The organism is Acinetobacter sp. ABJ_C1_1 (assembly GCF_044684115.1).
Classification (GTDB): domain Bacteria; phylum Pseudomonadota; class Gammaproteobacteria; order Pseudomonadales; family Moraxellaceae; genus Acinetobacter; species Acinetobacter nosocomialis_A.
Genome location: NZ_JBITPU010000008.1, coordinates 1 through 57,671 on the forward strand (window position 1 = coordinate 1; position 57,671 = coordinate 57,671).

Consider the following 57,671-nt stretch of genomic DNA (forward strand, 5'->3'; position numbering starts at 1 on the left):
CTTTACAAAAGTAATATAAAATAAGAGCTTGCAGTAGCGTAAAATTCTTCTTGTCAAAAAGGATATATCATTCCTTTTTGTGCATTTTATAGCCTACATTTTCCCCAAGATGTAGGTTTTTTTTATGCCAAAAATTTTATTATTTTACTGTTTATTAAATTTTTAAATTATAAATAAAAAAAGCCATAAAGGCTTTTTATACGGTTTCTGGTTTTTTCAACTGTTGTTGAATATAGAGATTCATATAGTATTGCTCTATATAATCATCAGCATAATTATTCGCTAATGTTTTTGTAGCTACTTGTTCATGCTTAGCGTAGCAGTTCGTTTCCAAGTCCTTCTCGAGTACCCACCATTGGCGGTTAATACGACGTACCTGAAATTTATCACTTTTATATTTTCTTTTAGCCATTTTTTCCTAAAATTACAATGTAGATAATAAAAGAGAGTTTCTACTGGAGTTGAAAGAACATGTCAACAAGCATAGTGTTTAATTGGCTACTTTGTGAAATCTAGGTTCTGAGTCCCTAATCAGTAAATATAAAAAAGCCCTCATAAGAGAGCTTGAAATTTAAAAAATTTTGCAAGTTTAAAAGAAATTAACGAGATAGATTTTTTAAAAGCATTTTTAAACTTTCCATCATTTTTTCTAACTGTAGAGGGGTAATACCTTCAAATGATTGCTCAAGTACGACACTGGTTAGATCGTTAATTTTATTAATCATTTCAGTACCACGTTCAGTAAGATATACACGTGTAATACGACCATCAGTTTGGCAAGAATATGTTTCAACTAAACCTTCATCTTTTAAGCGATAAACAATTTTAGTTGTAGTCGACATTTTTGAAATAATCATGTCAGATAGTTCAGACACGCTAGCGTGAGGTTTACTACTTAGCGCTAGCATAATACGTCGACGTGAGTTATCTAAGCCATATTTTTTAAGGGCATTATCAATATTTTGAACATATTGAGCATGGACCTGAGTAATCCAATAATATGGAAAATCTTCAAGAGTGAAAGATTCCGTTGTAGGTAAAAAACGCGCATACTTCTTTGTCATTGACTTTTCCCCATACCTTGGTGGATCGCATTTTATGAAACTAATTTTAATAGTTGAAAAATATAGTTTCACTAAGCAAGTTATATCAGGACTTTAAGTCATGAGCAAAATTTATATTGTTTGATTTAACAAGGACAAACTATAAATTTTGCTAATCTGATAAAACTTATTTCTTACCGTTTATTTGAACTTGGCTGCTCGCTTGTTCGTAAAATGAACGATACCTGTTTGCATGAGAATCCTAGAAAAAAAAAGTTGTTTTGAACGTGACATTTCTATAAAAATTTTTTGTCTATAAAGTCATAACTATAAAAAATCAATCCATTTAATAAAGAAATGTTAAATTTAATCAATAGCTTGATTTGGTTTGAAATGCTAAAAATTTACCATATATTTAACACGATTGATGAATAATCTATAAATTTTATTGAATATTTGTTTTTATGTTATTGATTTTTAAATATTAAAATATTTTTTTTAAATAGGGTGATTCTTTCAAATTAGAACTTAAATATGTAAATAGAGTGCTAGAAGCTCAGAACTTAAAAGAAGAATCTAATCAAAAAGCCAACTCTTGCAGTGATATTAGCTCAAGATATTCCTGAACAAGTGATGGCACGTGCGACTCAAATTAATAAATAATTTGAGAAACAAAAAGGGAGAATATTAATTCTCCCTTTTATAAGCTATGCGTTCGGTAATAACTTTTCTTCTTGGTTCTTCTTAATGATGGCATAACTTACACCCGTTACGATGCTTCCAGCTGCAATTGCTGCTAGATATAACCAAGCGTGATTGATTGCATTTGGAATCAGAAGTACAAATACGCCACCGTGTGGGGTAACAAGTTCACAGTGAAATAGAGCAACTAATGCGCCAGTTACTGCACCACCTAAAATACAAGTTGGAATAACACGCATTGGATCTTTTGCTGCAAATGGAATTGCACCTTCTGAAATAAAACATAGTCCAAGCACGAAAGCAGCTTTACCGGCATCTTTCTCACCTGTACTAAATTTATTTCTAGCAAGGAAGGTCGCAATTGCCATACCTATTGCAGGAACCATTCCGCCGGCCATAGTGGCTGCCATTGGCATGTAAGTATTGGTTGTAAGTAAACCGACTGTAAAAGCATAAGCAGCTTTGTTGATTGGGCCACCTAAATCAATACACATCATACTTGCCAGAATAATTCCCATTAATACGGCATTTGTAGTGCCCATGTTGTTAAGGAAATCTTTCATTAACTCAAAAATATGTGCTACTGGTTGGCCAACCACATAGAACATAATGAGACCGACAAATAATGTTCCTAATAATGGAATAATTAAAATAGGTTTAAGAGATTCTAAGCTAGTTGGTAGTTTAAGTTTTTTGGCAATAAATAATGCGATATAACCTGCAAGGAAGCCCGAAACAATGCCACCTAAAAAGCCCGCTTGTAGCTGTGCTGCTAATAACCCACCAATTAAACCAGGTGCAAGGCCAGGACGATCTGCAATTGAATATGCAATATAACCCGACAGCATCGGTACCATGAGGGTAAATGCTGCCGCACCAATCTGTTTTAATATGGCTGGTAGGCTGCCTGCTTGTTCGGCTGCATTTAGACCAAAACATAAAGAAAGTGCAATTAACAGGCCGCCTGCAACAACCATAGGCAGCATATAAGAAACACCAGTTAATAAGTGTTTATACACACCAACTTTTTCAGTTTTATCTTTATTTTCCGTTGTAGCTTGTTGTTTACCTTGTTCTAAAACTTGTGCATTCGCAATTGCTTCAGCAAAGGCTTTGTCGGTTTGTTTTAATGCAAAACCAGTACTGCATCGATAAACACGTTTACCTACAAAACGGTCTGTGTTGACTTCAATGTCAGTGGCAAGAATAACAATATCGGCATCCGCAATCGCTTGTGCTGATAAAATATTCTTCGCACCCACAGAACCTTGAGTTTCTACATCGATTTGATATCCAAGTCTCTCTGCACCTTGCTGTAACGCTTCAGCTGCCATAAATGTATGGGCAACTCCAGTTGGACAAGCAGTAATTGCAACAAAGTGAGTTGCTCCACTTGAAGTCTGCTTAGGTTTTTGATCCCATTCATTTGCTGGTTTCGAATGTTCAAGCGCCGTTAAAAGTGCTTTATCAGCATCTTCTTTAATATCTTGAATAGACACTAAAGACAAAGCACTTTGACCAAAAATATTTAGATTTTTAGGTTGTTGCCCAACAATAATCACATGATTAAAGTCATCACTTGATTCAAATTCATCGAGTGAAATAACGCTGTGTTTATAGCCATGTTGTGTTGCGACTAAAGCAAGTTTACGAGCTAAAATCAAAGCATTGACTTGCTGTTGCGGACTATTAGTGACAAATAATAAATGTTTAGCAGTTTGCATCAGATTCACTCAATGAATTGATAGTAGTTTGTGCTTTTAATTGGTCTAGAACCTCTGGACTAGGAATTCGAAAACCAATTTGTGTTACAGCATGGCTTGCAATTGCTGTCGCAGTTTTTAAAGTTTCTTCAGGAGATAGTTGGCTTACAAGTCCGTGGATCATACCCGCTAAGAGGGAATCACCAGCACCGACTGTACTTTTTACAATAACTTTTGGTGCTTGAGCATGTAGGGGGTGGGTGGCATGCAGCCAGTTTACGCCGTCTTCACCCATTGAAATCACCACATGCTCAATATCGGCTAAGCTGTCAAAAAGTTTTCTTTGTTCAGCATAGCTTGTTGCAGGACGTTGATAACTTTCTACGAGCTCATCGGTATTAGGCTTGATCATCCAAGGTTGACATGCAATTGCGGCAACCAAAGCTTTACCGCTGGTATCTAATGCAACTTTTTTATTTTGTTTTTTGATCAGTTGAATAAGTTGTTGTAACTCATCAATACTAAAACCTTGGGGTAGGCTGCCAGCTATTGCAACCACTTCAACTTGTGGTAACAAAGCTTCAATCTTATTAAATAGGCTTTGTTTGTCTGTTTCAGAAACAAAGAATCCTTTGCCGTTTAAATCGGTCATCCGCCCAGAATGCTCAGCAATTTTTATATTTTGGCGTGTTTCCCCATCAATATAAATGAATTCGGGTTGAAATTGAGCTTGGGTAAAATGTGTATCGAAAATTTGTCGATTATGCTCACCTAAAAAACCGGTTACGATGACATCGTGACCTAAGTCTTTTAATACTTGAGCAACATTAAGGCCTTTACCAGCCGCATGAATTTCTACCGACTCTTGTCGGTTCACTTCACCTACCTGTAACTCATTTAGTTGGATGGTTACATCAATTGCAGGGTTTAAAGTAACTGTTAAAATTTTAGCCATTACTATTCCCAATTTTATAAGTCTTGTTCAGAGAGCTGGCGTACAGCAGGGGCGCTATCACACAGTAAAGCTTGTTGCGCAAGTTTTTGAGCATGACTATAGCTCAGCGTACGAATTTGAGCTTTTACTAGTGGAATGCTATTTGGCGACATACTCAGTTCGTCCACGCCCAATCCCATGAGAATAGGTACAGCTTTCGGGTCTGCTGCAAGCTCACCACAGATTCCTACCCATTTGCCGTGTTTGTGGGCAGCTTTAACAGTTTGATCAATCAAATTGAGAATACTTGGGTGCAATCCATCTGCTTCAGCTGAGAGTATTGGGTGACCTCGGTCAATCGCTAAAGTGTATTGAGTTAGGTCATTTGTTCCGATACTGAAAAAGTCGACTTCTTGTGCAAGAATTGGCGCAAGTAAAGCTGCAGAAGGAACTTCAATCATAATGCCAACTTGTAAATTGTCACATGGATGTTGAGCTCTTACTTCATCAAGAATCGCTTTTGCAGCACGCCATTCTTCAACGCGTCCAATCATAGGGAACATAATTCGTAATGGACGATTATCCGATGCTTTTAATAAAGCAGTTAATTGCTGTCTTAAAAGCTCAGGACGTCTTAAGGTTAAACGAATTCCCCGTAACCCTAAGAATGGATTTTCTTCCTCAGCAATTGGTAGGTAAGGTAAGGGTTTGTCACCACCTACGTCTAATGTTCGTACAACAAGTGGGCGGCCAGCAAGTGCATCTAATACCACTCGGTAGTCAGCTTCTTGGACAGTTTCATTAGGTGCACTGCTATGAGACATGAAAACCAGCTCTGTACGAAGTAGTCCAATGGCTTCTGCACCACATTCTACTGCTTGTGCTGTTGCTTGAACTTTACCTAAATTGGCAGCAATTTCGACTTGGTGTTGATCTAAAGTAATAGCAGGTTCTTGGCTATGACGTTCGGCTTCTTCACGAATTTGACGCTGTTGCTCACGCTCTTGCTTCGCTTGTTCGATTTGAACGGTATCTGGATTTAAAACAAAAGTTCCCGTGTCACCATTAATGAGTAGGGTGCTTTTTTGATCAATTTGCAAGACTTGTTCACCAGCACCAACAATAGCTGGAATGCCTAAAGCACGTGCCACAATTGCACTATGAGCACTTGCACCGCCTATAGCAGTTAAAATACCTGCAACGCGATCTTTGTTAAGACGAGCCACATCGCTTGGCCCAACATCATGCATAATTAAAATATACGGCTCTTTAGGCTCTTCAATAACCACTTCACCACATAGTTGTGTTAAAACACGGTCACCAATATCGCGTAAGTCTGTTGCACGTTCAGCGAGCAAACGGTCTGGTAAGGCTTCCTGTGCTTTGGCAGCAGCTTCAATATGCTCATGCCAAGCAGCTGGTGCTGATAAATTTTGGTTAATTTTTTGATAGACACCATTAATCAAATCAGGATCATCAAGCATTTCTAAATGAGCTTGAAAGATTTGTTTAATTTCGGAAGCATCAGCTTTGGCAATAACTTGGTGAATATTGTTTTTGATGGCATGTAATGCAATATCTAAATTTTCTTTCTCAGCTTTTACACTTAAACCCATACGTTCATATTGATAAACCTTTGGTTTAATCACATGTACTGGGCCAAAAGCTAAACCACTTGATGCCGCAATGCCCGTATTGTTAGCTAATGTCGTAGCATTTGATACGGCAGCTTGCACAGGTTGCTGTTCAGGTGGTTCGCTGGTTACTGCTATTGCCTCAACTTCTTCACCTAAGCCTTGCTGTACTGCCAAGACTACTTGATCTAAGGCATCTACTGCATCGGTTTCTGGTTCTGCGATAAAACGTAGAGTTTGACCACGTTTACAACCTAAGGCTAAAAGACGAGTTAAACTTTTAGCAGAAACAAAACTACCATCATCTACAGCAACTTGAATATCACCTTGGAACGTTTTTGTGAGATTGACTAAATGTGTAGCTGGTCGAGCATGTAAACCGTGGGCATTTGCTAATACAACTGAACGTTGAGGCCAGTCTGGAATAACATCAGCCCCAATAATTTTTGCAATTTCGTTTGGAGCTTGAGTTTTATCTAACTCGGCCACTTGCTCCGGGTTAAATAAAATATCAATTAAACGATTAAATCTTTCATTATCGAGCTGATCATTAGCAGCAATACAAACGAGAGTATTTAGCTTTTTACCATTTAGCTCTAAAACTTTTGATGGTTTAGTAATGCTAATAGCAGGTTGCTGAACAAAGTGATTGCTGGAAATGGACCAAATTTGATCTTGCAGTTGAATGGCTTGTTCTGGATCAAGTGAACTTAGAAAACCACATTTTACAAAATTATGTTTTTTTAGCGTTTGAGAAGCTGTCCAAAATAAGTCTTCGATATCTTGCGCATCAATTTCGGTTTGAATGAGATTTTCATGAAGCGCTAAAGATAATGGCTGAGCTTGTAGTAATTCTATAATTTGTTCAGGTTTAGAAGCATTTTTTACTTGTTCACTTACATCATGCATTAATGCCCGAGTAAGAATTTGCAAAACTTGTAAATGTTCGTCCGATTTCGCTGCAATCACGACAGCTAAATAGATTTTATTTTCTCCATCCCAGATCACGCCTTCAGGAAAATGAGCTAAGCGAATACCTGTTTTTAGAATATATTCACGTGATTGAGGAGTACCGTGGGGAATAGCAATACCTTGGCCTAAGTAAGTCGCGCTTTGTTGTTCACGATTGACGAGTCCTGTTATATATTCAGGTGTAACTAACCCATCTTTTTCTAATATATCTACTAGACACTTTAATGCATGTGTTTTATCAACAGCACGTTGATTCATATGAATATGTTGAGGCTCTAGTGCTAGCATAATTATCCTTGAACAATTTCTTTGGCTTTAGCTAAAACAGAAAAAAAGAAGCTGTTTGCATTAAACAAGTAAATATACCTGTTTTGACAACAGCTTCAGATGAATTACCTTAGCAGAACTTTAAATGTATATCGACGCATTTAAGTAAAAAGCTGCTCGTTTTTAATACAAAAAAACCTCTAAGCCGGATTACTGACTTAGAGGCGAAAATAAAAGCGGTGATTAATGATTTATTTCTTGTTCTAAAATAGGCCAAAGTTTTTGATGTGATTTTTTAAATAACAACATATGGCCAATTGATTTATATCCTAAATCTTTTGGATTAAGTTCAATCATTTTTTTATTTGCATTTGGATATAAACTTAATAATTCTTGTACGTTGCGTTTAGTTGCAATTTCATCATCATCAGCCCAAATAGCCGTAATTGAACACTGAATATCTGAATGAAAATCATGAAAAATAGTCTTGCCTATGGCATTTTTCACATATCCGGGACGACTACAAAACTCTCGCCATTGTTGAGCAACTTTTTTAGGTAGATTTTCTCCCATACCAATGAATTGAGTTGCACCATAACCTTTAACAACACTAGAAACAGGGAAGATAAGATTAAACATAACTGGTGCTAGAAACTTGGTTTTTCCCTTAAGGCCTTTAATATGTCCAGTTGAGCCTGCAACCGTTATTACTTTTGCAACTTTATTATAGTTAGGTACGACTCCTAGTAATTGTCCACCCGCGCTGTGTCCAATAAGAATAACTTGATTTACTTTCGTTTTTGTTAATAAAGCATCAATTGCAGCAGGGATATCAAGTGTTCCCCAGTCGGTAATACTTGCGGTACTTTGTTTTAAAGCTCCATGTAGAGACTCGCCAATACCACGGAAATCGAAACTCAATACATCGTGGCCTTGTTGACCTAGCCAAGTTGCAAAAGAATGATAAAAATTTTTAGTAATACCTGTTGCTGGACAAATAAGGACAGGGTATTCAGTTTTCTTTTCTTGAGCAGGATAAAATTGAGCTGCAAGCTGATAACCATCTTTACAGGTTATCCAAAAAGATTCATAAGTCTTATCCATAGATTTAAAGTGAATTGTATAATCATTTACCTTAATGTACATGAGTTCTGAAAAGGTACTTGATTAAAATGTGACTATAAAGTCAAGATTTATGTTATACAGCTCTGCAAATTTTAATAAAACGAATAAAGGAAATGATGGAAATATCGAAAGCTGTACAGTTGGCTATTGTCTTTAGTGGTGTTTTTTTATGGATAGGAATGTTAACAGGAGTATGGAAGTATTGGCAAATTCGCCGTTCTGAATTAAGCCGTGCACATTATTACGTAGACATTGCACATAGAAGCAGTTTGCTTTATGCAGCAGCTACACTCATTTTGGCTGTATTAAGTTATTTTACGGTTTTAAATGAAGATATTGCTTTATGGTGTGTATTGCCAAATATACTATTTTTTAGTTTCTCAATTTTAGTTTATATCATTCACGGGTTTTTGCAGGATACAACCAATCAGTTTAAAAAACCCCATAGGTTAGGGCACTTTAGTTTACCGACATGGTTAATGACTTTCATGATGATCGCTTTAATTGTTACTGAGCTACTAGCAACTGCTATTTTGGTTATGGGAACGATCTTGTTGTTTTTAAGCAAATAAAAAATGGATGATCACTCATCCATTTTTGAATTCTATTATTTCTGTTGACTAAGTCGTCTTTTAGCTAATTTTCGCATTTTGTGGTCGACAAAGGCCCATACACAAAATACGAAAGAAACAACCATGGCATACATAAAGTATTCGGGTTTGAGATTCCCTTTAATCATACCTTGAAACAGTAGAGTCAGCATAAGAGCAAGCGTCGTTACTCCATAAACAACTGAATCTTTACTGTTCAGAGTGTTAATGAAGACTTGTTTGTTGAAATGTAATGATAACATCTCCATCCCTCCTTGTGGTTGCGCTAAAACCGAATGTTTTAGTCAAGAATAAGTTTAATGTTGTACTTGTATTTTTAGCTTAATTCAATAGTCAATTGAAAAAATTTTGAACAGTTTTATGAAAACCTCTATATTTATAAATAGTTAAGGTATAAGAAAGGTAAATATTAAATATTTTTGTATAAAATACTTAATATTTTAGAAAAGAGAAACTTTTAGGTGAAAAGTGTAATAATTTCTCTTTTCTCTCAATTTAATTTAGTTGCTTTGTTTCTTTAAGAAGACATCAATTGCGTGTTGTGCAATTTCAGCATCTTCAAAAGATTGGACACCAGAAACACCAATTGCGCCTAAAATTTGGCCTTCATAAATAATCGCTTTTCCGCCTTCTAGCATACCTTTAGCACTTGGTAGACTTAAGAAACCAAGACGGCCATTTTGAAGAAGTTCTTCGTAAAATTTTGAAGGACGGCCGCTCATTGATGAGCATTTAGCTTTTTCTAGACATATATGTGTACTGAGAGGAGAAGCGCCATCTAGGCGTTTCATAAGTAATAAAGAGCTTGTTTCATCAACAATGGCTATACTGACTTTGAAGTTGTGTTCGATTGCATATTTTTGAGCTTCTTCCATTAAAAACTCTGCATCTGCTAATGTTAGGTAATATTTAGTTTTCATTTATGCTCTTCTTTCCTGAGTAAGCTAAAAATTATTTTAGTGTAATATTACAGTAAAAATTAATTATATCTAGAGTTGAATTGTCATTAAATACTGGTGTTGGAAATAAAATGCCGGTTGGGTAAACGCAGCATTTTATTCGATATATAAAATCATGTTTGGGTAAAACTCGATTTCAAAAAAACACCAGATTAAATGTTTTTATGTTTAACTTTGTCGATAAGGGTGGTCACCGCAAGAACAACTAAAGATGGGATCAACCATGCCAAGTTTTGTTCATTTAATGGTAAATGTTGAAGGAAAGTAGGAAGGTTATCCCCAAAACCAGCAACTTTAAGCCCATCGATAATTCCGAAAATTAAAGCAATACTTGTTACTGAACCAACAATAAACGATGGCTTATGCCAAAATTTCCAGAAGAAACTGAGCATAATAACCACAATAGCAGGTGGGTAAATTGCACTTAAAACCGGTACTGATACAGCAATTAGTTTGGTCAATCCAAGATTAGAAATAATGAAAGAGAAACCAACTAAGATGAAAACTAAAAGCTTATACGGTAACTTAGTGAGTTGGGCAAAATATTCACCACATGCACAAGTTAAACCAATTGCAGTAACCATACAGGCTAAGAAAATGAGGCCAGTTAAGAATAATGAACCCATGTTTCCAAAAGCATGTTGAACATATGCATGTAGGATTACAGCACCATTCGCTGCATTTGGCGCGACTTCATGGCTACCTAAACCTAATTTAAATAAGCTTAAGTAAACTAAAGTAAGACCAACACCTGAGATAAGGCTAGCAATAATTGCATACTTGGTTACTAGTTTTTTATCAGTAACACCACGCGAATAAATTGCTTGAATAATGACGATACCAAATACTAAGGCACCTAAAGTGTCCATAGTGAGATAACCATTTACGAAACCTTCTGAAACAGGAGAGTTAACATAATGATTAATAGGCGCAGGAACATAGCCCGCAGGAATCATAACCGCTGCAATACCTAAAATTGCTAAAGCGATAATTTTTAGAGGTGCTAGAACATGTCCAACTGTATCTAAAAGCTTGTTTGGATATAAAGAAACAATAGTTACAAATGCAAAGTAAATCGCACTGTAAATTAGAAGACTACTGCTTGATGTTCCAAAGTAAGACGAAAAGCCAATTTCATAAGAAACTGTTGCAGTACGTGGCGTAGCAAATAAAGGGCCAACTGATAAATAACAGACCACTGTTAAAATCAGACTTGCGATACGACCTAAAGGTGAACTAATAATTTCAATGGAACCCTGCATACGAGAGAGTGCCATAATCGTAATTACGGGTAAGCCAACGGCAGTAATCAAAAAGCCTATGGCAGCTAGCCATACGTGATCACCGGCTTGTTGTGCCACAATGGGAGGAAAGATAATATTGCCAGCTCCAATAAAGAGAGCAAAGGTCATAAAACCTAAGGCAATAATATCTCCGGTACGAAGTTGTTGCATAAATTAAATTTAACGAAAAAGAAAGAATTTTAGAGCAAAAGAGAGCATGATCAAGCGCTATTTTATGTGAAAAAGCTTTTTTTCAGGACTTAAAAATCATTCAGAGATATGAAAAATATCAACTGGTTAAGTTATCTAATTGAAAAATCATTGAAAGAAGTAAAGAAAACAGTTTTTAAGTCTGACTTTTTAAGGAAATTATGTAAAAATAAAAATATAAAATACGATTATGAATGTTGAATATTTGGGCATTTAAAGCTTTCCGCCTATCCTATATCCATTCTAAAATACTCTAAATTAACTAACATTTTTGTAGGCATGGTAAAAACAGTCCCTACGAGGATAAAATTGAATGAGAGCTTCTACTGTTACAATTAAAACTGAACAAGATCTGGAAAAATTAAGAATTTCTGGGCGTTTGGCTGCACAAGTTTTAGAAATGATAGGGAAGTACGTTAAGCCAGGTGTAACAACTGAATATTTAGATAATATTTGCAATGATTACATCGTAAATACTTTAAAAGTTATTCCTGCCAATGTTGGTTATCATGGGTTTACAAAAACAATTTGTACCTCAGTGAATGAAGTTGTTTGTCATGGTATACCTTCGCCAAATAAAGTTTTAAAAGATGGCGATATTATTAATATTGACGTAGCAATTATCAAAGATGGCTACTTCGGTGATACGAGTCGTATGTATTATGTGGGCAACGTAAATCCACATGCGAAAAAATTAGTTGAAACAACCTATGAGGCGATGGTTGCTGGTATTCACACAGTTAAACCAGGAGCTACTTTAGGTGATATTGGTTATGCCATCCAATCAGTTGCTCATCGCGAAGGATATAGTATTGTCCGTGAATACTGCGGGCATGGCATTGGTAAAGTTTACCATGAGCAGCCTAATATTCTGCATTATGGGCAACGTGGCCAAGGTTTAGTTCTGAAGAAAGGTATGGTCTTTACGATTGAACCTATGGTTAATGCAGGGAAACCTCAAGTTAAAGAATTAAACGATGGTTGGACGGTTATTACTCAAGACCTTTCTTTATCTGCTCAATGGGAACACATGGTTGCTGTTACAGATACAGGTTTTGAATTACTGACACCATGGCCAGAAGGTGTGGGAAGCTATCTGGAAATTTAATAGTTATAAAAAAGTTCGATAATTTATCGAACTTTTTTATGGAGCTTAATTTATTAATGTTCTGAAAGTTGTTCCACAAGATAATCAATAAATACACGCACTGCTGGGAGTAATCCTCTACGAGAAGGATAAACAGCATGGAATATACCGTGAGCTGCTTTCCAATCTGGCAAGATTTGCACAAGTTGCCCCGATTTCACAAAGTCTTCAGCCGCTGTGTCAGGTAACAACGCAATACCACAATTTTGACTCGCAAGTTGGGCGAGCATGTAGATATTTGTTCCCATTACAGTTGGGCTAACTTTCACTTTTTTTAGCTGGTTATCTGGGCCGTGTAATATAAATTGTTGATCTAAATGCTCTTCAGACAAACTTAAAATTCGGTGATCACTTAATTCTTCAGGTGTCTTAATATTACCAAACTCATTTAAATAAGCTTGGCTCGCAAAGAGACTCTGTTCTATCAGTGAAAACTGTCTAAGGACTAGGCTAGGGTCATCATCTAATTTTGATCTGACGCGTAGAGCGACATCAATACCTTCATTAATAACATCAACGCGGCGGTTACTTACAATCAGTTGTAAACGAATCTCAGGGTATTTTTTTAAGAATGCCGGTAAAATTTTAGGTAGCTGGTTTTGTGCAATGTCTACCGGAACACTTACTTTGACTACACCTCTCGGTTGAATACTTAAGTGATCAACTAAATCATGGGCTGCTTGAGCAGCATTCATCATGACTTGCGCGTGTCTATAGATATCCATCCCGATATCGGTAACAGCAAAATGACGAGAACTACGCTGAATTAAGCGAACCCCTAAATTTTCCTCTAAATTATAAACACGACGACTTAATTTTGATTTTGGAATGTCGGTAACACGTTCGGCAGCACTAAATCCACCATGCTCAACAACAAGGGCAAAACAATAAAAATCATCAAGATCTGTGAGCATTAAAATATCCTATTTATGCAACACTAAAGATTTTACATTATTAGTTTTGCAACGATAAAATTTGATTTTAATTTTTTGTAAAAAGCTTATAAATATGACTTAAAAAGGGGGATTTAGATAATTTGAAATTTAAATGTAATTACATTGGAATGTTTTTGTAATTTATTTTTTGTAATTAAAAATCAAATATGGCGTTCATACACTATTTTTCATAAAATGTATTTTTCTCGATTTTTTTTTAAAGTATGTCTTACCAGTTAGTTGAATTACAGAATGCAGAGGCCAATATTCTTTGCCCAATTTGTAAGCTTGCGGTTATTGATTGGACACAAGAACAGTACGTTCAACCTTGTGAACATACATTGTTCATTGCGATGGATTTGGGCTTTGAATTTGTAGCTGACCGTTTTGAAGAATGCATGACTCAAAATGTAGATGAGTTACATGAAGATCCGAACATGAATATTTTTGATGCGATAACGACTACACCATATAAAAATCTAACTATTTTAAAAGCAGATCTTGGTGTAGATGGTTTATTTCGCTATGTAGGGATAAGTGATTGTTAAATTCATGAGTATAAAAAAGCCAATCTTTCGATTGGCTTTTTTATTATTATGCTTCTGGAGCTGCGCTGTATTGTTCGATTAATGGTTTTAATTCGCCATTTTGGAACATTTCGAGCATGATATCACTACCACCAATAAGCTCACCATTTACCCATAATTGTGGGAAAGTAGGCCAGTTTGCAATTTTTGGTAAAGTTGCACGAATATCAGGGTTTTCTAAGATGTTCACATATGCAAATGGACGACCAATTTGACTGAGCGCCTCTACTGCACGTGCAGAGAAACCACATTGTGGAAACTGTGGAGTGCCTTTCATGTAAAGTAAAACGGGATGCTTCGCAATTTGATCGCGAATTAACGCTTCAGTATCACGTGCTTGTTCAGTCATATGTAGATCCTCAACTAATCTTGCAGCATTATAGGGGGTGTTCACATTGCTTTGCAAACCACCTTGTTGCTTAAAGTTGCATAGAATATTCAATATTTTATTGTATAAACCGAAGTGATAGTAAAAAGCAGACGAAATTTTAGATAAATGAGTCATGAGACTTTTCATCAGCGCAAGTTTTTGTTTATATAAACCCTTCTTAAAACCTCATACAGACAGAGTTCGTGATGACTGATATTACCCTAGCTCCAGTACAACCTGATCAACCAACACACTTAATGGCTACTTATGGTCGCCAATCGATCAGTTTTGTCCGAGGCCGAGGGGCATATCTTTATACACAAGATGGTACAGAATATTTAGATGCACTTACTGGTATTGCTGTATGTGGTTTAGGACACGCTCATTCAGCTATTGCAGAGGCAATTGCAGAACAAGCAGCTACACTCGTACATACAAGTAATTTGTTTGAAATTCCTTGGCAAACTGCGGCAGCTCAAAAGCTTGCTGAAGTTTCGGGTATGGAAGAGATTTTCTTTTCAAACAGTGGTGCTGAGTCAAATGAAGGTGCAATTAAAATTGCGCGTAAATTTGGTACTCAACAAGGTATAAGCCTGCCAAAGATTATTGTTGCTGAGCAATCATTTCATGGTCGTACTTTAGCTACGCTTTCTGCAACAGGGAATAAAAAAGTACAAGATGGTTTCGCTCCTTTGGTAGAAGGCTTTATTCGAGTGCCATTTGGTGATATTGAAGCGATTCAAGAAGCGGCCTTACAACATCCAGATATCGTTGCTATTTTGATTGAGCCGATTCAGGGCGAAGGCGGCATTAATACCGCGCCACAAGGGTTTAGCTATTTAGAAGAAGTTCGCCACCTTTGTAATCAGCATAACTGGTTGATGATGCTGGATGAAATCCAAACTGGTAATGGTCGTACAGGTAAGTACTTCGCATATCAACATACAAATATTATTCCAGATGTTTTAACCACTGCAAAAGGTTTAGGTAATGGTTTTCCAGTGGGTGCTGTAATGACTCAAGGTAAAGCTGTAGGTTTGTTAGGACCTGGAAGCCATGGTTCGACTTATGGCGGTACGGTATTGGGTTCTCGTGTGGTTTATACGGTAATTGATACGATTCAGAAGGAAAATGCAGTAGAGAATGCAGCAGTAGTGGGTAACTATATTGTTGACCAATTACGTGCCCAATTGTCTGGTAAGAACGTACAAGTACGTGGTTTTGGTATGATGATTGGTATTCAACTACCTAAAGATTGTGCTGAGCTTGTTGCGATTGCTCGTGATGAATACAAGCTTATTATTAACGTTACCGCAGGTTCTGTGGTTCGTTTATTACCTCCAATTAATATGACACAAGCTCAAGCCGATATTTTGCTAGAGCGTTTAGTCGCTTTAATTACGAATTATCTTTAAGTTTTAAAGACAATAAAAATGGGCGTTAATCGCCCATTTTTATTTTTTATATTTAGCCTGAAATATATTGTTTTAATTGTTCAATCAAAACTTTTTGGTCTTCCATAGCGGCTTTAACTAAGTCACCAATTGAAATAAAACCAACCAATTTTCCATTATCCAATACAGGTAGGTGACGTAAATGACGATCGGTCATGAGCTGTAAACATTCTTCAACTGTATTATTTAAACCTACCGTAATTACTTTTGCCGTCATAATTTCGGCAACGGTAGTGCTATAAGACGAACGCTCCATAAGTGTTACTTTTCGTGTGTAATCACGTTCAGATAATATTCCGACAACTTTTTCACCTTCTGCTACGACTAAAGCACCAATACCTTTTTCAGCCATAATCGTAATTGCTTCGAGGACAGTTGCTTCGGGTGAAATTGTAAAAATCGCTTGTTCAGATTTGTTCTTAATTACTTGTGCAACGATAGTCATTTCTTCTGTCCTGTTGTTTTATCATTTTGATTTAAATTAGCTCGATTTTTAAAAAATGCAAAGACTAACGAGTCATTCAAATATAGATTTAATGCTCAAGCGCTCAAAAAGCACTCTAAATTTGGTAGCTTAAAACTTTAAGCTACCTGCCATTTCGGATGATTAAAAAAGAAATGATGCATTTGTTGAGTAGATAACTTCAACTTACGATGAGATGAGTTAAATAAAGCAGGGGTCACTTTTAACCGTGTTAAAGTAGGTAATAAAGATTCATGGAAGTCTTTTGGGGTAATTTTTCTTGGCTTGTAATTAGGCCAATGAGTTTTGGCATATCGATGTGCTTGAACTCCATTTAACCAAAACGGGAAAATAAAATCTTCCTGATCTGATTTAATAGCCCAGCCTTCATCAAATAGTCCCCAAAGAACCCCACAGTACATCATGGTTCTTAAAATATAAATCTTGATCATCAAGTCTTTAGAAACCGGTTGTAGATTAGTTAAACTGTTCATTTTAAATTTAAAGGTTCTCAACTTGTCTTGCCTATTATAAGAAAACCACATGACATTTCAGTTTAAACAGGTGTCAAATCGTAAACAAATATTGATGGCTCGAAATATCTATATAGATCAATGCCCAAAAAAAGGTAATGCTGGAGCCGAGATTCAAGTGATGAAGTAAGGCTGTAGATAAATAGATAACTTTAGTCTCTTACAGGAGAAAAAACGCCACCTGAGCAAGACAAAGCGATTAAAGCTTTGGCGAAGCGCAAGAAAAATAGCAATTTAGTTTGTCTATATTGAATTTTTATAGGCATAAAAAAACGCCACCTGAGCCATGACTGAAGTGTCGAAGTAAGGTTGTAGATAAATAGATAATTTTGGTTTTGTATCGGTATAAAAAACGCCACCTGAGCGAGACAAAGCGATTAAAGCTTTGGTGAAGCGCAAGAAAAATAACAGAAGAATTGATCTATATCGAGTTTCTTTCAGACATAAAAAAACGCCACCTAGGTGACGTTTATTTATGCTTGCATCGTGGCCAACTTCTGCCAATATTGTGCTTTCATGGAGTCACGTTCTACACGGAAACCTTGATAATATAGTTCTGCTAAGAACAGAGCAGCTTTACCGTGACCAGCACGAGCAACTTCTTCTAACTGTGCAACCGCATCTTGGAAATTCATTTGAGAGTGAATTGTGTTAACCGCAGTTGCGTATACATGTTCTAAATCATGATGAGAGATACGTTGAATCATATAAAACTCCTTATTTTAATTATGATTACTTTTTCTAAAGGCCACTGCCTTTGAACTAATGTAACTTAGAATTGTTAAACTAATATTACAAATTAATGGATTTGTCAACTATTGGTCGGCATCAGTTAGTTCACTATTAGGATACATGATTAAACATTATTCACAAATAATTTTGAGTAAAATCAATATGAGAATAAAAGACAAGGAGAATAACTATGACAAATACTATCGATGGCTTTGTTTTTGATACTCCTCCTAGAGAGGAGCAAATCATAGAGCTTGCCCATTACCATCGTAAATTATTAGATGAAGCAATTTTCCATCAAGAAATACATTTAGGGGATTATTGTCTAGCACAACGTAAACGTGTTTTTGACTATGCTCGTCAATTAGCCCCTGACCAAAAAGCTCGATTCTATAATGTATATGATGGTGAGCTTAGAAAAATTGCAGATGAAGATGAATTGCATCCGGCTGATGCAGAAGAAGGTTTAAGCATTTTTGCTATGTTACTGGTTTTAGTAATTATTGCGGCAATCTTATACTTCTCTGTAATTCGCTCTTTAATAAGCTAAAGTTTGTCATCCAGTAAGGATAAAGAATAGAGCCTTACTGGATTTTGACCTTGTGCTGAAGTGCATTGAACCCTACACTACATAAATTAGAGGTAGGTCATGCTCACATTCAAAAAAAATTTTCTTAAATTAAAGTCTGAGTTCAAGGCAGATCAATGTTTTAATCTGGTTGTGATTATTATCATTGGCTGTATTTTTATGCTGTCTTATTTAGCATTACTTCGTCCTGTCAACTCAGAACAGTATCAACGTATTGTGCAACTTTCACGGCAGGCGACATATCCTAGAACTCAAGATATGGCTGAGTTGATTATGGCTCAATCAAAAATTCATAGAGCAGAGTATTTAAAGTTAATGCATGCTTATCAGTTTGAACATGATCACATCAAGGAATATCCTGCGTTAGCACAAGAAGATACTCAATAAGTACTGTCTTTATTTCAACAAGGTTTTGCTCGCTATTGGAGCAGGCAAAAACTTGAATTTATGCTAAACTTTCTGTTTTTTAACACGCTGCTTTTCAAGGAATCGGCATGCAACAACAATCGAATATGCAAAATAAATTCTTGATAGATGCTGAGATCGGGGATGACGATGTCACATTACCTAATTTACCTGCTATCGATGTTCCTATCGTTGAGTCACCTGTTAAGCAAGAAGTAAAAGCTGAAGAAGTTGTTGAAGCTGCACCTTCAACTGAACCAGAGCAACCAAAGTCTGGCTTTTTTGGCCGAATGAAAGAAGGTTTGACTAAAACTCGTCGTAATTTCACCGATGGTATGGTCAATATCTTAATTGGTGGTAAAGAAATTGATGATGAGTTGCTTGAAGAAGTCGAAGAGCAATTATTAGTTGCAGATATTGGTGTTGATGCAACAAAAACGATTATTACCAACTTAACTGAACGTACTGCACGTGGTGATTTGATTTACTCACATTCGCTTTATAAAGCTTTACAAGAAGAGTTGGTCGCTTTACTTGCTCCACGTGTGAAGCCTTTACATATTGACCCAAATAAATCGCCTTATGTGATTTTAATGGTGGGTGTGAATGGCGTTGGAAAAACAACGACTATTGGTAAATTGGCTAAGCGTTTGCAAGGCGAAGGCAAGAAAGTAATGCTAGCAGCGGGTGATACATTCCGTGCAGCTGCTACTGAGCAATTACAAATTTGGGGTGAGCGTAACGATATTTCCGTTGTTGCTCAAGGCCATGGTGCAGACAGTGCTTCGGTTATTTTTGATGCTTTTGAAAGTGCGCGAGCTAAAGGTATTGATGTATTGATTGCAGACACCGCAGGCCGCTTACATAACAAAAGTAACTTGATGGAAGAGCTTAAGAAAGTTAAGCGTGTTATGCAAAAAATTGATGCAACGGCACCGCATGAAATTATGTTAGTAGTAGATGCTGGTACAGGGCAAAATGCAATTAACCAAGTACAAGAATTTGACCAGGCAGTTGGTTTAACTGGTATTACTATTACTAAGTTGGACGGCACTGCAAAAGGTGGTGTGCTGTTTAATATTGCTAGCCGTACTCATGTACCAATTCGTTTTATTGGCGTGGGTGAAAAAATTGATGATTTAAGACCGTTCTCGGCGAAATCATTTGTAGCAGCATTATTTGAAACAGAAAAATAATTTGCAGCTTATCTATAAAAAACCTCACAAAATAGTGAGGTTTTTTTATATTTATATCTTTTTTTATTGTTGCGAAAATAAAACGAACTGTCATATTTTTAATGCTGATTATAAGAAATGAGTTTCATAGACTATATTCATTCCCAAACAACGGCCAATGGTCAATCAAATAGGTAGGAAATAACAAAATGTCTACTTTCTTAGATAAAATTAAAAACCGTCGTACTATTTATGCAATTGGTAAAAATGTTGCATTAGATCGCACAAAAATCGAAGAAACAATTCGTGAAGCGGTTAAACATAGTCCATCAGCATTCAACTCTCAATCTTCACGTGTAGTAACCCTTTATGGTGAATCACATGCTAAATTTTGGAATTTAGTTCGTGAAGCGCTACGTAAAATTGTTCCTGCAGATGCGTTCACTGGTACAAATGCAAAGATTGATAGCTTTGTTGCAGGTGTCGGTACAGTACTATTTTATGAAGATCAAGCTGTTGTTAAAAGCTTGCAAGAGCAATTTGAATTATATGCAGACAACTTCCCAGTTTGGTCTGAACATTCAAGTGCAATTGCTCAGTTTGCGACTTGGACAGCACTTTCAGAACTTGGTTTAGGTGCGTCTTTACAACACTATAACCCAGTTGTTGATGCCGATGCTGCTGAAGCATTTGATGTACCTGCAACTTGGAAATTACGTGCTCAGTTAGTATTTGGTTCTGTTGAAGCACCAGCTGGTGAAAAAGCATTCATTAGCGATGAAGACCGTTTCAAAACATTTAACTAATTTTAGTTAATGAAAAGGGTACCGCTTAGGTACTCTTTTTTTATGTGTTTAAAATTAATGATCAAAATAGATATTTATTATAATTCAACAATATATTTTAAAATTTTTAAGTGTAGATTCGCCAAAAGAACAAGTGTCATAAAATCGTCATAATCATATTGCATATTGCTCATGTTTTTAGAAACTATTAAATATTATAGAGACGTGAACAGATGACTTTAAGATTAAGTGTTGCTGCGATTGGTTTATTACTCAGCGGTTCAGTATTTTCAGCAGTTACAATTACAGCACCAGAGGAAATTGTAATCCTTGCGGTGAATGGTCAAGAAGTCAATTCAGGATTATTTCGTTCTTCTAAGAATAACTACAAAGTTGATGCCGGTACAACGAACCTAAGTGTGCGTTATCAAGAATACTTTGAACATCTAAATGGTGAACACGATATTGTTAAGTCTGGAGTTGTTACAATTCAAACACCAACATTAAAAGATGGTCAAACTTATAAGCTTGCAATGGTAGGCGCTCCAAAAGAATTTGAACAAGCCAAAAAATATGCTGAGCAACCAACAGTCGCTGTATATAATTCAAATAATGAACTAGTTGTTCAACAAACTGGTGCAAATAATGAAGCAAAACCTTGGTTTGCAACAGGCTTGTTAGGTAAGGTTACTGACTTCACGACTAAATCATCTAAGCAACAACCTGACGCTGTGTATGCTGCTGCAAAACCGACTACAGCTCAAGTTGCTGCACCTATTGCGGTAACAGTACCTTCGGCAGGTGTGACACAAACGAATGATCAGCGTTTGGTCGAAATTTGGCAAAAATCTTCTAAAGCTGAGCGTCAAAAATTTATGGCTTGGTTAGCTGAGCAGTCGAATTAATTATTATCTATTAAACTAATTGAAATGAAAAAGGACCTCAAATGAGGTCCTTTTTGTTTAGGTTAGAAACCAGATGTAATAGCCTAAAAGCATGAGAGGCCAAGCTACCCATGGACTAAATAACCATTTCCATAACCAGAAGTGGGGTACAAAACCAACACCATAAATGAAGCCTCCGGAAATCCCCACCATGACCAGCATAAGCTGGCTATGATTGTAGTGTCCGTTTGCATCTAACATCAGTGAAGGATGAACCAGTAAAATTGCAGCAAGCGGCAATGCCAACAGAAATGAAATGGCCATTGCAAATGCTTGAGCTTTTCTTTGATTTGATGCTGTCATTGCGTTTGCCATGCTTTATTCCTCATCCAAATTTTGATGGTGTTCGATATAAAGAGCGCTCAATACACCTGCAAAACATGCCATCAAAATCCCAAGAATCCATGCGAAATACCACATTTGCTTCTCCTTATTAGTACAAGCTGTGCGAGTTTGACTCGATATGTTTGTTGGTAATCACGCCCCACATTTTGTAATACGACCAAGTTGTATAGAGCAAAATGATTGGAACAAAAATACATGCAGCAACTGTCATCACGCCTAAAGTACGATGACTTGATACAGCATCCCACATTGTTAAGCTCGAGTTTGGGCTAATACTCGATGGCAATAAAAATGGGAAGAGAGCAAACCCAGCAGTTAAGATTGCACCTACAATCATTAAGCTTGTACCGGCAAAGCTTAAACTTGCTTTTGCTTTTGATGCTGTAAAGAAGGCAAGAATTGCCCCTAAAATTGCGACAACTGGAGCAACCTTCGTGATTGGATAGCTGGTGTAGTTGTTCATCCAACCTGGGTTGTTATTTGTGACGACTTGTTTAGCTAAAGGATTGAGAGCAGCATTTAGATCAATTGCAGCAGCATAGCTATAACCAGGAACTTGACCGAAGTATAACCATGCCCCAATTACAAGGAAGCAAACCAAGAATACTGTTGCCATAATTTGGGTGGCTTTGGCAGAACGCTGTTTCAAAGCGCCGTCCGTGCGAAGCATAAGCCAAGCACCGCCGTGCGCACACAGCATAGATAAACTGACGATACCGCAAACTAAGGCAAACGGGTTAAGAAGAGCAAAAAAGCTACCTGAATATTCAGAGCGTAATGTGCTATCTAAACTAAAAGGAATACCTAAAAATAAATTACCGAATGCGACACCAAACACAAGCGCTGGGACAGCACCACCAATACAAAGGCCCCAGTCCCAAGAATTACGCCATTGTGTATTTTCAAGTTTAGAACGATAGTCAAAACCTACAGGGCGTAAGAATAGGGCAAATAGCACAAGTAATAAGGCCCAGTACATTCCTGAGAATGCAACTGCGTAAACCATTGGCCATGCTGCAAATAATGCGCCACCTGCGGTAATAAACCAGACCTGATTACCATCCCAATGAGGCGCAATAGTATTGATAGCAGCGCGACGTTCGTTATCAGTTTTACCAACAAAAGGCATAAGTGCCATTGAGCCCATATCGAAGCCATCGGTTAAAGCAAACCCGATGAGCAAGACTCCAACTAACACCCACCATATGATTTTTAGGAGTTCGTATTCAATCATGATAAAACCTCCCCATTAACAGATGCTTTCGGCTCTTGTTTTTCAAAATGATATTTACCAGTGTGAAGAGAACTTGGTCCTAAGCGAGCAAATTTAATCATTAAGTACATTTCAATAATTAAAAGGACTGTATAGAACGCTGCTAACGCGAGGATTGAGCCCCATACATCACCTGTACTTAAACTCGAAGTTGATAAGTGTGTCGGTAAAATCTCACCGATAGACCAAGGTTGACGACCTCCTTCAGCGACATACCAGCCTGTTTGAGCCGCAATCCACGGAAGAGGTAATGCAAACAATGCGTATTTGAGTAACCAAGGTTTATTTTCAGCATTTCTTTTTGCAACAGCCCAAGTCGCTAAAATGAAAAGAAGCAACATTAAGAAACCAGATGCAACCATTGCACGGAAAGAGAAGAACAATGCAGTCACATTTGGAACAGTGTCTTTGACAGCGGCTTGAATATTTTGTTCGCTTGCATCTACGACATTTGGTGCATATTTTTTAAGAAGTAGGCCATAACCTAAATCTTTTTGGTTTTTCTCAAATGAAGCTAATAACTCTGGTGAGCGATCACCAGCACGTAGTTTTTCAAGTTCAGCATAAGCAAGCATACCGTTACGGATACGGACTTCATGCTGTTGCATTAGATCTTTTAAACCAGTGACTTCTTTAGTTGTTGAGCGAGTTGCAATTAAACCTAATGCATAAGGAATTTTAACTGCATAGTCTGTTCGCATTTCTTCATGATTTGGTACACCAAATAAAGTAAATGGCGCAGGTGCAGGGTGAGTATCCCACTCGGCTTCAATTGCAGCGAGTTTAGTTTTTTGCACATCACCTAGCTCATAACCAGATTCATCACCGAGCAAAATCACTGAAAGTGTAGAAGCAAGTCCGAAAATCGCGGCAATTGCAAATGAACGGCGAGCAAAAGGAAGATCACGTTTTTTAAGCAAGTAATAGCTTGAAATCGCGAGTACGAAAATCGCACCTGTTACATATCCAGCAGAAACAGTATGTACAAATTTTACTTGTGCAACAGGGTTGAAAATAAGAGCGCCGAAATCAACAAGCTCCATACGCATGGTTTCAAAGTTAAATGCTGCGCCGACAGGGTTTTGCATCCAACCATTCGCAACCAAAATCCAGAGAGCTGACATATTAGAGCCAAGAGCAACTAACCAAGTGACACCTAAATGTTGTACTTTGCTCAGACGGTCCCATCCAAAAAAGAATAAACCGATAAATGTAGACTCAAGGAAGAATGCCATTAAGCCTTCAATTGCCAGTGGTGCACCGAAAATATCACCTACATAGTGTGAGTAATATGCCCAGTTTGTCCCGAATTGGAACTCCATGGTTAAGCCTGTAGTTACACCTAAGGCAAAGTTAATACCAAATAATTTTCCCCAAAACTTAGTCATATCTTTGTAAATTTCTTTACCAGATACCACATAAGTTGTTTCCATAATGGCCAGAATAAACGCAAGGCCTAGGGTCAAAGGTACGAAAAGAAAGTGATACATTGCGGTCATCGCAAATTGGAACCGCGAAAGATCAACCACGCTTTCAGAAATCATCAACGTGTCTCCTTAATGTGGGAAGTGTTATCGCCTGCAATATGCTCAGCGACTTGATTGTCGAAATTTTTGGGGATAGTGGGAGCATCAAACCAAATATGTTTGATTGTTAAGAGAAGCACGACTTTAATTATTAGAATAATCGTAATTTCTCTAACTAATTTGGCATTAATATCTAGATTTTTAAGGCTCATAAAATAAACCTCGATACATATTAATTTCATTATTAATCAAAATATATTAAAAATAAACAATAAATATATTTTAAATAAAAACTTAATAGTTTTATTTATAAAAAACAACATCTTATATTTTTAAATAATTCTAAATAAAATATCTTACTAAAATGGTTTGAATTAATTATTAAATCCAACTAAAACACTTGTAAATAAATATATTAAGTTGATTAAAATAGTATGGTTAAATTTAATTCTGATTAAAATGGTTGGATATAATAAAGGTGATTTTATTTCAAACTAAAATAGTTGGATTAATTTTAATTAAAGAAAATAATAGGATAGAGAGAAGTAATAAAGCCTGTAAAAAGCGATGAAAGGCTACAGAAATTAAAAATAATTAATCAGGAGCGAAAAGATCGTTTGAGAGAGAAATTTTCTTGGCAACGTAATGGCTTTTATGAACTTTAATAAGAATCACTTGAGAATATAGTTCTAACTCACCAAATTCTGGTTCAACTTGTACATAGTGTAGTTGGCCGAACTCATCACGGACACGCGCTTGAGCTGAAAAACCGGGTCTAGCACTGCCACTGGAAATCGTCGCTAGTCGTCCTAACAGATTGTAATTGGTATGGGTAAGCTTTGGTTTAATCACTTGGTCAAGACAGTGGATCATAAATACTGTAAAAAAGATTGCGATGACCAGCGCAGGAATAATTAAATAAAAAGGAGTAATAAAGTAATGCTGTATTGCAAAGAAAGAGAGTTGTAAGAAATAACCTGCAAAGCTGAAATTAATAAGTAAAAAAACGAAAATTAGAGCTTTAGAAAACTTAACATTCAGTAATGGCGAGTTAGTAAGCCAATCTGGTGCAATTTTTTTTAGTAGTTGGCTTGGGCGTAACCCAATATACATACCAATGGTTTCTACCACGCTGAGCAATATCAAAGCCACAACACTTAAATGAAATGGCATAAGATAATAATTAAAAAAGAAATCAGCCATGGTAGAAACTCTAATGTTGATGATCTCAGTCTACGATATAAATACCGCCATCTGAATGTACTTTAATCTCAACTTTATTTAAAAAATCACCTAAACAAGGACCTGAAATACATTGGCCTGTTTCCACGTTGAATAAAGCACCGTGAGTAGAGCATTGAATATATTCTTTGTCTTGGTCTAGAAATTGATTTTCTAAATATTCAAGTTCGGTTTGTAAATGTGGGCATAAATTCTGATAGGCATAGAATGAGCCATCACGCTGTGTAATGAAAATAGTAGTTCCTTGTAAAGTGTCAAAAGCTCTAGCTTCACGCTCAGGAACTTCTTCCGTCATACAGATCCTTTCCATTTCAAGCACATTCCTTCTGAAAATTTTCGAGAAGTTTAGCATAGTCATTAATGGCTAAACGAGGACCAAATTGAGACACAACTTCACTCGAAATTAAGATGGCTAACTGTGCAGCAGCAGTCAAGTCTTCATGATGGTTTAATGCATAAAGGAATGCACCCGCAAAAGCATCACCAGCACCATTTGTATCTACAGCTTCGACATGACGGCCTGGTACATGGAAATGTTGGGTTGGATTTGCAACTAGAGCACCTTTTGCACTTTGCGTAATCACAACAGTATGGTTTTTAAAACGCAATTGAGTGAGAGCATCTTCAACTGTAGCGGTATTGGTATACATTAAAGCTTCTTGTTCATTACAGAACAATAAATCTACACCATCATCCATAAGTTCTTCTAAGCCTTCACGGGCATATTGAACCATTGCTGGATCTGATAAAGATAAGGCGATTTTAACACCGTTAGCTTTTGCAATTTCTCGTGCTTGTTTTACTGCTTTACGAGCTGTTTCACTTGTAGAAAGGTAACCTTCGATATAAAGCCATTTTGCTGTTTTAAGTGGCTCAAAATCGATTTGATCTTGAGAGAGTTCAGCCGTAATACCTAAATAGGTATGCATGGTACGCTCAGAGTCTGGGCTAATAAGTACCATACAGGTACCTGTTACACCTTCACTGATTGACTTTGGCGTGGTTTGGATGCCTGCATCATTTAGACCTTGTAGGTAAATTTTACCTAATTGATCATGACCAACACGACAGCCATAAAAAGCGCTACCACCTAATGCACTAAAGGCTACAGTTGTGTTTGCAGCAGAGCCGCCACTTGCTTGGCCTTTATAATCTTGAGTTTGCTTTAAATTTTCATATAAAGCAGATTGTGTTTCACCGTCAGACAACTGCATTGTGCCTTTTTGTAAGCCTTGCTGACTAAGAAAATCATCAGACACTTTAAATTCTTGGTCGATTAATGCATTACCAATTGCAAAAAGATCTACAGTTGCCATATGTGTTGTCACAGAATAAAAAATCAGATCGATAAGTTTACACCATTGCTCACATTTGCTGTAGTTTGTTGAATAAAATTCAGGTAATTCAGCGGCTAGCAGAGTTTTATTGTTTGCCTAAGCAATTGAAATATTCTTTTTAATAAGTATTATCAATTAATAATGATTCTTGATAATATTTACAAACGTATAGTATTTCATTGAAACTTCGCCTGAAATTATTCATAGCGAACTTACATGAAACGTTCTATTTTATTTATTTCGTCAGTTGGGGTTATAACAGGCCAAGTATATGCTGCAGAGACAGACTCTCAGGCGGTAACCAACCTTCCAACAATTTCAGTCAAAGCTGAGAAGGAAATCAGTTTAAAACAAGAAGTGGGACAAGCATCAAGTGCAACTAAAGGACTTATGCAATTAAAAGATGTTCCTCAAATTGTAAATGTCGTACCTAAACAAATTCTAAGAGAGCAGACTGTGACTTCTATGCAAGGTGCCTTGCAAAACGTTGCTGGTTTGAGCTTTAGTGTTGGTGATGGACAGCGTGATCAAGTCATGATCCGCGGTTTCTCAGCAATCACAGATAACTATGTAGATGGTATTCGCGATGATGCATTGTATTTTCGTGATATGTCGAATGTTGAACGAGTTGAGGTACTAAAAGGACCTGCTTCTGTATTATATGGACGTGGTTCAGCGGGTGGTTTGGTCAATAAAATTAATAAAAAACCAATGGATCAATCTTTGCGTGAAGTGAGCCTGATTGGTAGTACTACAGGTCAACGCCGTGCAGAAGTCGATGTGAATGAAAAAGTAGCAGAGAATGTTAAGGTTCGTTTAACTGGTGCAGTTGAAGACTCAGATGGTTATCGTGATCAGGCCTTTTTAAAACGTCAGGCGGTGGCTCCATCAGTACAGTGGGATATTAGCGATAAAACTAAACTTTTACTTCAGGCTGACTATTTGCATGATGATCGTTTAGCTGATCAAGGCTTCCCGACAGATCCAATTACAGGTAAACCTGTTAAGACAAATCCTAAAACTTTTTATGGTGCATTAAACGGTAAAGAAGTCGGGGATGTTGACACTGAAATCTCAAGTCAAACTATAAGTTTGGATCATGAGTTTAATGATCAACTCAAATATCATGGTGCAGTTCGCCACTATAACTACTCATTAGACCGTCAATATAGTGTTGATACGCATCCTGCTGATAAATCAAAAATTACTTTGACTCAAAATAAGCGCTTGCGTAATGAAGATGGTGTGTATGTTCAACAAGAGTTGAGCGCTTTATTTAATACAGGTTTCTTAAAGCACAATACCTTAATTGGTGCCGAATATAGCAAGCAACATAAAGACGAACTGGTGTGGAGTAAAGCTCGTCAAATTACGAACATATTTAATCCACAGCTCGAAAATTGGGCTCCATTAGATACAAGTGTAGCTGCGGGAACTAATAATAGTAATACTTTTGAAAACTACGGCATCTATTTACAAGATTTAATGACAGTGACAGATCAGCTTAAAGTTTTAGTTGGTTTACGTTATGACAATCTATCACAAGATCGTAATAATAAAGTAAAGCCTCAAATATTAAATAGAACTGATAACACTTACTCTCCACGAATCGGATTGGTTTATCAGCCAGTAAACAATCTTTCACTTTATACTTCTTACAACCGTTCTTTCCAGCCTTTAGCTGATTCATTTGTTTTATATACAAATAGTGCTGATTTAAGTCCCACAAAAACTGAAAATTATGAGGTGGGTGCGAAGTGGGATGTAAATGATCAATTGAATGTGACATTGGCTTTGTTTGAAATGAGCCAAACTAATATTCAAAACCAAGATCCGGCTAATCCAAATCAAGCACTGTTAGCGGGTGAGCAAAAAACTAAAGGTGTTGAACTCTCGTTAACAGGTCAGTTGACTGATCAGTTGTCAGTGCTAGCTGGCTATTCTTATATGGATGGTAAGATTGAAAAGTCGACTATTGGATTTACGGGGAATCACTCAGCGCTTACACCAAACAACACTGCTAACCTGTGGTTAAAATATCAAATTAATGATCATTGGTATGCGGCTGTAGGTGGTCGTGGTGAATCATCGCGCTTTAGTGCACCAGATAACAAAAACGTTTTACCAGGTTATGCAGTTGTGAATGCGGCCTTAGGTTATCAAAGTGAACGTTATGATGTGAACTTGAACTTAAATAACTTGTTTGATCGCGATTATTTTGTTTCAGGTCATAGTGGAGCAAATGATTCAAACATGATGGGTGACCCATTAAATGCACAAGTTGCTCTTCGCTATCGTTTTTAATTAAAAAAATATCAAAAAAGCTCATCGAAATGATGAGCTTTTTTATTTGTTGTATAGGATATAGATAGTATTAAAAGGTTTTGTTCTGCTAGGATACAATGATGCGGGCTATGTGCTTGATATCAAAGCTATGCCCATGAAAACTAATACTCAACAAAAACATAGTATTTTACTGGGCTTTTGTTCGCCAATCTCAAGCCGACTCAGGCTATAATGAGACTTATTCACTTATCCGATATGTTAGGAGATCACATGACTGTAGATGTCACTGAAACCATTTCTCAAACTGTTCACCCTGCGTTTCAGTTGCTACGTCAGCACCATGTTGAAGCATTAGATATTTTAGTGTCTGAATATAAGCATAAAGTCACAGGTGCGGTGCATTATCACTTGGCAACTGATTATGATGAAAATGTATTCCTTGTTGCGTTCAGAACACAACCGATGGATTCTAAAGGAACAGCACATATTTTAGAGCATACCGCTTTATGTGGATCTGAAAAATTTCCTGTTCGTGACCCATTCTTTTTAATGATTCGCCGTTCATTAAATACATTTATGAACGCGTTTACAGCAGCAGATTGGACAGCATATCCATTTGCAACGCAAAATAAGAAAGATTTCCAAAACTTACTCTCTGTTTATCTTGATGCTGCTTTTTCAGCAAATTTAAATCCTCTTGATTTTGCTCAAGAAGGTATTCGCATTGAACTTGAAAATGATCAGCCCGTATATAAAGGCGTAGTTTTCAATGAAATGAAAGGTGCGATGAGTGCACCGTCTGACCAGCTTTATCATCAGTTGGCTCATCATTTATTCCCTGAAACTACATATCACTACAACTCAGGCGGTGATCCAAAAGATATTCCTGACTTAACGTATGAACAGTTAGTCGAATTTTATAAAACTCATTATCATCCAAGTAATGCGGTATTTATGACCTTCGGTAACCAAACGGCGTATGAGTTACAAGAGCAATTTGAAAAACTAGCTCTACATAAGTTTGCTGCGGGTACAACTTTATATTCAAAACCAGAAAAACGCTTAACGGCACCTGTTGAAGTCACTGAAACTTATGCTGTTGATGGTGAAGATTTGAAAGACAAAACCTACCATGTATTGTCTTGGTTATTACCACAAGCGAGTGATATCAAACTACGTCTAGGTATGCGTTTGGTCGAAGGTGTTTTACTTGAAAACTCTGCTTCGCCACTACGTCATTATTTAGAAACTTGTGGTTATGCTCAGTCGACTGGTCCATTAATGGGCGTAGATGACAGTAATTTTGAAATGACATTCTACTGTGGTGTTCAAGGTTCAAACCCAGAGTATGCAGAAAGCTTTAAAGATGGTGTTTTAAACATTTTACGTGAAGTGGCTGCAAAACCAATTGATTCGGCTTTAGTTGATGCGATTTTGCATCAAATTGAGTTACATCAACGTGAAATTAATGGTGACGGCACACCATATGGCTTAAGCCTGATCTTAAATGGTTTAAGTGGGGCTATTCACCATAACGACCCAATTCAGATTTGGGATGTTGACAGTGCGATTGCTCAGGTCAAAGAAGAACTTCAAGACCCAATGTGGTTATCTAATCTGATTCAAACACATTTGTTAGATAACCCGCACCGTGTACAAATGACTTTAGTACCTGATGCAACTAAGTCAGTAAAAGAGCAAGAAGCTGAAAAAGCACGTTTAGCTGCGATTGGTGAAAAGCTTACTGAAGAAGACAAAGCAGAGATCATTGCTAAAACCAAGGCATTACAAGAACGTCAAGATACACCAGACAATCTTGAGCTGTTACCAAAAGTAGGTCTAGAAGACGTTCCAGCTGACTTGCATATTGTACAAGGTCAATTGCGTGAAATTATCTGTAATCGAATGGATACGCCGTTGAATTTGTATCATGCCGGAACGAATGGTATTTACTATCAACAAGTCCTCATTCAGATTCCTGATGATGTGGTTAAATCGCCATACTTCAATTTGCTCTCTATTTTAATGGGTGAGGTTGGTGCAGGTGAGTACGATTATCTTGAACTCCAAAACTTACAAACAGCTGTAAGTGGTGGTTTAGGAATGGGTGCTTCGCTACGTAGTAAGGTTGATGATAAAGACAAAATTAGTGCTTGGTTAACTTTAACGACTAAATCTTTAACTCAGAAGTTCGATGCGATTCATTTATTAAAATTAGCATTTGAACAACTTCGTTTTGATGAAAAAGAGCGAATTATTGAGTTGTTACAGCAACGTAAAACACGTTGGCAATCTCGCTTATCTGGAGCGGGCCATAGCTACGCAATGCAAATCGCCTCACGTAATATGAGTGCATTGGCTCAACGCGACTATCAAAACACTGGTTTAGGTGCATTAAACTGGTTAGGCGAGCTTGTTACTAAGATTACTCAAGACGATGCCGCTTATGATGCACTTATTGCTGAATTGAAGCATATCCATACCAAATTATTGCAAGCACCTAAACAGTTCTTGTTGGTATGTGAAGAGCACCAGTCAGAGCGTTTAGTTGAAGAAATTCAAAATGTTTGGGATAAGCTAAACGTTGATACAGCAGCGACTGAGTTAACTCAAGTTGAGCAAGAAAACGATAATGAACATGAAGCATGGTTAATTCAAACCAATGTTCAGTTCTGTGCTTCTGCATATCAAGCTGTGGACGTATCTCATCCAGATGCAGCACCTTTAATGGTATTAGCAGCCTACTTGCGTAATGGTTTCTTGCACAGTGCTATTCGTGAAAAAGGTGGTGCTTATGGTGGTGGTGCTAGTTATGATGGAAATGCATGTTCATTCCGTTTCTTTAGTTACCGTGACCCACGTTTAGCTGAGACGTTTAAAGACTTTGAAGCGAGCGTGCAATGGTTGTTAAATACAGAGCAACAACCTCATCAGCTTGAAGAAGCAATTCTTGGTTTGGTGGCGAGTATGGACAAACCTGGTTCACCAGCTGGTGAAGCAATTACAGCATGTTATGCATTGTTACATGCAAGAACTCCAACTTTCCGTCGTACATTACGTGAAAGATTATTGCATGTGACTTTAGAAGACTTACAACGTGTTGCGCGTCAATATTTAATTGAACAAACACCTGTAAAAGCTGTGGTTGCACCTTTTGCAAAACGTGATGAATTGCAACAACTGGGCTTTACGATTAAACAAGTTAATTAAAATAAAAATTGGAGATGAACATGGCGTTCAGACAATTTGAACGCACATCTTTACAGCTAAGTATGGGAACCCTGCTTAGCTGTTTATGTGCGTCGGTGGCATATGCTGACACCTTAGCCCCTGTAAAACCTGCGACCGTAGATGCATGTGTTGCCCTTGCTTCAAATGCTGATCGCTTAGCTTGTTATGACTCTGTATTTAAGCCATCAGCTTTACCCGCTGTTCAAGCTGCAGCAGTACCAGAGCCTGTTAAGAAAATTGATAAACCTGCTGTTCAGCCTGAAACATTTAAAGAGAAGGTTGTAGATACGGTTAGTAATATTAAAGTAATAGGGAAGGCTCCAAAAATTGAACCTACTACTTCTTTATTAGACCAACGTTGGGAGTTATCTGAAAAAAGTAAACTTGGTGTTTGGAACATTCGAGCTTATCAGCCTGTCTATTTGCTGCCTGTATTTTGGACCAGCGATAAAAATGAATTTCCAAGTAGCCCAAATCCCAATAACACCGTTAAAGAAGCTCAAGATTTGAAATCTACGGAAACTAAATTTCAAATTTCTTTAAAAACGAAAGCTTGGGAAAATATTTTCGGTAACAATGGTGATTTATGGGTAGGTTATACTCAATCATCACGTTGGCAGACATTTAACTCTGAAGAATCTCGTCCTTTCCGTGAAACGAATTATGAGCCTGAAGCAAGCTTAATGTTTAGAACAAACTATGAGTTGCTTGGTTTAGATGGTCGTTTATTGGGTGTAACTTTAAATCACCAGTCAAATGGTCGTTCAGATCCGTTATCTCGTAGCTGGAACCGTGTCATCTTTAATGTGGGCTTAGAGCGCGGTAATTTTGCCGTAATGCTTCGTCCTTGGGTACGTATTAACGAAGCAAGTAAAGATGATAACAACCCTGATATTGAAGATTATATTGGTCGAGGTGATTTAACCGCTTTTTATAAGTGGAAAGACAATGACTTCTCGCTAATGCTACGTCACTCTTTAAAAGGTGGTGATGACTCTCATGGTGCGGTTCAGTTTGACTGGGCATTTCCAATCAGTGGTAAGTTGCGTGGTCACTTCCAGCTATTTAATGGATATGGTGAAAGCTTAATTGACTATAACCACCGTGCAACTTATGCAGGTTTGGGTGTTTCACTCATGAACTGGTACTAAGTTAAAACCTATAAAAAGCCGCTTTTTACAGCGGCTTTTTTATTAACCAATTTGAATATTGGCCTGAGGATGTTTGAGACGGCTCTTTTTAGGAGTAGCAATTAAATATGCCAGCGTTAACGGTCCAAGTCTTCCTGCAAACATAAGTAGACTTAAGATAAACAAGCTACCATTATGTAAGTCTGGTGTAATCCCTCGAGATAGCCCAACTGTGCATGCTGCAGATACCACTTCAAATAATAAGTTCATAAAGTCGGCTTTCGGTTCTAACAGCAAAAGTATAAAGAACCCAATAAATATGAGGATGCTGGTAATCGCGGTAACTGCTAAGGCTTTGTAAGTGGTTTCGTGGGAAACAGAATGATTGAAAACCCTGATTTCATCGGTACGTCTTAAAAAAGACAGTACACTTAAAACCAATATAACAAAGGTACCCACTTTTATACCGCCAGCAGTACTTAATGAACCACCACCAATGAACATCAGTAGCATCATAAGCAAAGAACTACTATTAGTCATTGCACCTGTATCAATGGTGTTAAACCCTGAAGATCGCGGAACAGTCGCTTGAAACCAAGCATGTAAAGCCTGATCACCTACGCTTAGCATTCCTAGGGTATGAGGGTTTTGTGCTTCCATAGCCCAAATTAAAATAAAGGCGACTAAATTAATAATGGCAATAGTCGTTAAAATCAGTTTGCTGTTTGGGCTAAGTTTTTTCCATTTTTTATTTTGTTTAATGTCCATGAGAACTAAAAAACCAAGTCCACCTATTGTGTAAAGCAAACTCACCGTAAGACAGATTACGTAGTTGTTTTGAAAACCCATTAAACTGTTATTAAATAAAGAAAAACCGGCATTATTAAACGAAGAGATACTATAAAACATTGCATAATACAAACCTCGAGCGAAGCCAAAAGCAGGCGTAAATGCGCACGTGAGAATGACTATTCCAATCAGTTCAAATAGAAGAGTGTAGGTTACAACCCCCTTAGCCACAAAAGTCACTTTTGATAAACTGGTTTGGCCAAGGCTGTCTTGGGCCATCATTTGCTGCTTAAGACCAATTTTAGGCGAAAGGCTTAGTGCGGCCAAAATGGCAAAAGTCATGAAGCCTAAACCACCGGACTGAATTAGTAATAAAATAATGACTTGCCCAAAAAGCGTAAAAGATTCATGAATATTTAAAACAGATAATCCTGTAATGGTGACTGCTGAGGTTGCCGTAAACAGTGCATCCATCCAGCTCACATGACCGTTATTGGCAATTGGAAGTTTAAGCAATAATGTGCCAAAGACAATAAAGCCTAGAAAGCCCAGCGCTAAAAGAGAAGGTGGACTTAGATTTAATGTTTTATGTGGTTTAGGCTTAAGAGACATATTTTTTGATTCGTTTTTATAGGAAACAATTAGAGAGTTTTTTAAGTTGCTGTAAATGACCTTCTAAAATAAGAATATCATGCGTTTGTAAGGTAAAAGTCTCTTCAGTTTCAAATAAAATCTGCTGCTTTCGTTTTACAAGTAATGTTTTAACTTGTGGTGCTTGCTGCATAATCCCATACAAGTTAATGCCATTTAATTTCTCTGGAATGTCAATTTTCACAATATAGTGATCATCATCTAAAGACATGTACCGACTTACCATTGGGTAATTGAGTGCTTGAGCAACACGTACGCCCATATCTTCTTCAGGATGAATGATTTTGTTGATATTAAGGTGAGATAAAATGGTGTGGTGGGCTTTGGTTTTTGCTTTTACCCAAATTTTATCAATACCGAGATTTTTTAAATTCAGCACACATAAAATACTGGCTTCAATATCTTCACCAATTGCAACAACAACCGCATCACAATTTTGAATGTTTAATTCATCTAGTACATGTTCATCTGTAGCATCAGCAATGACAGCATGAGTTAAAACATCGGCAAGATTCTCAACATTCTTTTTGACTGTATCAATGCCAATAACATCATGATTTAATTTTGTGAGTTCTTGAGCAACTGTTGCTCCAAAACTTCCCAAGCCGATGACCGCGAACTGTGCCATAAATAACCTTTTATACTTAATTAGGGCTTTATTTTTAATGATATTTTCTTTGAGATAAAGAGAAGCAATGTAAATATAGAAAATATTGGGCTTAAATAATAAAAAAGCCGACAAATCTGTCAGCTTTTTTATCAGAATTAAAAATTATTTCAAGAAACGCTTATAGCCCACATTGTCAGTAATTTCTGCATATGGATAGCTAATTTGCTCAAGAGTTTCAATTAAGCCATCTGGATTTTGTTTGGCATCTGTTGCTTGTAAGCCAACCAATACACGACCTTCAGCAGCGCCGTGGTTACGGTAATGGAACAGGGTAATATTGTGGGTTGGACCTAAACGAGTTAAGAAGGTGAGTAATGCGCCCGGACGTTCAGGGAATTCAACACGGAACAATCTTTCATCATCCAGATTGGCATGACCACCAATTAAGTAACGAATATGCAATTTAGCAACTTCATCGTCAGATAAGTCATCGACAACATAATTTTGCTGTTTAAGCTGCTCTAAAATTTCATGACGTTCAGCATCACCACCTTTTAAGCTAATACCCACAAAAACTTGTGCTTCTTCTGTGTTATTTGCGCGGTAGTTAAACTCGGTAATATTGCGGCCTTGTAGGGCACGGCAGAAACCTAAGAATGCACCTTTTTCTTCAGAAAGTGTAACCGCGTAAATTGCTTCACGTTGTTCACCGAGTTCAGTACGCTCTGCAATGTAACGTAAGCGGTCAAAGTTCATGTTTGCACCACAAACAATCGACACCATGTTTTTACCGCTAATTTTATGCTCAGCTACATATTTCTTAATACCAGCTAACGCCATTGCACCTGATGGTTCAACAATGCTACGGTTTTCATCAAAAGTATCTTTAATTGCAGCACAGATTTCATCTGTATTTACAGTCACAATGTCTGGGTCAACAATTGGGCCAGAATTATCTGATTTGCGAAGACGAACAATATCAAACGGCAAAGCACCAATTTGTGCAACAGCAGTGCCATCTGCAAATAAGCCTACATGTGGCAAAATTACGCGCTCATTTGCTTCTAGTGCTGCTTTTAAGCAAGCAGACTCTTCATATTCAACGCCAATAATTTTCACATGGGGTGCAACTTCACCAAGGTAAGCTGCTACGCCTGAAATTAGACCACCACCACCTACAGCAACAAACACATATTCTACATCACGCCATTGACGTAAGATTTCATTTGCAATTGTGCCTTGACCAGCAATAACAAGTTCATCGTCATAGGGTGGAATGAATACAAGACCTTCAACTTCGGCACGTTGCTGAGCGTATTTATTTGCTACATCAAAACTATCACCATGTAATACAACTTGACCACCCAAGCGTTTAACTGCTTGAACTTTAATGTCAGGAGTTGTACTTGGCATAACAATAATTGCAGGAATGCCTAAACGTTGACCGGACAATGCTACACCTTGAGCATGGTTACCCGCAGATGCACAGATTACACCACGCTCAAGTTGGTCTTTCGGTATTTGACTAATACGGTTATAAGCACCGCGTAATTTAAAAGAAAAAACAGGTTGTAAATCTTCACGCTTAAAACGAATTGTATTATTTAATTTTTGACTAATTCGTGGAGCTGCTTCGAGAGGTGTTTCAATTGCAACATCATAAACCGTTGCTTGTAAAATTTGTCGTACCACACGAGACAGCATGTTCATCTTCCCTATAACAGTTTAAAATAGGAAATTATTGTAGCAAACCCTTGTGCATTTGCGCCGTTTATTGGCGCATAAATGTCAAAAAATAGTTGAGTGATGTAATGAGCCTATATGCAACCCAAGATGAAAAGAAACAAGCTGCTGCTAAAGCTGCTTTAAAACACTTACCCAAAGGTGGCATTTTGGGGGTAGGAACTGGAAGTACTGTAAATTTTTTAATTGATTTATTACCTGAACTACAATTAGAGGCAGCTGTGGCAAGTTCGCAAGCAACAGCAGATCGTCTTAAAAAATTAGGTATTGAAGTGGTTGATATGAACCATGTAGGCAGCCTTGATGCTTATGTTGACGGTGCAGATGAGATTGATCGTCACATGCATATGATTAAAGGCGGCGGCGCAGCATTAACTCGTGAAAAAATTGTAGCTTCAATTGCTAAAAAATTTGTATGTATCGTTGATGATTCGAAATGGGTTGATCAACTTGGTCGTGATTTCCCATTACCAGTAGAAGTGATTCCAATGGCGCGCTCTGCTGTAGCTCGTAAATTGGTCAGCTTAGGCGGTGATCCGGTTTATCGTGAAGGTGTGGTAACAGACAATGGTAATGTGATTTTAGATGTATTTAATTTGAACATCTTAAACGCAATTGATTTGGAAAAGACCATCAATAATATCCCAGGTGTTGTGACTAACGGTATTTTTGCGTTAAACCCTGCAACAATTGCAATTGTTGCGACAAATAATGGTATTGAAGAGCGTACTGCACAGTAATGTCTGTGGAAATGCCAGAAATTAAAATTGTTCGTCACGTAAGGGCAAGAAAATTGCGCTTACGTGTTGAGCCTGCGTCTATACGACTGACTGTTCCGTTATTTTGTAGTAAGAAACAAATTCAGCAGTTTTTGGCGCAGTCTGAACAATGGCTGATCGAGACGTGGAGTAAACAGCAACATGTTCAATCTACGTCGTTTGAGATTCCTTCAGAAATTTCTTTTTTCAATAGAGAACAGCCTTTTCAAGTTGTGGTGCAAAAGCAACATCGCATTTTTCAGTTTGATTGGGAAAATAATTATTTATTTATTAAAGACCAACAACCTTACCAAGCTTTACAAAATGCCGTGATTGCTTATGCCAAACAAGAGTTACCACTTCTTTTGTCAGAGCTTAGCCAAAAAACTCGGTTAAGTTATGCCGAGTGTGCAATTCGACGTCCTAAAACACGTTGGGGAAGTTGTAGTAGTCAGCATAATATTATGTTGCATGCGGGACTGGTTCTTATGCCAGCCCCCGTTACCCGTTATGTTTGTATTCATGAGTTAGCACACACCAAACACTTCGACCATAGCCCTGCATTTTGGGCCGAAGTTGCAAAATTCGACCCTCACTATATGCAGCATCGCAGACAATTAAAAGGTAATCCATTGCCTGCATGGTGGTATGTCACAGCTTAGTTAAAGCTACATTCTAATTGTGTTGTCTGTAATACATCCGGTGCTTTGCGGCTATCAAGGCCTGCTTGAGCACTTACAATCTTGTTTGCTTTAATGTGTAACTGTATAAAATTATATTGCTGCGTTGAATTGTTCGGTTCAGATGAGCTTGAGTTAAGTAAGTAGCTATAACTTGCAGCGTCTGTTTGCAGTAAGTTGTCTGTACTATCTGCGCTTAAGGCAGAACGATAGCTTTGTGAACCTTGAATTAACTCAATTTGGCCATTTGCACGGAAATTAAGTTGGCATCCCGATGCGCTATTTTCATAGTGACCGACTAAATAGTCGGTGGCTGGAAGTTTAGGGTCAGCTATATTGATGCTGGTTAAACCTTGTTTACACGGGTAGGATGAACCATTACAAGTCGCCGTAATACCACTAAAACCAACAGCACGTCGGTAATCACCCGCACCATCTATACGGAAAAAATCAGTCGTATTTCCTGAAGGCACAACACCAGAATAGAGTTTTTTCTGCAAAAGAGCATATCCAGTTTGATCTAAACTAGACTGACTTTGCGAATCTGCTAATTGCAATGTTGCAGCTTTTAAATTGGTAGCAAAATAATCACGAGTTGCTTTTTGATTGGCTGCAATGTCCAAAAGCGTATTTTTTACAGGGTCAGTATTATCTGGCGATGGACTAAAAATAGGTGTCATGGTTGTATTGTCACCAATAAGTTTTTTGCCGTCTAAATATCCATCTTTTAAATCGGTTGCAAGGCTATTAGTCAGTTCTTGATAAGTATTTACATTGCCATGAATCGTATTCCAATATTGTAAATATCCAAAGCTCAGATAGCTATCAACATAACTACTTGGTTGCTTTGTTGAATACTGTAATAAATTTAGCACAGTCAGTGGGCTGGCTGGGCTTAAGCTTGGGATGGCAGCATCTTTAAACGCGCTAATAAGGGCGTTGTAAACATCTTGAGAAGCCAAATCAACATGTGATTGTTCAATACGGGTTGGATCTATCGTTTCTTGTGGAAGTTGTCCTGATCGGATTACAGCGCGTTGATAAATTGCTTCTGAACTTGGACTAATCAGTTGAGTTTTATTACTTATTGAGCTTGGGGTAATAAAAGCGTGATAGACGCCAGAAATATTCTCATATTTAGAATTAATTGGATCAAATACTTGAGATGAAGCTTGAGTTGTGACTTCTACTCGATAAAGCCGATTCAACTTGGTACTTGGAAGTTTAATATTATAACTTGTTAAACTGGCAACTTGGGTATCAATCAAAATACTATTGTCGGTATTGTCATAGACTTTGAGTTGAACATTGCGCATTTCGACAGGGGTTTTAAGCGTAAAATCTGTCATAACTTCAGGAGTTGGCACAGTTGGTGTTGGGGTACTAGATGAACCTCCGCTACTACTGCCACCACCACATCCAACAAGGGCTACGCTTAAAATTAAAGTACTAAGGCCGAGATAAGTGCACAACTTTGTTTGTTTTGATTGATCAAGCATCCTAGCTCTCCAAAAATGAATCTGGTATTTATTTACTGATATTTGTTTAGTTCTGACAGACCAGCAAGTGCTATGTAATTAACGCTAAAAAATAAAAAAATTAAAATTACCAAGCATGAAATGGTTTTGTAAGCCTGGACATCCTGTCATACTACCGCAAGTATAGATTCAATATTTGAGGTAATGCACGTGATTTCTGTCGGAATTGTTGGTGGAACTGGTTATACAGGCGTTGAACTATTACGTATTTTATTACGACATCCAAAAGCGCAGGTTCGAGTTCTGACTTCACGTACAGAAGCAGGCAAACCAGTTGCTGATATGTTCCCAAACTTACGTGGGCATACAGATCTTCAATTTTCAGATTTAAACATTGATGCACTAAAAGAATGTGATGTTGTATTCTTTGCGACCCCACATGGTGTTGCGATGCAGCATGCAAAAGATTTGATCGAAGCAGGGACCAAAGTTATTGATTTGGCAGCGGACTTTCGTTTGCAAAATCTTGAACAATTTGAAAAATGGTATGGCATGGAACATGCGTGCCCAGACGTACTAAAAGATTCTGTTTATGGTTTAACTGAGTTAAATCGTGAAAAAATTAAACAGGCTCAAGTCATTGGTAATCCAGGTTGTTATCCAACAACTGTTCAATTAGGTTTGGCTCCACTTTTAAAATCTGCACAAGCATTGATTGAAACCAAAAATATTATTATTGATGCAAAATCAGGTGTTTCTGGTGCTGGCCGTAAAGCAAGCTTAGGCATGATTTACAGTGAAAATGCCGATAACTTTAAAGCGTATGGTGTTGCAGGTCACCGTCACCATCCAGAGATTGTCGAAGCTTTAGAAAATATTGCTGGGCAAAAAGGTGGCTTTGATGGCCTTTTATTTGTACCACATTTGGTACCCATGATCCGTGGTATGTTGAGTACAATTTATGTGGACTTGACTGAGGCAGGTAAGCAAGCAGACTTACAAGCTTTGTATGAAAACTTCTATGCAAATGAAAAATTTGTAGATGTCATGCCTGCGAATAGTTCACCTGAAACACGCAGTGTGCGTGGAGCAAATGAATTACGTATTGCTTTGTATAAACCACAACCAAATAAACTCATTATTTTGGCGGCTCAAGATAATCTTGTAAAAGGTGCATCTGGTCAAGCTGTACAAAATATGAACCTTATGTTTGGCTTTAATGAAGACGAAGGCTTACAAGGGATTGGTTTATTACCATAAAAAACTCTTTTTTGCTTCACACACATTTAAATTTCGATTTAAATGTGTGTCTTGACTCTGATCTTAAACACTGAGATGACGATGCAAAACTCGGAACAGACGACTTCTGTAGAAAGTTCGTTGCAAAAGAAAAAATTTTTAAACACCAATAAGCCTTTGTTTATTGGTGCTGCTATTTTAATGAGTGGTTGTTTTGCGCTCGGCTATACAATTGGGCACCGTCAAGGTTTAACTGTTGTAGGTTACGATGCAGATGCAGAGCAATTGGTTGAAGTAGTGCAAAAACAAAAAACAGCGTTAGATGCAGTTAACAAAAGCCTGAATGCTGCGGTACAAGAGCGTGATGTTGCTGTTACAAATGCGAATGACTTGTTTACAGCACTTAATCAAGCCAATGCTGATAAAACACAACAACAAGGTATGAGTAATATCTATCGTGAAATTTTAAGACAACGTGGTGGATTAAGCTTAACCATTCAGGATTTGGCAATTAAACCATTACCAGAAAATGCTTATGAATATCAGCTTGATCTGGTGCAAGTGAGTCCAAGTAAACGCCGTGCTTCAGGTTCAGTTGAAATAAGACTGATTAAAGATACCGAAGTCTTGGTTGTGCCACTTGAAGATAAGAACTTTAACTTCACTGATTTTGAGCGTTTGACTGGCCGTTGGACAATGCCTAAGGGCTTTACACCTCAATATATTGAAGTGCGTTTAACAGGTGGTTCTGAGACACCAGTGATTAAACGTTTTAGTTGGCAGCGTGGTAAACCTGTCGAAACACCTTCTGCTTTTGTTGCAGAAATTCCTCAAGCTGAAGCAAATTCACAATAGTAACATCATATGCGAACAAATAAGCGTCAAACAAATTTAAAAGATATTAAGGCTTCTTTTCAGCAGTCTGGCTATGTCGATTGGCACTTCAATCCACGCTTAAGTGATTCGCAAAACGAAGATCATGATGGAGAGGTTGTTGTTCAAACAGCACCTCCCGAACTCAAGCGTCCCCCCTTATATGCAGTAGTATTATTGAACGACGATTACACGCCAATGGACTTTGTAATTGAAATTTTACAACAATACTTTGCAATGAATCTTGACCAAGCAACTCAAGTAATGCTAACAGTACACTATGAAGGTAAAGGTACTGCCGGGGTATATCCAAGAGACATCGCGGAAACCAAGGCAAACCTTGTTAATAATTACGCTCGATCGCAAGGTCATCCATTACTTTGCCAGATTGAGCCTAAAGCATAAGGGGGTCACATGCTCAGTCGTCAATTAGAAGTATCATTACGTTTGGCTGTTAGCATGGCTCGTCAAAAGAGACATGAGTTTCTTACAGTTGAACACTTACTATTAGCCTTACTCGATAACGATTCGGCTGTGAATGCATTAAAGGCATGCGGAGCTGATATTGTTTCTTTACGTAAAGAATTAGAAGAATATGTAGAACAACATACTCCTAAGCTTGGCGAAAATAGCGAGCAAGCTCCACATCCAACAGAAAGTTTTGACCGCATTTTGCAACGTGCAATTTTCCACGTGCAATCAAGTGGTGGCGATCGTACTGTCGAAGGTGCGGATGTTTTGGTCGCAATGTACTCAGAGCGTGATTCTTTTGCTGTTTATTTACTTAAACGTCATCAAATTAATCGTTTAACTTTGACTCAATACTTGTCTCATGGGACACGTAAAGACGAAGTTCAGGTTGAAGAAGAAGTTGAAGACATTGAGGGTGAAAGCAACTCAGGCAATGCTGGGCCATTGGAACTTTATACGCTCAATTTAAATGTTGAAGCGCAAAAAGGAAAAACAGACCCACTTATTGGGCGTGAAAAAGAAATTGAGCGTACAGCACAAATTCTTTGCCGCCGTCGTAAAAACAACCCATTACTAGTGGGTGATCCAGGTGTAGGTAAAACTTCAATTGCAGAAGGCCTTGCGTGGCTCATTGTAAATGGTAAAGCACCAAAACCACTGAGCAATGCAGAAGTCTATAGCCTCGACATTGGTGCATTGGTCGCGGGTACAAAATACCGTGGTGATTTTGAAAAACGTTTAAAACAATTGCTTAATGCTTTGAAGAAAAATCCAAACGCGATTTTATTCATTGATGAAATTCATATGATCATTGGTGCTGGCTCAAGTATGGGCAGTACTATGGATGCATCGAATCTCATTAAACCAGCTTTGGCAAATGGTACTTTACGTTGCATCGGTTCAACGACTTTCCAAGAATATCGTCAGGTATTTGAAAAGGATCATGCGTTATCTCGTCGTTTCCAAAAAATTGACGTAAACGAACCAAGCATTTCTGAAACGATTGATATTTTACGTGGCTTGAAAACTAAGTTTGAAGATTTCCATCACGTACAGTATGACGACAAAGCTTTGGTTTCTGCGGTTGAGCTTTCTGCGAAATTTATTAATGATCGTTTCTTGCCAGATAAAGCAATTGATGTCATTGATGAAGCAGGTGCACAACGCCGCTTAAAAGCAGAAAGTGAAGACAGCTTAATTACTGTTGAAAATATTGAAGACATCGTTTCTAAAATTGCGCGTATTCCGCCTAAGACTGTGTCTAAAGATGATAAATCGGTACTTGAAAATCTTGAGCGTGACCTAAAACGTGTTGTATTTGGTCAAGATGAAGCAATCACTGCATTGGCTTCTGCAATCAAGTTGTCACGTGCTGGTTTGAAATCGCCAGATAAGCCTGTTGGTAGCTTTGTATTTGCTGGTCCAACGGGTGTTGGTAAAACTGAAGTCACTAAGCAATTAGCGAAATTGTTAGGTGTTGAGCTTGTTCGTTTCGATATGTCTGAATATATGGAACGTCATGCTGTTTCTCGCTTAATTGGTGCTCCTCCGGGTTATGTAGGCTATGACCAAGGCGGTTTGCTCACAGATGCGATCCATAAAAATCCACACTGTGTTTTATTGCTGGATGAAATTGAGAAAGCACATCCTGATGTGTTTAATCTGTTGTTGCAAATCATGGATCATGGTGCGTTGACTGACAATAATGGCCGTAAGTCAGACTTCAGAAATGTCATTATTGTATTAACTACAAACATTGGTGCAGAAAGTATTTCCCGTGCAAGCATTGGATTTACCGAGCAAGACCATAGCTCGGACAACCAAGAAGCAATGAAACGTGCATTCTCACCAGAGTTCCGTAACCGTTTAGACAGTGTTATTCAGTTCAAAGCTTTACCAACCACAGTGATTGAATCTGTAGTTGATAAGTTCTTAACAGAACTACAAGCACAGTTAGATGAAAAACGTGTAGTTCTAGATGTAGATCAAAGTGCACGTGACTGGTTAGCAACCAATGGTTATGACCGTTTAATGGGTGCTCGCCCAATGCAACGTCTCATTCAAGAACACTTGAAGAAACCATTAGCTGAAATGATTCTGTTTGGTGAACTTGCAGATCATGGCGGTAATGTGGCGGTATCAGTGAAGAAAGAAGATGGCAAAGCAGTTGGCCTAAAACTTGAAGTTTTTGAAGATCACCACACGGCAGAACCAGCTTAATTTATGTTAATTGATAGTCTTTCTATAACCCGAATACTCAGTGTGTTCGGGTTATTTATTATTACTGCAATCGCTGAGATTTTAGGGTGTTACTTTCCTTATCTTATTCTAAAAGAAGGAAAGTCCGCTTGGTTGTGGTTGCCGACAGTCTTAAGTTTAGCTGTCTTTGTTTGGTTACTTACATTACATCCAGCAGCCTCTGGACGAATTTATGCGGCCTATGGTGGTATTTATATTTTTACTGCGCTGATGTGGCTTCGTTTTGTAGATCAGGTTGCTTTAACAAGATGGGATATTTTAGGTGGCTTTATTGTGCTTTGTGGTGCAAGTTTGATTATTTTACAGCCGCAAGGATTAATTCGTTAATTATGAAAGTGGTCAATTAAGTTTTAAGTGAAAAAGTAAGAAATATTTTCGCAAAAAACACTTGTCAAACTCATCAACAATGCGTATTTTAGATTTAAGGAACATTTTTTAATATTTGAGATAAAGATGTTAAATCAATCTGTGAATTCTAACGCTTACTTTTATTTCTGGCAATTTAGATAGTTGCCTGAGCGTATTCGGGCACGAAAGTTGCCCATCACAGTTAATACCTGATCGGCAACCCCGATCAGGTTTTTTTATGCTTTATCTTTTTCAAATCGAGGAATTCAAAATGAACAACATGACTTATTCATACTTTAGTAACTTTTATTGGTTTTACTTTTGCCTACCTTTGCCAACGAATAGATCCAAAACGCTCAAATAAATGATCGGACTGATTCGGTTTCAGTCCAAAGGAAAAGACCAATGAATGCTTTAAATACTTTACTAACTCAAAGTAATACAAAAGAAACGCCAGTTAGTTTACCTGTCCAATTAAAAGCTAAATATCCGCTTGTGCAGACCTTCGCACGTCAAATTGCAGAACACCGTCAAATTATTCAAAATATTCTTGCTGGTAAAGATCAGCGCTTAATGGTTATTACAGGACCATGTTCAATTCATGACCCAGTTGCGGTTCTTGAATACGCAGAAAAACTGCAAAAATTACAAGAAAAAGTAAAAGATCAAATATTCATTGTAATGCGTGCTTATATTGAAAAGCCGCGTACAACTGTAGGTTGGAAGGGTTATATGTATGATCCAAATCTTGATGGATCATCTAATCTACAATTAGGTTTAGAAAAATCACGTGAGCTTTATTTACAAATTATTGAAAAGGGTTTGCCAATTGCGAGTGAAATTCTAAGCCCAATGGCAACGGGTTATTTTGATGATTTATTGGCTTGGGGCGCAATTGGTGCTCGTACCAGCGAATCTCAGATTCACCGTGAAATCTCAAGTCATATGCCATACAGCATTGGTTTCAAGAATGGTACAGATGGCTCAATTCAAATTGCTTTAGATGCTATTCAGTCGGCACAAAATGAGCATCAGTTTCTTGGTATGAATCAGCAAGGTTTACCTTCTGTCATTCAGAGTGCTGGTAATCCATTGCCACACTTAATTTTGCGTGGAGCCAATCATGGTCCTAATTATGATTTAGCTTCAATTCAGGCAATACGTGAAAAACATAAACAAAATCTTCCTGCCTTAGTCATTGACTGTAGTCATGGCAACAGTGGTAAAGACCCTTTACGTCAGCCAGAGGTTTTGCAGCAAATCGTTGCTGAACGCTTAAAAACTCAGGTGAAGGGTGTCATGATTGAAAGCCATTTAGTTGATGGTAATCAGAAGATTTCATGTGAAATGATTTATGGTCAGTCAGTGACAGATGGTTGTTTAGGATGGGATAAAACTGAACAACTTTTATTAAGTGTTGCTGAACAATTAAAAGCAAATGAGTTAGCTCATTCTGCTTAATGATTTATTGGTTTAAAAAAGGATCTGTTTTAGCAGATCCTTTTTTATTTTAAGAAGCTTGTTTAAGCTCAGACAAGAACGTCGTGATTTCATGACCGAACTTTTTCGGTTCGGTTAGTAATGGCGTGTGGCCTGATCGTTCGAAATAAATTGCTTTTGCATGTTCAACGCTGTGTGCAATAAGTGTTTGACCAGTTTCTGGGTAAAGTGTCGAATTACGTCCGATAAAGAAAGTTGTTGGGCACTGTAGTTGCTGAAGCGCTTCACGATAATCTTCATTGTGGAAAAGATAATTTTCGACATACCAAAATAAATAATCTAAACGTTGAATCGGTAGCAAATACTTCTGTAAAAATGGTTGTTTTAATGCAGTTTTAAAAACAAAAGGACTAAATGGATTGCTACTTTGCAATTCAATAAAATCTACCCATAAACGTACCAATTCTTGGCGGTCTGGAAGCGCTAATTCATAAAGATACTTAGCATTTTTGTGCTTTGATAATAATTGATAAATATCATTGAGTAGTTGTTTGAATTGGGCATGTAAAGGGCCGAATAAACCATATTGCCATGTCGAATCTACAGATATTTTTGGTGTTTGATCTATGTGTAAATACGCTTTTAACTGCTGTGCGAGATGGGCATGCTTCATACCATGCATTGCAGTGGTGGCACCCATTGAGTAACCCATTAAAATAAAGTTCTCAAGTTTTAGTTGCTCAATTAAATGAGCAACATCTTGCCAGTGACTTGATATGGCATCTTGGTCGGGAATTGCACAGTTTTTTGAACCGCCAAAACCACGCCAGTCAGGAATAATGAACTCATATTCTTTGCGATTTGCATAGATAAACGGTAGCCATTGCCAACTCTGCATGCCTAAGCCAGATAATACTAATACCGGTTCACCACGACCAACACGGCGTACAAATAAACTTTCCTGATCGGGCATAGTGTAATAAGGCATGGTTATTCTCCAGATACGTTATCTTGAGCAAAAAGTTTTAATTGAGGAATGACTTGTTCTAACCATTTAATCCACTCAGTTTCCATGGTAATACCGAGTTCCAAAATCATTTTGTGGATATATAGCACTCGGTTATTCAAGCTATCGCTATCTTTAAAATCTTTATCGTAAATACTTTGGTAAAGCTTGAGCTTTTCTTGGTGTAAACCAAGATGTCGTAACAGTTCGGGTAATATTTGATTATTGCTCAATTGCGCCTCAGCACGCAATCTTACCATTAAGTCGTCTCTAAGCTGTGCAGGTTCACTTTGCTGTGTCATCCATGAAGCGAGTTCTATACGCCCAAGCTGTTCGACCTGATAAGTTTTTTTTCGGCCACTATCCATCTCATTTTCTAAAGTAGAGACCCAGCCTTTTTTAAGCATGTTGTTGAGTTCACGATAAATTTGCTGATGTGTGGCATTCCAGAAAAAGCCCATAGAACGGTCAAAACGGCGGGCAAGTTCAAAGCCTGTACTTGGTCGTTCTAATAAGCTGGTCAGTAAAACATGAGGAAGTGACATGGCAATCCGTTTGTAAGCAAAAGTAAAGTATGACTCATAAGATTATGCAACATGTTGCATAAAAGTCAAAATTTGATTATAAATTTGTGCAACAAGTTGCATTAAGCAAGCAGATTAGCAAGCCAAGGAGTTGTTATGTCGTTATATCCACATTTATTAAAACCATTAGATTTAGGTTTTACGACATTAAAAAATCGCGTATTGATGGGGTCTATGCACGTTGGACTAGAAGAGGCACCTGGTGGTTATGAGCGCATGGCAGCTTTTTATGCGGAACGTGCTAAAGGAGATGTGGGATTAATCGTAACAGGGGGTATTGCGCCCAATGAAGCAGGTTTAACCTTTGCTCATGCTTCTAAGTTGGATAGCACAGAGGAAGCCGAAAAACATAAAGTCATTACCGAAGCCGTCCATGCTGCTGGCGGGAAAATTGCATTACAAATATTACATACAGGCCGATATTCTTATCAGCCAGAAATTGTTGCACCTTCGGCAATTCAAGCACCAATTAACCCAATTAAACCTAAAGCAATGACTTCTGCTGAGGTTCAACAAACCATTGATGACTTTGCAAACTGTGCGAAGCTTGCTCAATATGCCGGCTATGACGGCGTTGAAATTATGGGCTCTGAAGGTTATTTAATTAACGAATTTATTGCAGCCAGAACAAACCATCGTGACGATGAATGGGGTGGTAGCTATGAAAACCGCATTCGTTTTCCTATTGAGATCGTAAAACGCACACGTGAAATAGTCGGTGAAAACTTTATTATTATTTACCGATTATCAATGCTTGATTTGGTTGAAGGTGGTTCTACTTTAGAAGAAGTGATTCAACTTGCTAAAGCGATTGAAAAAGCTGGTGCTACGATCATTAATACGGGTATTGGCTGGCATGAAGCTCGTATTCCAACAATTGCCACCAAAGTACCAAGAGCTGCATTTACTTGGGTCACTGAAAAATTAAAAGGTGAAGTTTCAGTTCCATTAATTACCTCAAACCGTATTAATACACCTGAAATGGCTGAGCATGTATTAGCATCGGGTCATGCTGATATGGTTTCAATGGCACGTCCAATGCTTGCAGACCCCGAGTTTGTTTTAAAAGCCAGTGAAGGCCGTAGTGATGAAATCAATACGTGCATTGGTTGTAACCAAGCTTGTCTCGACCACATTTTCTCTATGAAAATTGCAACATGTCTAGTTAACCCTCGTGCATGTTATGAAACTGAACTGATTTTTAAAGAAGCTCAAAATCAGAAGAATATTGCTGTCATTGGTGCAGGGCCAGCAGGTCTCAGTTTTGCTGTATATGCGGCAGATCGTGGACACCAAGTTAAAATCTTTGAAGCAAGCCATCAAATTGGTGGTCAGTTTAATATCGCTAAAACTGTACCTGGTAAAGAAGAGTTCTACGAAACATTACGTTATTTTAATCGTCAAATTGAATTACGCCCAAACATTGAGCTTGTATTAAATCATAAAGCAACTTATGAAGAGTTAAGTCAATCAGGCTTCGATGAAATTGTAGTTGCAACTGGTGTAACGCCTCGTCAATTAAAATTTGAAGGTATTGATCATCCAAAAGTGTTGAGCTACTTACAAGTACTTAAAGAGCGTGTACCTGTAGGTCAGCGTGTTGCCATTATTGGTGCAGGAGGTATTGGTTTTGATACAGCTGAGTACCTAACCCATGAAGGTGAAAGTGGTAGTTTAAATCCTGAAAAGTTCTATGAAGAATGGGGGATTGACACTCACTATGAACATGTTGGTGGTTTAAAGCAGCCAAAAGTTGAAGCTTCTGAACGAGAAATCTATTTGTTACAGCGTAAAGCTTCTTCAGTCGGTGCGGGACTAGGTAAAACGACTGGTTGGATTCACCGTACAGGGCTTAAGAACAGAAATGTGAAAATGTTGGCAGGCGTACAGTATGACAAAGTCGATGATCAAGGTCTTCATATTACTGTTGACGGAAAACCAACAGTACTTGAGGTTGATAACGTGGTGATTTGTGCGGGTCAAGAATCATTTACTGCTATGTATGACCAATTAAAAGCAGATGGCAAAAATGTTCATTTGATTGGTGGTGCTAAAGAAGCAGGTGAGTTGGATGCTAAACGTGCTATTCGTCAAGGTGCTGAACTAGCAGCGGTTCTTTAATGAGTGAGGTGAGCACTGTCTTGGGTAAGAGAGTGCTCATTACGAAAACCAATTTGAAGGAAAAGAAAAATGACACTTGAAACAACGAAACAGTCATTAGAAAAATGGCACGATATGATTCAATCAAACGACTTATCGAACTTAAATGATTTGCTGGCAGATGAAGTTGTTTTCCGTTCACCAGTCGCTTATAAGCCTTATGAGGGAAGAGAAGTTGTTTTCTTTATTCTTACGAATGTGATTCAGGTATTCGAAAACTTTACATATCATCGTGAGTTTTACACGGAAGATGGCGAAAATGTAGTGCTAGAGTTTAGTGCAAATGTAGGTGATAAATCATTAAAAGGGATTGATATGATCCGTTTTAATGAGCACGGTAAAATTATTGATTTTGAAGTAATGATTCGTCCAATGAGTGGTTTAGCTGCATTGGCTGAGCAAATGGGTATAAGAATTGCTCAATTCAAACCTCAATAATTTTGTTAAATAGTCTAAGAGTCTTGAGGTATATAAAATGTGGTTAAAACTTTCAACATTGCTTTTATTGCCCGTATTATTTGTACAAGGCAGTAAAGTTCGAAAGAACACGCCACGTTTAGCAGAAGCCAAAGGTGAACGAGAAGGTAGCATTGGTCAAGGCAAGCCTTTATCTCTGCTTATTTTAGGAGATTCTGCTGCAGCAGGTGTAGGTGTGGAAACACAAAAAGATGCCTTATCTGGTGCAATTATTCAGGAACTGCAAAATGAATTTTCCCTACAATGGAAACTTCATGCTAAAACAGGTGATACGACTCGACAAGTTTTTCATGCTTTGCAGCATTTAGAAGAGCAGAAGTATGATGTGATTGTGACATCTATTGGTGTAAATGATGTCACAAAGCTGACTTCTGCTAAATCATGGGTCAAACAACAGAAGCAATTATTTGATCATATTCAGAAACGATTTCAGCCAAAGCTGATTATTGTTTCTGGCGTGCCTCCAATGCAACATTTCCCAGCTTTACCTAATCCATTGGCTTGGTTGTTTGGGCAATATGCAGAGCAAATGAATCAAAAATTACAACAATGGTTGGCGCCACAGAGCCAATTTGAGTTTCTTCAATACGATATTGAAACTTTTCAAGCCATGAATTTGCCAATGGCAAGTGATGGTTTTCATCCAAGTAAGGAAGTTTACGTAATTTGGGGAAAGCAGGTTGCTGCTTTGGTACGGCAATCATTTAACTCATAGTCATAGGTAGTCATTGGATATGGGCATATCTGTTTTTAATAAAATTAAAGATTTCGGTTCTGAGCTGTTCGATTTAGTGGTAGGTGCTGAGCATCCAAAAGTTTATTATGATCCTCAAGGACAAATTAAAGATATTCTGGATAAGCTACCTCAACTTAAACAGAAATACCGTCCTACGCCTTGGTTGACGAACAGTCATGTCCATTTACTCTATTTTGATCTTATTAGAAAACAGACAATAAAGCTGGAATATGATCGGATTGATCAACTCACTATGAATGACGGAGGTGTTACCGCAATTGCTTGGTATGGTTACAATTTACCAGCAGATACACCAACGATTGTAATTATGCATACCATTACAGGTACACCTGAGAGTATGCGTGAGTTGGTACGTGATTTAAATCAATATACTGGCTGGCGAATTGCACTGTGTCTACGCCGTGGTCACGCTGGTTTGCCAATGCCTGTGCCGCAAATTTCTCTTTTTGGATCTACGCGTGATCTAAAAGAACAGCTTAATCATATTCAAAGTCTATTTCCGGCATCGGACTTATATGCGGTAGGTTCATCAGCAGGTACAGGTCTGCTTGTTCGCTATTTGGGTGAACAAGGCGAAGATACACCTTTTAAAGCTGCTTTTGCGATGTGCCCGGGTTATAACACTGAAATTGGTTTTAAAAATGTTCATCCTTTTTACAGTAAAATGATGACTAAAAAGCTCTTTAAGTATTTTATTTATCCGTATCAAAATACGTGGAGCAAAATAGCATCTTTAGAAAAAGTCTTATCGACAACCAATTTAGAAGAATTTGAAAAAGAATACTTCGAAATGGCTGGTTTTCAAGATTACGAGACTTACTGTAAATCTATTAACCCGATTTATGTTTTTGAGAATATTAAAATTCCATTAATGATTCTGAATGCAGAAGATGACCCTGTTTGTTCTATTAAAAATTTAGAACCTTACAAAGAGCCAATTCAGCAAATGAGTACTGTGGCTGTAGTGACAACTAAAAAAGGAAGTCATTGCGCATTTTATGAAGGGTGGCGTAGCACGTCATGGGCCGCACGTCTGATGTCTGATTATTTTTTAATTGAACGTAATAAATAGACAATCATCAAATGCATAAATAAAGCCCAAAGTCTGGGCTTTATTTTTTTACCTCTTAAGATAAGAGTGGAGTTTTATCATTTATACCAATTTTTATTTTAGTGGCAGCAACTAAAGCTTTTTCATCTGTTTGGTTGGGGTGGAAATCAAAACGATAATATTCAAGAAATTTAGGAATCAAAACTTTATATTGTTTGCTAGCAAAGCTAAAAAAGTTGCGCCAAGATTTGAAGTTGGTCAGTTGCTTATCCCGTTTCATTAAAACAATTTGGTAAACGGTTGAAAAAGCAGTGATCAGAATTAAGCTAAAAGTAAAAACTGAAATACGTGGAATATAAGCACCTAATCCGTTGCCATATAAATACTGATATAAGTCGAATGCAACAGCTTTATGCTCGGTTTCTTCTACACTATGCCATAACCATAAGTTACGAATAGTTGTATCAGTCATAAGCTCATTTACCGATTGCATCATGCTGACTACGAGTACTGCTGTGTAATGTTCCAAGCCTACTGTTACAAGCAAATTCCATTTTTTACTAAAAACTTTCTCAATAGCTTTAAGAACAATGCCTGTCGCTTTTTCTAATGACTCTGGATTTAAACCATATTGCTGCGCACTGACATGGAAAGCATGATGTTCTTTAGAATGCATTGCTTCTTGACCAATAAATGCACCTATTTCTCTGTCTAAAATTTTATTTTCTTTAGCTTTAGCACGTAACGCACGCACAGATCTAACAAAATACGATTCTCCTTCGGGAAATAAAGTAGAAAGACCTGTGAAATAGTGGGTGAGTGAAGGCTCATTATTGCACCAATAACGTGAAATATTTTCAAAATTGTAGTCCATGCGACGCACAGGAAAAGAGGCCGGTATACGGTTTAAAGCTGTATTCATTTTCTTGCTCCAATCTTCTTTTAATTTAAGTTCTAAAAAGGAACTTGATGTAAAAAGTATAAGCAGACAAGATTGGAGTCAATGATTTTTGAATGATTGAAAATAGATTGTCCTAAAATGACAGACAGGGGAGCTTTAAAGATAAAAAAGAAAGGGATTAAATTTATTTATATTATGAAGATTATATAAATGCCCAAATTAAATAGTTAATTTGGGCATTATTGAACAGAAGCTTAGTTTTTAAGTGCTGGTGTTGCAGCAGCAATTGCAGCAGCAACTGCGTCATCTTCTGTCTTCGCAGGCTCAGTTGCCTTAGTAGATTTTGACTGAGCTTTTTCAGGTTTTGGTTCTGCTTTAGGCTCAGGTTTTTTTTCAGGTTTTGGTTCTACTTTAGGTGTCTCAGATTTAGGTTGTTCAGCAACTTGTGTCTGTGAAGATTCAGCAGAATGCGCAGGACGAGTTTCGCGACGAATTTCAGTTGTAGTATTGGTTGTTTCTTCACGCTGAACTTCAACTTGTGGTTGCGCTGGAATTTGAGCTTCTTGGTGAGTGTCAACACTCTCTAAAGATTCAAATTTTGCAGGCTTCGCTGGTTGAGGTTCTGAAACAGCAGTTTCAACCTTGTCTTGCTCTTCTTCTTTCGGTGTCTCTTTTTTAACGCATGCGGTTAACAATAGTCCAGCCGCAATTGCAGCACAGATTAAAAGTTTTTTATTTGCCATTGCCCAAAACAACATTTAATTGAGGAGTTGGCATTATAACAGTAAATAGCAATGAAAAAATCATGTCAGATTGAGCTAATTTTTTGTTAAAAATGCTGATAGAATAACCAGTTGTTTATTGTTCTTTGAATTGATGCGGTTTGACTTTGCTTTATAGGGGCAGAGTACAGTAAAATTGCCAAACATTGTAGGCCGATTTCGGCTTGATTGTACGAGAAACTTAATGACCCATTTTATTTTTGTCACTGGTGGTGTGGTTTCATCGCTAGGTAAAGGTATTTCTGCTGCTTCTGTTGCTGCACTTTTGGAAGCTCGTGGCTTAAAAGTCACAATGGTTAAAATGGATCCTTATATTAATGTCGATCCAGGGACAATGAGCCCATTCCAGCATGGTGAAGTTTTTGTTACCGAAGATGGTGCAGAAACCGATCTGGATCTGGGTTATTACGAACGTTTCTTACGTCGCGCGAAAATGACCAAACTAAACAACTTTACGAGTGGTCGTGTATATCAAGACGTTTTAAATAAAGAACGTCGTGGTGATTACTTAGGTGGTACAGTTCAGGTTATTCCTCATATTACCGACAATATTAAAGAACGTGTTCTTCGCGCAGGTGAAGGCTATGATGTTGCTATCGTAGAGATTGGTGGCACCGTAGGTGATATCGAATCATTACCGTTCATGGAGTCGGTTCGTCAGTTAATGGTTGAGCTTGGTCATAAACGTACCATGCTTATGCATTTAACTTTGTTGCCATATATTAAGTCAGCAGCAGAGTTAAAAACTAAGCCAACTCAGCACTCTGTAAAAGAGTTACTTTCAATTGGTATTCAGCCAGATATTCTTATCTGCCGTACAGAATATGATGTTGATGTTGATACTAAACGCAAAATTGCATTGTTCACTAACGTAGAAGCACGCGCTGTAGTGGTATGTAAAGATGCGAAAACGATTTATCAAATTCCACGTACATTCTATGAACAAAACGTTGATGATTTGATCTGTGAACGTTTTGGATTTAATGATCTTCCAGAAGCAAATCTAGAAGATTGGGACAATGTAGTCGAAGCATTACTGAACCCTGAATACACTTTACGTGTAGCTATGGTTGGTAAATATGTTGAATTACCAGATGCTTATAAGTCTGTAAACGAAGCATTGTTACATGCAGGTATTAAAAATCGCGTAAAAGTACAAATTGATTACGTCAATGCTGAAGAGCTTGAAAGCCAAGACGTATCTATTTTAAGTACAGCTGACGCAATTTTAGTTCCAGGTGGTTTTGGTGAACGTGGTACTGAAGGCAAAATGAAAGCTATTCAATACGCACGTGAAAATCGCATTCCTTTCTTAGGAATCTGTTTAGGTATGCAATTGGCTGTTATTGAATATGCTCGCCACGTTGCAGGTATGCCAGAAGCTTCTTCTACAGAATTTAACCGCTCTACAAAATATCCACTCATTGGTTTAATTACTGAATGGTTGGATGAGCGTGGTGAATTACAACAACGTAGTCTTGAGTCTGACTTGGGCGGAACAATGCGTTTAGGTGCACAAAAATCTGAATTGGTTGAAGGCACAAAAACACGTGAAGTCTACGGAAAAGCTGAGATCACTGAACGTCATCGTCACCGTTATGAAATGAATAATCGTTTCATTGAGGCGATTGAACAAGCGGGCATGAAGATTTCAGGTTATTCTTCAGCACAACATTTAGTTGAAACTGTAGAAATTCCTGACCATCCTTGGTTTATTGCTGTACAATTCCACCCGGAATTTACAAGTTCACCACGTGATGGACATCCATTATTTGCTAGTTTTATTGACGCTGCGAAAACACAGCATCAAAAAAGTAAGTAATGCGATTTTAAATAAACTGGGAAAGTTTAAATGTCACAATTAAAACCACAAGAAGTTGTACGTTTAGGCGATATACAAATGGCAAATCATTTGCCATTTGTATTATTTGGCGGAATGAACGTACTTGAGTCAAAAGATTTAGCTTTTGAAATTGCTGAAACTTATATTGATATTTGTAAACGCCTAGATATTCCTTATGTATTTAAGGCGAGCTTTGATAAAGCAAACCGTTCTAGTTTGCATTCATTCCGTGGTCCTGGACTTGAAAAAGGTATTGAATGGTTAGGCGACATTAAAAAACATTTTAATGTGCCAATTATTACTGACGTTCACGAACCATATCAGGCAGCACCAGTTGCCGAAGTCGCTGATATTATCCAGCTTCCAGCTTTCTTAAGCCGTCAAACTGATCTTGTTGAAGCAATGGCGAAAACACAAGCTATTATCAACATTAAAAAAGCACAGTTCTTGGCTCCTCATGAAATGCGCCATATTTTGCATAAATGTTTAGAAGCTGGAAATGACAAACTTATTCTTTGTGAGCGTGGCTCAGCATTTGGCTATAACAATTTAGTTGTAGATATGCTTGGCTTTGACATCATGAAAGAAATGAATGTACCTGTATTCTTTGACGTGACTCATGCTTTACAAACTCCAGGTGGTCGTTCTGACTCAGCTGGTGGTCGTCGTGCTCAAATCACAACTTTAGCGCGCGCAGGTATGGCAACAGGTTTAGCTGGATTATTCCTAGAGTCTCATCCAGATCCAGACAAAGCAAAATGTGATGGTCCATCTGCATTGCGCCTGTCGCAGCTTGAGCCATTCTTGGCACAACTAAAAGAATTGGATACTTTAGTTAA

The 57,671-nt window shown here is 37.7% G+C and carries 56 protein-coding genes (1 of these 56 running past the window's edge); 26 read left to right on the plus strand and 30 right to left on the minus strand.

Annotated elements, in window-relative coordinates; all coding sequences use genetic code 11:
• Positions 1-196: 196 nt before the first annotated feature.
• The 6 genes from ACG59Z_RS10765 to ACG59Z_RS10790 all read right to left on the minus strand — a co-directional run bounded on the left by ACG59Z_RS10765 (position 197) and on the right by ACG59Z_RS10790 (position 8,359).
• Positions 197-412: a hypothetical protein gene (locus tag ACG59Z_RS10765; protein WP_200028254.1), complete on the minus strand. Its 216-nt coding sequence runs from the start codon at positions 410-412 to the stop codon at positions 197-199.
• A gap of 187 nt (positions 413-599) precedes the next feature.
• Positions 600-1,064: a MarR family winged helix-turn-helix transcriptional regulator gene (locus tag ACG59Z_RS10770; protein WP_002050629.1), complete on the minus strand. Its 465-nt coding sequence runs from the start codon at positions 1,062-1,064 to the stop codon at positions 600-602.
• A gap of 686 nt (positions 1,065-1,750) precedes the next feature.
• Positions 1,751-3,469 (minus strand): fructose-specific PTS transporter subunit EIIC, encoded by a 1,719-nt coding sequence (locus ACG59Z_RS10775; protein WP_400199276.1) that lies wholly within the window; start codon positions 3,467-3,469, stop codon positions 1,751-1,753.
• The gene (pfkB, locus tag ACG59Z_RS10780; protein ID WP_343568042.1) at positions 3,456-4,403 is read right to left on the minus strand and encodes a 1-phosphofructokinase; all 948 of its coding nucleotides are present in this window, start codon (positions 4,401-4,403) and stop codon (positions 3,456-3,458) included. Before pfkB ends, ACG59Z_RS10775 begins: the two co-directional genes overlap by 14 nt.
• A 14-nt stretch (positions 4,404-4,417) precedes the next feature.
• Entirely contained in the window at positions 4,418-7,276 is a 2,859-nt protein-coding gene (gene ptsP / locus ACG59Z_RS10785; protein ID WP_400199279.1) for a phosphoenolpyruvate--protein phosphotransferase, read from the minus strand.
• A 222-nt stretch (positions 7,277-7,498) separates the two neighbouring features.
• A complete protein-coding gene (locus ACG59Z_RS10790) occupies positions 7,499-8,359 on the minus strand; it encodes an alpha/beta fold hydrolase (RefSeq protein WP_400199280.1) in 861 nt (286 codons plus the stop codon).
• Positions 8,360-8,496: 137 nt separating this feature from the next.
• On the opposite strand from ACG59Z_RS10790, the gene ACG59Z_RS10795 reads away from it, so the two are divergent.
• On the plus strand, positions 8,497-8,952 hold the full coding sequence (locus ACG59Z_RS10795; RefSeq protein WP_400199458.1) for a hypothetical protein: 456 nt from the start codon (positions 8,497-8,499) through the stop codon (positions 8,950-8,952).
• Between the two features lie 35 nt (positions 8,953-8,987).
• Here the strand turns inward: ACG59Z_RS10795 and ACG59Z_RS10800 are convergent, their stop codons facing one another.
• The 3 genes from ACG59Z_RS10800 to brnQ form a co-directional block, all read right to left on the minus strand.
• Positions 8,988-9,233 carry a hypothetical protein gene (locus ACG59Z_RS10800; RefSeq protein WP_000949688.1) on the minus strand — a complete coding sequence of 82 codons (246 nt, stop codon included), beginning with the start codon at positions 9,231-9,233 and terminating at the stop codon, positions 8,988-8,990.
• A 258-nt stretch (positions 9,234-9,491) separates the two neighbouring features.
• Entirely contained in the window at positions 9,492-9,911 is a 420-nt protein-coding gene (locus tag ACG59Z_RS10805; protein WP_212283806.1) for a heme-binding protein, read from the minus strand.
• A 191-nt stretch (positions 9,912-10,102) separates the two neighbouring features.
• Positions 10,103-11,404 (minus strand): branched-chain amino acid transport system II carrier protein, encoded by a 1,302-nt coding sequence (gene brnQ, locus ACG59Z_RS10810; RefSeq protein ID WP_400199283.1) that lies wholly within the window; start codon positions 11,402-11,404, stop codon positions 10,103-10,105.
• Between the two features lie 352 nt (positions 11,405-11,756).
• Here brnQ and map point away from each other — a divergent pair, with 352 nt between their 5' ends.
• Positions 11,757-12,551 carry a type I methionyl aminopeptidase gene (gene map, locus ACG59Z_RS10815; protein ID WP_400199285.1) on the plus strand — a complete coding sequence of 265 codons (795 nt, stop codon included), beginning with the start codon at positions 11,757-11,759 and terminating at the stop codon, positions 12,549-12,551.
• A 53-nt stretch (positions 12,552-12,604) separates the two neighbouring features.
• Here map and ACG59Z_RS10820 read toward each other — a convergent pair whose 3' ends face one another.
• Complete coding sequence (locus tag ACG59Z_RS10820) at positions 12,605-13,504, minus strand: LysR family transcriptional regulator (RefSeq protein ID WP_311070777.1); 900 nt, start codon at positions 13,502-13,504, stop codon at positions 12,605-12,607.
• Positions 13,505-13,749: 245 nt separating this feature from the next.
• On the opposite strand from ACG59Z_RS10820, the gene ACG59Z_RS10825 reads away from it, so the two are divergent.
• Positions 13,750-14,073, plus strand: a complete 324-nt coding sequence (locus ACG59Z_RS10825) for a hypothetical protein (RefSeq protein ID WP_396482426.1) — start codon at positions 13,750-13,752, stop codon at positions 14,071-14,073.
• A 46-nt stretch (positions 14,074-14,119) separates the two neighbouring features.
• On the opposite strand, the gene grxD is transcribed toward ACG59Z_RS10825, so the two are convergent.
• Positions 14,120-14,461, minus strand: a complete 342-nt coding sequence (grxD, locus tag ACG59Z_RS10830; RefSeq protein WP_000138830.1) for a Grx4 family monothiol glutaredoxin — start codon at positions 14,459-14,461, stop codon at positions 14,120-14,122.
• A 227-nt stretch (positions 14,462-14,688) separates the two neighbouring features.
• Here grxD and ACG59Z_RS10835 point away from each other — a divergent pair, with 227 nt between their 5' ends.
• Entirely contained in the window at positions 14,689-15,897 is a 1,209-nt protein-coding gene (locus ACG59Z_RS10835) for an aspartate aminotransferase family protein (RefSeq protein ID WP_400199288.1), read from the plus strand.
• A gap of 52 nt (positions 15,898-15,949) precedes the next feature.
• Here ACG59Z_RS10835 and ACG59Z_RS10840 read toward each other — a convergent pair whose 3' ends face one another.
• The 3 genes from ACG59Z_RS10840 to ACG59Z_RS10850 form a co-directional block, all read right to left on the minus strand.
• Positions 15,950-16,381, minus strand: coding sequence for a CBS domain-containing protein (locus ACG59Z_RS10840; protein WP_002132959.1), 432 nt, complete (start codon positions 16,379-16,381; stop codon positions 15,950-15,952).
• 137 nt (positions 16,382-16,518) lie between these two features.
• The gene (locus ACG59Z_RS10845; protein ID WP_263613862.1) at positions 16,519-16,893 is read right to left on the minus strand and encodes a DUF2750 domain-containing protein; all 375 of its coding nucleotides are present in this window, start codon (positions 16,891-16,893) and stop codon (positions 16,519-16,521) included.
• A gap of 512 nt (positions 16,894-17,405) precedes the next feature.
• Positions 17,406-17,639: a hypothetical protein gene (locus ACG59Z_RS10850; RefSeq protein WP_002050673.1), complete on the minus strand. Its 234-nt coding sequence runs from the start codon at positions 17,637-17,639 to the stop codon at positions 17,406-17,408.
• 215 nt (positions 17,640-17,854) lie between these two features.
• Here ACG59Z_RS10850 and ACG59Z_RS10855 point away from each other — a divergent pair, with 215 nt between their 5' ends.
• The 5 genes from ACG59Z_RS10855 to ACG59Z_RS10875 all read left to right on the plus strand — a co-directional run bounded on the left by ACG59Z_RS10855 (position 17,855) and on the right by ACG59Z_RS10875 (position 21,523).
• On the plus strand, positions 17,855-18,214 hold the full coding sequence (locus ACG59Z_RS10855) for a hypothetical protein (protein WP_400199291.1): 360 nt from the start codon (positions 17,855-17,857) through the stop codon (positions 18,212-18,214).
• Positions 18,215-18,313: 99 nt separating this feature from the next.
• Positions 18,314-18,640, plus strand: a complete 327-nt coding sequence (locus ACG59Z_RS10860; RefSeq protein ID WP_400199293.1) for a hypothetical protein — start codon at positions 18,314-18,316, stop codon at positions 18,638-18,640.
• Between the two features lie 107 nt (positions 18,641-18,747).
• Positions 18,748-19,854, plus strand: coding sequence for a signal recognition particle-docking protein FtsY (gene ftsY, locus ACG59Z_RS10865; RefSeq protein WP_311087473.1), 1,107 nt, complete (start codon positions 18,748-18,750; stop codon positions 19,852-19,854).
• A gap of 188 nt (positions 19,855-20,042) precedes the next feature.
• Entirely contained in the window at positions 20,043-20,639 is a 597-nt protein-coding gene (locus ACG59Z_RS10870) for a nitroreductase family protein (protein WP_400199295.1), read from the plus strand.
• 212 nt (positions 20,640-20,851) lie between these two features.
• Entirely contained in the window at positions 20,852-21,523 is a 672-nt protein-coding gene (locus tag ACG59Z_RS10875; protein ID WP_400199297.1) for a DUF2057 family protein, read from the plus strand.
• A gap of 57 nt (positions 21,524-21,580) precedes the next feature.
• On the opposite strand, the gene ACG59Z_RS10880 is transcribed toward ACG59Z_RS10875, so the two are convergent.
• The 8 genes from ACG59Z_RS10880 to ACG59Z_RS10915 all read right to left on the minus strand — a co-directional run bounded on the left by ACG59Z_RS10880 (position 21,581) and on the right by ACG59Z_RS10915 (position 27,264).
• Positions 21,581-21,877 carry a cyd operon YbgE family protein gene (locus ACG59Z_RS10880; RefSeq protein WP_086377694.1) on the minus strand — a complete coding sequence of 99 codons (297 nt, stop codon included), beginning with the start codon at positions 21,875-21,877 and terminating at the stop codon, positions 21,581-21,583.
• A 3-nt stretch (positions 21,878-21,880) separates the two neighbouring features.
• Positions 21,881-21,982 carry a cytochrome bd-I oxidase subunit CydX gene (gene cydX / locus ACG59Z_RS10885; protein WP_000270276.1) on the minus strand — a complete coding sequence of 34 codons (102 nt, stop codon included), beginning with the start codon at positions 21,980-21,982 and terminating at the stop codon, positions 21,881-21,883.
• 13 nt (positions 21,983-21,995) lie between these two features.
• Complete coding sequence (gene cydB / locus ACG59Z_RS10890; RefSeq protein ID WP_400199300.1) at positions 21,996-23,141, minus strand: cytochrome d ubiquinol oxidase subunit II; 1,146 nt, start codon at positions 23,139-23,141, stop codon at positions 21,996-21,998.
• Positions 23,138-24,724 carry a cytochrome ubiquinol oxidase subunit I gene (locus ACG59Z_RS10895; protein ID WP_400199302.1) on the minus strand — a complete coding sequence of 529 codons (1,587 nt, stop codon included), beginning with the start codon at positions 24,722-24,724 and terminating at the stop codon, positions 23,138-23,140. The genes cydB and ACG59Z_RS10895 overlap by 4 nt, the downstream gene beginning before the upstream one ends.
• The gene (gene cydP / locus ACG59Z_RS10900) at positions 24,724-24,918 is read right to left on the minus strand and encodes a cytochrome oxidase putative small subunit CydP (protein ID WP_004701293.1); all 195 of its coding nucleotides are present in this window, start codon (positions 24,916-24,918) and stop codon (positions 24,724-24,726) included. The genes ACG59Z_RS10895 and cydP overlap by 1 nt, the downstream gene beginning before the upstream one ends.
• Before the next feature lie 382 nt (positions 24,919-25,300).
• The gene (locus ACG59Z_RS10905) at positions 25,301-25,909 is read right to left on the minus strand and encodes an OB-fold-containig protein (RefSeq protein ID WP_086377691.1); all 609 of its coding nucleotides are present in this window, start codon (positions 25,907-25,909) and stop codon (positions 25,301-25,303) included.
• A 25-nt stretch (positions 25,910-25,934) separates the two neighbouring features.
• Entirely contained in the window at positions 25,935-26,243 is a 309-nt protein-coding gene (locus ACG59Z_RS10910; protein WP_400199305.1) for a Rieske (2Fe-2S) protein, read from the minus strand.
• A gap of 16 nt (positions 26,244-26,259) precedes the next feature.
• On the minus strand, positions 26,260-27,264 hold the full coding sequence (locus ACG59Z_RS10915) for an adenosine kinase (RefSeq protein ID WP_400199307.1): 1,005 nt from the start codon (positions 27,262-27,264) through the stop codon (positions 26,260-26,262).
• Positions 27,265-27,501: 237 nt separating this feature from the next.
• Between ACG59Z_RS10915 and ACG59Z_RS10920 the strand changes: the two genes are divergently transcribed.
• From ACG59Z_RS10920 to ACG59Z_RS10930, 3 genes are all read left to right on the plus strand, one after another.
• Complete coding sequence (locus ACG59Z_RS10920) at positions 27,502-29,589, plus strand: TonB-dependent receptor (RefSeq protein WP_400199309.1); 2,088 nt, start codon at positions 27,502-27,504, stop codon at positions 29,587-29,589.
• A 252-nt stretch (positions 29,590-29,841) separates the two neighbouring features.
• Positions 29,842-32,781, plus strand: coding sequence for an insulinase family protein (locus tag ACG59Z_RS10925; protein ID WP_400199311.1), 2,940 nt, complete (start codon positions 29,842-29,844; stop codon positions 32,779-32,781).
• Positions 32,782-32,801: 20 nt separating this feature from the next.
• Positions 32,802-33,953: a phospholipase A gene (locus tag ACG59Z_RS10930; protein ID WP_263613854.1), complete on the plus strand. Its 1,152-nt coding sequence runs from the start codon at positions 32,802-32,804 to the stop codon at positions 33,951-33,953.
• Positions 33,954-33,995: 42 nt separating this feature from the next.
• Here ACG59Z_RS10930 and ACG59Z_RS10935 read toward each other — a convergent pair whose 3' ends face one another.
• From ACG59Z_RS10935 to ilvA, 3 genes are all read right to left on the minus strand, one after another.
• Positions 33,996-35,333: a TrkH family potassium uptake protein gene (locus ACG59Z_RS10935; protein WP_263613853.1), complete on the minus strand. Its 1,338-nt coding sequence runs from the start codon at positions 35,331-35,333 to the stop codon at positions 33,996-33,998.
• Positions 35,334-35,349: 16 nt separating this feature from the next.
• Positions 35,350-36,000: a TrkA family potassium uptake protein gene (locus ACG59Z_RS10940; RefSeq protein WP_311070804.1), complete on the minus strand. Its 651-nt coding sequence runs from the start codon at positions 35,998-36,000 to the stop codon at positions 35,350-35,352.
• Positions 36,001-36,144: 144 nt separating this feature from the next.
• Positions 36,145-37,692: a threonine ammonia-lyase, biosynthetic gene (gene ilvA / locus ACG59Z_RS10945; RefSeq protein ID WP_400199314.1), complete on the minus strand. Its 1,548-nt coding sequence runs from the start codon at positions 37,690-37,692 to the stop codon at positions 36,145-36,147.
• A gap of 101 nt (positions 37,693-37,793) precedes the next feature.
• Between ilvA and rpiA the strand changes: the two genes are divergently transcribed.
• Together rpiA and ACG59Z_RS10955 are read left to right on the plus strand one after the other, a co-directional pair.
• Complete coding sequence (rpiA, locus tag ACG59Z_RS10950) at positions 37,794-38,465, plus strand: ribose-5-phosphate isomerase RpiA (protein WP_000061060.1); 672 nt, start codon at positions 37,794-37,796, stop codon at positions 38,463-38,465.
• Positions 38,465-39,145, plus strand: coding sequence for a SprT family zinc-dependent metalloprotease (locus ACG59Z_RS10955; RefSeq protein WP_400199316.1), 681 nt, complete (start codon positions 38,465-38,467; stop codon positions 39,143-39,145). The genes rpiA and ACG59Z_RS10955 overlap by 1 nt, the downstream gene beginning before the upstream one ends.
• Here the strand turns inward: ACG59Z_RS10955 and ACG59Z_RS10960 are convergent.
• Complete coding sequence (locus tag ACG59Z_RS10960) at positions 39,142-40,662, minus strand: hypothetical protein (RefSeq protein WP_400199318.1); 1,521 nt, start codon at positions 40,660-40,662, stop codon at positions 39,142-39,144. The two genes, ACG59Z_RS10955 and ACG59Z_RS10960, sit on opposite strands and share 4 nt — an antisense overlap.
• Before the next feature lie 183 nt (positions 40,663-40,845).
• Between ACG59Z_RS10960 and argC the strand changes: the two genes are divergently transcribed.
• The 6 genes from argC (at position 40,846) to ACG59Z_RS10990 (ending at position 47,292) form a co-directional block, all read left to right on the plus strand.
• The gene (gene argC, locus ACG59Z_RS10965) at positions 40,846-41,901 is read left to right on the plus strand and encodes an N-acetyl-gamma-glutamyl-phosphate reductase (protein ID WP_081401274.1); all 1,056 of its coding nucleotides are present in this window, start codon (positions 40,846-40,848) and stop codon (positions 41,899-41,901) included.
• Between the two features lie 75 nt (positions 41,902-41,976).
• The gene (locus tag ACG59Z_RS10970; protein WP_263614982.1) at positions 41,977-42,735 is read left to right on the plus strand and encodes a DUF6776 family protein; all 759 of its coding nucleotides are present in this window, start codon (positions 41,977-41,979) and stop codon (positions 42,733-42,735) included.
• Between the two features lie 9 nt (positions 42,736-42,744).
• Entirely contained in the window at positions 42,745-43,158 is a 414-nt protein-coding gene (clpS, locus tag ACG59Z_RS10975; RefSeq protein ID WP_001260033.1) for an ATP-dependent Clp protease adapter ClpS, read from the plus strand.
• A gap of 9 nt (positions 43,159-43,167) precedes the next feature.
• The gene (gene clpA / locus ACG59Z_RS10980; RefSeq protein WP_263613848.1) at positions 43,168-45,444 is read left to right on the plus strand and encodes an ATP-dependent Clp protease ATP-binding subunit ClpA; all 2,277 of its coding nucleotides are present in this window, start codon (positions 43,168-43,170) and stop codon (positions 45,442-45,444) included.
• 3 nt (positions 45,445-45,447) lie between these two features.
• On the plus strand, positions 45,448-45,810 hold the full coding sequence (locus tag ACG59Z_RS10985; RefSeq protein ID WP_107972808.1) for a YnfA family protein: 363 nt from the start codon (positions 45,448-45,450) through the stop codon (positions 45,808-45,810).
• A gap of 426 nt (positions 45,811-46,236) precedes the next feature.
• The gene (locus tag ACG59Z_RS10990) at positions 46,237-47,292 is read left to right on the plus strand and encodes a 3-deoxy-7-phosphoheptulonate synthase (RefSeq protein ID WP_400199324.1); all 1,056 of its coding nucleotides are present in this window, start codon (positions 46,237-46,239) and stop codon (positions 47,290-47,292) included.
• A 49-nt stretch (positions 47,293-47,341) separates the two neighbouring features.
• Here ACG59Z_RS10990 and ACG59Z_RS10995 read toward each other — a convergent pair whose 3' ends face one another.
• Entirely contained in the window at positions 47,342-48,259 is a 918-nt protein-coding gene (locus ACG59Z_RS10995) for an alpha/beta fold hydrolase (RefSeq protein WP_304400444.1), read from the minus strand.
• Positions 48,260-48,261: 2 nt separating this feature from the next.
• Positions 48,262-48,822, minus strand: coding sequence for a PadR family transcriptional regulator (locus ACG59Z_RS11000; RefSeq protein WP_400199327.1), 561 nt, complete (start codon positions 48,820-48,822; stop codon positions 48,262-48,264).
• 135 nt (positions 48,823-48,957) lie between these two features.
• On the opposite strand from ACG59Z_RS11000, the gene ACG59Z_RS11005 reads away from it, so the two are divergent.
• The 4 genes from ACG59Z_RS11005 (at position 48,958) to ACG59Z_RS11020 (ending at position 53,327) form a co-directional block, all read left to right on the plus strand.
• Positions 48,958-50,982, plus strand: coding sequence for an FAD-dependent oxidoreductase (locus ACG59Z_RS11005; RefSeq protein ID WP_400199328.1), 2,025 nt, complete (start codon positions 48,958-48,960; stop codon positions 50,980-50,982).
• A gap of 69 nt (positions 50,983-51,051) precedes the next feature.
• Positions 51,052-51,459, plus strand: coding sequence for a nuclear transport factor 2 family protein (locus ACG59Z_RS11010; RefSeq protein ID WP_400199329.1), 408 nt, complete (start codon positions 51,052-51,054; stop codon positions 51,457-51,459).
• Between the two features lie 37 nt (positions 51,460-51,496).
• Positions 51,497-52,213 carry an SGNH/GDSL hydrolase family protein gene (locus ACG59Z_RS11015; protein WP_400199330.1) on the plus strand — a complete coding sequence of 239 codons (717 nt, stop codon included), beginning with the start codon at positions 51,497-51,499 and terminating at the stop codon, positions 52,211-52,213.
• Positions 52,214-52,232: 19 nt separating this feature from the next.
• Positions 52,233-53,327 carry a YheT family hydrolase gene (locus ACG59Z_RS11020; protein WP_400199331.1) on the plus strand — a complete coding sequence of 365 codons (1,095 nt, stop codon included), beginning with the start codon at positions 52,233-52,235 and terminating at the stop codon, positions 53,325-53,327.
• 55 nt (positions 53,328-53,382) lie between these two features.
• Here ACG59Z_RS11020 and ACG59Z_RS11025 read toward each other — a convergent pair whose 3' ends face one another.
• Positions 53,383-54,228 (minus strand): metal-dependent hydrolase, encoded by an 846-nt coding sequence (locus ACG59Z_RS11025; RefSeq protein WP_400199332.1) that lies wholly within the window; start codon positions 54,226-54,228, stop codon positions 53,383-53,385.
• Positions 54,229-54,461: 233 nt separating this feature from the next.
• A complete protein-coding gene (locus ACG59Z_RS11030) occupies positions 54,462-54,950 on the minus strand; it encodes an internalin (protein ID WP_400199333.1) in 489 nt (162 codons plus the stop codon).
• A gap of 223 nt (positions 54,951-55,173) precedes the next feature.
• Here ACG59Z_RS11030 and ACG59Z_RS11035 point away from each other — a divergent pair, with 223 nt between their 5' ends.
• Positions 55,174-56,811, plus strand: a complete 1,638-nt coding sequence (locus ACG59Z_RS11035) for a CTP synthase (protein ID WP_263613838.1) — start codon at positions 55,174-55,176, stop codon at positions 56,809-56,811.
• Between the two features lie 30 nt (positions 56,812-56,841).
• A protein-coding gene (gene kdsA / locus ACG59Z_RS11040) for a 3-deoxy-8-phosphooctulonate synthase (protein ID WP_000080538.1) crosses the window boundary here: on the plus strand, positions 56,842-57,671 show its 5' portion. It continues 28 nt past the right edge of the window; 830 of the gene's 858 nt are visible here — the first part of the coding sequence; the start codon lies at positions 56,842-56,844; the stop codon falls past the right edge of the window.

Coding starts and splice junctions, on each gene's coding strand:
- ACG59Z_RS10765 (WP_200028254.1), bottom strand. CDS start 412: ATGGCTAAAAGAAAATATAAAAGTGATAAATTTCAGGTACGTCGTATT.
- ACG59Z_RS10770 (WP_002050629.1), bottom strand. CDS start 1,064: ATGACAAAGAAGTATGCGCGTTTTTTACCTACAACGGAATCTTTCACT.
- ACG59Z_RS10775 (WP_400199276.1), bottom strand. CDS start 3,469: ATGCAAACTGCTAAACATTTATTATTTGTCACTAATAGTCCGCAACAG.
- pfkB (WP_343568042.1), bottom strand. CDS start 4,403: ATGGCTAAAATTTTAACAGTTACTTTAAACCCTGCAATTGATGTAACC.
- ptsP (WP_400199279.1), bottom strand. CDS start 7,276: ATGCTAGCACTAGAGCCTCAACATATTCATATGAATCAACGTGCTGTT.
- ACG59Z_RS10790 (WP_400199280.1), bottom strand. CDS start 8,359: ATGGATAAGACTTATGAATCTTTTTGGATAACCTGTAAAGATGGTTAT.
- ACG59Z_RS10795 (WP_400199458.1), top strand. CDS start 8,497: ATGGAAATATCGAAAGCTGTACAGTTGGCTATTGTCTTTAGTGGTGTT.
- ACG59Z_RS10800 (WP_000949688.1), bottom strand. CDS start 9,233: ATGTTATCATTACATTTCAACAAACAAGTCTTCATTAACACTCTGAAC.
- ACG59Z_RS10805 (WP_212283806.1), bottom strand. CDS start 9,911: ATGAAAACTAAATATTACCTAACATTAGCAGATGCAGAGTTTTTAATG.
- brnQ (WP_400199283.1), bottom strand. CDS start 11,404: ATGCAACAACTTCGTACCGGAGATATTATTGCCTTAGGTTTTATGACC.
- map (WP_400199285.1), top strand. CDS start 11,757: ATGAGAGCTTCTACTGTTACAATTAAAACTGAACAAGATCTGGAAAAA.
- ACG59Z_RS10820 (WP_311070777.1), bottom strand. CDS start 13,504: ATGCTCACAGATCTTGATGATTTTTATTGTTTTGCCCTTGTTGTTGAG.
- ACG59Z_RS10825 (WP_396482426.1), top strand. CDS start 13,750: ATGTCTTACCAGTTAGTTGAATTACAGAATGCAGAGGCCAATATTCTT.
- grxD (WP_000138830.1), bottom strand. CDS start 14,461: ATGACTGAACAAGCACGTGATACTGAAGCGTTAATTCGCGATCAAATT.
- ACG59Z_RS10835 (WP_400199288.1), top strand. CDS start 14,689: ATGACTGATATTACCCTAGCTCCAGTACAACCTGATCAACCAACACAC.
- ACG59Z_RS10840 (WP_002132959.1), bottom strand. CDS start 16,381: ATGACTATCGTTGCACAAGTAATTAAGAACAAATCTGAACAAGCGATT.
- ACG59Z_RS10845 (WP_263613862.1), bottom strand. CDS start 16,893: ATGAACAGTTTAACTAATCTACAACCGGTTTCTAAAGACTTGATGATC.
- ACG59Z_RS10850 (WP_002050673.1), bottom strand. CDS start 17,639: ATGATTCAACGTATCTCTCATCATGATTTAGAACATGTATACGCAACT.
- ACG59Z_RS10855 (WP_400199291.1), top strand. CDS start 17,855: ATGACAAATACTATCGATGGCTTTGTTTTTGATACTCCTCCTAGAGAG.
- ACG59Z_RS10860 (WP_400199293.1), top strand. CDS start 18,314: ATGCTCACATTCAAAAAAAATTTTCTTAAATTAAAGTCTGAGTTCAAG.
- ftsY (WP_311087473.1), top strand. CDS start 18,748: ATGCAACAACAATCGAATATGCAAAATAAATTCTTGATAGATGCTGAG.
- ACG59Z_RS10870 (WP_400199295.1), top strand. CDS start 20,043: ATGTCTACTTTCTTAGATAAAATTAAAAACCGTCGTACTATTTATGCA.
- ACG59Z_RS10875 (WP_400199297.1), top strand. CDS start 20,852: ATGACTTTAAGATTAAGTGTTGCTGCGATTGGTTTATTACTCAGCGGT.
- ACG59Z_RS10880 (WP_086377694.1), bottom strand. CDS start 21,877: ATGGCAAACGCAATGACAGCATCAAATCAAAGAAAAGCTCAAGCATTT.
- cydX (WP_000270276.1), bottom strand. CDS start 21,982: ATGTGGTATTTCGCATGGATTCTTGGGATTTTGATGGCATGTTTTGCA.
- cydB (WP_400199300.1), bottom strand. CDS start 23,141: ATGATTGAATACGAACTCCTAAAAATCATATGGTGGGTGTTAGTTGGA.
- ACG59Z_RS10895 (WP_400199302.1), bottom strand. CDS start 24,724: ATGATTTCTGAAAGCGTGGTTGATCTTTCGCGGTTCCAATTTGCGATG.
- cydP (WP_004701293.1), bottom strand. CDS start 24,918: ATGAGCCTTAAAAATCTAGATATTAATGCCAAATTAGTTAGAGAAATT.
- ACG59Z_RS10905 (WP_086377691.1), bottom strand. CDS start 25,909: ATGGCTGATTTCTTTTTTAATTATTATCTTATGCCATTTCATTTAAGT.
- ACG59Z_RS10910 (WP_400199305.1), bottom strand. CDS start 26,243: ATGACGGAAGAAGTTCCTGAGCGTGAAGCTAGAGCTTTTGACACTTTA.
- ACG59Z_RS10915 (WP_400199307.1), bottom strand. CDS start 27,264: ATGGCAACTGTAGATCTTTTTGCAATTGGTAATGCATTAATCGACCAA.
- ACG59Z_RS10920 (WP_400199309.1), top strand. CDS start 27,502: ATGAAACGTTCTATTTTATTTATTTCGTCAGTTGGGGTTATAACAGGC.
- ACG59Z_RS10925 (WP_400199311.1), top strand. CDS start 29,842: ATGACTGTAGATGTCACTGAAACCATTTCTCAAACTGTTCACCCTGCG.
- ACG59Z_RS10930 (WP_263613854.1), top strand. CDS start 32,802: ATGGCGTTCAGACAATTTGAACGCACATCTTTACAGCTAAGTATGGGA.
- ACG59Z_RS10935 (WP_263613853.1), bottom strand. CDS start 35,333: ATGTCTCTTAAGCCTAAACCACATAAAACATTAAATCTAAGTCCACCT.
- ACG59Z_RS10940 (WP_311070804.1), bottom strand. CDS start 36,000: ATGGCACAGTTCGCGGTCATCGGCTTGGGAAGTTTTGGAGCAACAGTT.
- ilvA (WP_400199314.1), bottom strand. CDS start 37,692: ATGAACATGCTGTCTCGTGTGGTACGACAAATTTTACAAGCAACGGTT.
- rpiA (WP_000061060.1), top strand. CDS start 37,794: ATGAGCCTATATGCAACCCAAGATGAAAAGAAACAAGCTGCTGCTAAA.
- ACG59Z_RS10955 (WP_400199316.1), top strand. CDS start 38,465: ATGTCTGTGGAAATGCCAGAAATTAAAATTGTTCGTCACGTAAGGGCA.
- ACG59Z_RS10960 (WP_400199318.1), bottom strand. CDS start 40,662: ATGCTTGATCAATCAAAACAAACAAAGTTGTGCACTTATCTCGGCCTT.
- argC (WP_081401274.1), top strand. CDS start 40,846: ATGCACGTGATTTCTGTCGGAATTGTTGGTGGAACTGGTTATACAGGC.
- ACG59Z_RS10970 (WP_263614982.1), top strand. CDS start 41,977: ATGACGATGCAAAACTCGGAACAGACGACTTCTGTAGAAAGTTCGTTG.
- clpS (WP_001260033.1), top strand. CDS start 42,745: ATGCGAACAAATAAGCGTCAAACAAATTTAAAAGATATTAAGGCTTCT.
- clpA (WP_263613848.1), top strand. CDS start 43,168: ATGCTCAGTCGTCAATTAGAAGTATCATTACGTTTGGCTGTTAGCATG.
- ACG59Z_RS10985 (WP_107972808.1), top strand. CDS start 45,448: ATGTTAATTGATAGTCTTTCTATAACCCGAATACTCAGTGTGTTCGGG.
- ACG59Z_RS10990 (WP_400199324.1), top strand. CDS start 46,237: ATGAATGCTTTAAATACTTTACTAACTCAAAGTAATACAAAAGAAACG.
- ACG59Z_RS10995 (WP_304400444.1), bottom strand. CDS start 48,259: ATGCCTTATTACACTATGCCCGATCAGGAAAGTTTATTTGTACGCCGT.
- ACG59Z_RS11000 (WP_400199327.1), bottom strand. CDS start 48,822: ATGTCACTTCCTCATGTTTTACTGACCAGCTTATTAGAACGACCAAGT.
- ACG59Z_RS11005 (WP_400199328.1), top strand. CDS start 48,958: ATGTCGTTATATCCACATTTATTAAAACCATTAGATTTAGGTTTTACG.
- ACG59Z_RS11010 (WP_400199329.1), top strand. CDS start 51,052: ATGACACTTGAAACAACGAAACAGTCATTAGAAAAATGGCACGATATG.
- ACG59Z_RS11015 (WP_400199330.1), top strand. CDS start 51,497: ATGTGGTTAAAACTTTCAACATTGCTTTTATTGCCCGTATTATTTGTA.
- ACG59Z_RS11020 (WP_400199331.1), top strand. CDS start 52,233: ATGGGCATATCTGTTTTTAATAAAATTAAAGATTTCGGTTCTGAGCTG.
- ACG59Z_RS11025 (WP_400199332.1), bottom strand. CDS start 54,228: ATGAATACAGCTTTAAACCGTATACCGGCCTCTTTTCCTGTGCGTCGC.
- ACG59Z_RS11030 (WP_400199333.1), bottom strand. CDS start 54,950: ATGGCAAATAAAAAACTTTTAATCTGTGCTGCAATTGCGGCTGGACTA.
- ACG59Z_RS11035 (WP_263613838.1), top strand. CDS start 55,174: ATGACCCATTTTATTTTTGTCACTGGTGGTGTGGTTTCATCGCTAGGT.